The sequence below is a fragment of the Sphingomonas sp. LM7 genome, assembly GCF_002002925.1.
Classification (GTDB): Bacteria; Pseudomonadota; Alphaproteobacteria; order Sphingomonadales; family Sphingomonadaceae; genus Sphingomonas.
This window is the reverse complement of record NZ_CP019511.1, coordinates 907,197-963,400: the sequence shown is the minus strand read 5'-3', so window position 1 is coordinate 963,400 and position 56,204 is coordinate 907,197. Positions and strand designations below refer to the sequence as shown.

General features: G+C 65.5%; 55 protein-coding genes and 2 tRNA genes (2 of these 57 cut by a window edge). 14 read left to right on the top strand and 43 right to left on the bottom strand.

Features of this window, described 5'->3' with window-relative positions; genetic code table 11:
• From BXU08_RS04440 to tkt, 25 genes are all read right to left on the bottom strand, one after another.
• A protein-coding gene (locus BXU08_RS04440; protein ID WP_077508982.1) for an NADH-quinone oxidoreductase subunit J crosses the window boundary here: on the bottom strand, window positions 1–422 show its 5' portion. 190 nt of this gene lie to the left of the window's left edge; the window shows 422 of its 612 coding nt (coding positions 1–422); the start codon lies at window positions 420–422; its stop codon lies off the left edge, out of view.
• Window positions 423–455: 33 nt separating this feature from the next.
• Window positions 456–941 (bottom strand): NADH-quinone oxidoreductase subunit NuoI, encoded by a 486-nt coding sequence (gene nuoI / locus BXU08_RS04435; protein ID WP_077508981.1) that lies wholly within the window; start codon window positions 939–941, stop codon window positions 456–458.
• Window positions 938–1,993 (bottom strand): NADH-quinone oxidoreductase subunit NuoH, encoded by a 1,056-nt coding sequence (gene nuoH, locus BXU08_RS04430; RefSeq protein WP_077508980.1) that lies wholly within the window; start codon window positions 1,991–1,993, stop codon window positions 938–940. Before nuoH ends, nuoI begins: the two co-directional genes overlap by 4 nt.
• Window positions 1,990–4,005 carry an NADH-quinone oxidoreductase subunit NuoG gene (nuoG, locus tag BXU08_RS04425; protein WP_077508979.1) on the bottom strand — a complete coding sequence of 672 codons (2,016 nt, stop codon included), beginning with the start codon at window positions 4,003–4,005 and terminating at the stop codon, window positions 1,990–1,992. The genes nuoH and nuoG overlap by 4 nt, the downstream gene beginning before the upstream one ends.
• Window positions 4,005–5,309: an NADH-quinone oxidoreductase subunit NuoF gene (gene nuoF / locus BXU08_RS04420; RefSeq protein ID WP_077508978.1), complete on the bottom strand. Its 1,305-nt coding sequence runs from the start codon at window positions 5,307–5,309 to the stop codon at window positions 4,005–4,007. Before nuoF ends, nuoG begins: the two co-directional genes overlap by 1 nt.
• Window positions 5,309–5,482 carry a hypothetical protein gene (locus BXU08_RS19755; protein ID WP_171982421.1) on the bottom strand — a complete coding sequence of 58 codons (174 nt, stop codon included), beginning with the start codon at window positions 5,480–5,482 and terminating at the stop codon, window positions 5,309–5,311. Before BXU08_RS19755 ends, nuoF begins: the two co-directional genes overlap by 1 nt.
• The gene (locus tag BXU08_RS04415; RefSeq protein ID WP_077508977.1) at window positions 5,479–6,159 is read right to left on the bottom strand and encodes an NAD(P)H-dependent oxidoreductase subunit E; all 681 of its coding nucleotides are present in this window, start codon (window positions 6,157–6,159) and stop codon (window positions 5,479–5,481) included. The genes BXU08_RS19755 and BXU08_RS04415 overlap by 4 nt, the downstream gene beginning before the upstream one ends.
• A complete protein-coding gene (locus tag BXU08_RS04410) occupies window positions 6,159–6,497 on the bottom strand; it encodes a nuclear transport factor 2 family protein (RefSeq protein ID WP_077508976.1) in 339 nt (112 codons plus the stop codon). The genes BXU08_RS04415 and BXU08_RS04410 overlap by 1 nt, the downstream gene beginning before the upstream one ends.
• Window positions 6,494–7,729: an NADH-quinone oxidoreductase subunit D gene (locus BXU08_RS04405; protein ID WP_077508975.1), complete on the bottom strand. Its 1,236-nt coding sequence runs from the start codon at window positions 7,727–7,729 to the stop codon at window positions 6,494–6,496. The genes BXU08_RS04410 and BXU08_RS04405 overlap by 4 nt, the downstream gene beginning before the upstream one ends.
• A complete protein-coding gene (locus BXU08_RS04400) occupies window positions 7,729–8,652 on the bottom strand; it encodes an NADH-quinone oxidoreductase subunit C (RefSeq protein ID WP_077508974.1) in 924 nt (307 codons plus the stop codon). Before BXU08_RS04400 ends, BXU08_RS04405 begins: the two co-directional genes overlap by 1 nt.
• Window positions 8,649–9,185 carry an NADH-quinone oxidoreductase subunit B family protein gene (locus BXU08_RS04395; RefSeq protein ID WP_077508973.1) on the bottom strand — a complete coding sequence of 179 codons (537 nt, stop codon included), beginning with the start codon at window positions 9,183–9,185 and terminating at the stop codon, window positions 8,649–8,651. Before BXU08_RS04395 ends, BXU08_RS04400 begins: the two co-directional genes overlap by 4 nt.
• A complete protein-coding gene (locus tag BXU08_RS04390) occupies window positions 9,176–9,550 on the bottom strand; it encodes an NADH-quinone oxidoreductase subunit A (protein ID WP_077508972.1) in 375 nt (124 codons plus the stop codon). Before BXU08_RS04390 ends, BXU08_RS04395 begins: the two co-directional genes overlap by 10 nt.
• Before the next feature lie 278 nt (window positions 9,551–9,828).
• Window positions 9,829–10,650, bottom strand: coding sequence for an inositol monophosphatase family protein (locus tag BXU08_RS04385; RefSeq protein WP_077508971.1), 822 nt, complete (start codon window positions 10,648–10,650; stop codon window positions 9,829–9,831).
• 157 nt (window positions 10,651–10,807) lie between these two features.
• Window positions 10,808–11,371 (bottom strand): elongation factor P, encoded by a 564-nt coding sequence (gene efp, locus BXU08_RS04380; protein WP_077508970.1) that lies wholly within the window; start codon window positions 11,369–11,371, stop codon window positions 10,808–10,810.
• A 53-nt stretch (window positions 11,372–11,424) separates the two neighbouring features.
• The gene (locus BXU08_RS19750) at window positions 11,425–11,661 is read right to left on the bottom strand and encodes a hypothetical protein (protein WP_171982357.1); all 237 of its coding nucleotides are present in this window, start codon (window positions 11,659–11,661) and stop codon (window positions 11,425–11,427) included.
• Window positions 11,592–11,780: a hypothetical protein gene (locus BXU08_RS20495; RefSeq protein ID WP_366926581.1), complete on the bottom strand. Its 189-nt coding sequence runs from the start codon at window positions 11,778–11,780 to the stop codon at window positions 11,592–11,594. The genes BXU08_RS19750 and BXU08_RS20495 overlap by 70 nt, the downstream gene beginning before the upstream one ends.
• A 152-nt stretch (window positions 11,781–11,932) precedes the next feature.
• Window positions 11,933–12,547 (bottom strand): M23 family metallopeptidase, encoded by a 615-nt coding sequence (locus BXU08_RS04365; RefSeq protein ID WP_253190502.1) that lies wholly within the window; start codon window positions 12,545–12,547, stop codon window positions 11,933–11,935.
• Between the two features lie 4 nt (window positions 12,548–12,551).
• On the bottom strand, window positions 12,552–13,565 hold the full coding sequence (locus BXU08_RS04360; RefSeq protein WP_077508966.1) for a L,D-transpeptidase family protein: 1,014 nt from the start codon (window positions 13,563–13,565) through the stop codon (window positions 12,552–12,554).
• Between the two features lie 72 nt (window positions 13,566–13,637).
• The gene (gene thiE, locus BXU08_RS04355) at window positions 13,638–14,327 is read right to left on the bottom strand and encodes a thiamine phosphate synthase (protein WP_171982419.1); all 690 of its coding nucleotides are present in this window, start codon (window positions 14,325–14,327) and stop codon (window positions 13,638–13,640) included.
• Between the two features lie 47 nt (window positions 14,328–14,374).
• The gene (locus BXU08_RS04350; RefSeq protein WP_077508965.1) at window positions 14,375–14,761 is read right to left on the bottom strand and encodes a putative quinol monooxygenase; all 387 of its coding nucleotides are present in this window, start codon (window positions 14,759–14,761) and stop codon (window positions 14,375–14,377) included.
• Complete coding sequence (locus BXU08_RS04345) at window positions 14,758–15,672, bottom strand: class I fructose-bisphosphate aldolase (protein ID WP_077508964.1); 915 nt, start codon at window positions 15,670–15,672, stop codon at window positions 14,758–14,760. The genes BXU08_RS04350 and BXU08_RS04345 overlap by 4 nt, the downstream gene beginning before the upstream one ends.
• 93 nt (window positions 15,673–15,765) lie before the next feature.
• The gene (locus BXU08_RS04340) at window positions 15,766–17,853 is read right to left on the bottom strand and encodes a catalase (protein WP_077508963.1); all 2,088 of its coding nucleotides are present in this window, start codon (window positions 17,851–17,853) and stop codon (window positions 15,766–15,768) included.
• 87 nt (window positions 17,854–17,940) lie between these two features.
• Window positions 17,941–19,128: a phosphoglycerate kinase gene (locus tag BXU08_RS04335; RefSeq protein ID WP_077508962.1), complete on the bottom strand. Its 1,188-nt coding sequence runs from the start codon at window positions 19,126–19,128 to the stop codon at window positions 17,941–17,943.
• A gap of 129 nt (window positions 19,129–19,257) precedes the next feature.
• On the bottom strand, window positions 19,258–20,265 hold the full coding sequence (gap, locus tag BXU08_RS04330; RefSeq protein ID WP_077508961.1) for a type I glyceraldehyde-3-phosphate dehydrogenase: 1,008 nt from the start codon (window positions 20,263–20,265) through the stop codon (window positions 19,258–19,260).
• A 53-nt stretch (window positions 20,266–20,318) separates the two neighbouring features.
• Window positions 20,319–22,256, bottom strand: a complete 1,938-nt coding sequence (gene tkt / locus BXU08_RS04325; protein ID WP_253190573.1) for a transketolase — start codon at window positions 22,254–22,256, stop codon at window positions 20,319–20,321.
• Window positions 22,257–22,471: 215 nt separating this feature from the next.
• On the opposite strand from tkt, the gene BXU08_RS04320 reads away from it, so the two are divergent.
• The 5 genes from BXU08_RS04320 (at window position 22,472) to BXU08_RS04300 (ending at window position 24,437) form a co-directional block, all read left to right on the top strand.
• Complete coding sequence (locus BXU08_RS04320; RefSeq protein ID WP_077508959.1) at window positions 22,472–22,660, top strand: hypothetical protein; 189 nt, start codon at window positions 22,472–22,474, stop codon at window positions 22,658–22,660.
• Window positions 22,660–22,962, top strand: a complete 303-nt coding sequence (gene zapA / locus BXU08_RS04315; protein WP_077508958.1) for a cell division protein ZapA — start codon at window positions 22,660–22,662, stop codon at window positions 22,960–22,962. Before BXU08_RS04320 ends, zapA begins: the two co-directional genes overlap by 1 nt.
• A gap of 222 nt (window positions 22,963–23,184) precedes the next feature.
• Entirely contained in the window at window positions 23,185–23,739 is a 555-nt protein-coding gene (locus BXU08_RS04310) for a 5-formyltetrahydrofolate cyclo-ligase (protein WP_171982418.1), read from the top strand.
• Window positions 23,721–23,951, top strand: coding sequence for a DUF2842 domain-containing protein (locus BXU08_RS04305; RefSeq protein WP_253190501.1), 231 nt, complete (start codon window positions 23,721–23,723; stop codon window positions 23,949–23,951). The genes BXU08_RS04310 and BXU08_RS04305 overlap by 19 nt, the downstream gene beginning before the upstream one ends.
• Window positions 23,952–24,008: 57 nt before the next feature.
• A complete protein-coding gene (locus BXU08_RS04300) occupies window positions 24,009–24,437 on the top strand; it encodes a DoxX family protein (protein WP_077508956.1) in 429 nt (142 codons plus the stop codon).
• A 302-nt stretch (window positions 24,438–24,739) separates the two neighbouring features.
• Here BXU08_RS04300 and BXU08_RS04295 read toward each other — a convergent pair whose 3' ends face one another.
• The 4 genes from BXU08_RS04295 to BXU08_RS04280 form a co-directional block, all read right to left on the bottom strand.
• Window positions 24,740–25,735, bottom strand: a complete 996-nt coding sequence (locus BXU08_RS04295; RefSeq protein WP_171982417.1) for a hypothetical protein — start codon at window positions 25,733–25,735, stop codon at window positions 24,740–24,742.
• Window positions 25,736–25,851: 116 nt separating this feature from the next.
• A tRNA-Asp gene (locus BXU08_RS04290) sits at window positions 25,852–25,928 on the bottom strand.
• An 81-nt stretch (window positions 25,929–26,009) separates the two neighbouring features.
• Window positions 26,010–26,086, bottom strand: a tRNA-Asp gene (locus tag BXU08_RS04285).
• 44 nt (window positions 26,087–26,130) lie between these two features.
• Window positions 26,131–27,351 (bottom strand): AI-2E family transporter, encoded by a 1,221-nt coding sequence (locus tag BXU08_RS04280; protein ID WP_077508954.1) that lies wholly within the window; start codon window positions 27,349–27,351, stop codon window positions 26,131–26,133.
• A 111-nt stretch (window positions 27,352–27,462) separates the two neighbouring features.
• Between BXU08_RS04280 and BXU08_RS04275 the strand changes: the two genes are divergently transcribed.
• Together BXU08_RS04275 and BXU08_RS04270 are read left to right on the top strand one after the other, a co-directional pair.
• A complete protein-coding gene (locus tag BXU08_RS04275; protein ID WP_077508953.1) occupies window positions 27,463–28,923 on the top strand; it encodes a glycerol kinase GlpK in 1,461 nt (486 codons plus the stop codon).
• Between the two features lies 1 nt (window position 28,924).
• Entirely contained in the window at window positions 28,925–29,293 is a 369-nt protein-coding gene (locus BXU08_RS04270; RefSeq protein ID WP_077508952.1) for a DUF2809 domain-containing protein, read from the top strand.
• A 3-nt stretch (window positions 29,294–29,296) separates the two neighbouring features.
• Here BXU08_RS04270 and BXU08_RS04265 read toward each other — a convergent pair whose 3' ends face one another.
• Together BXU08_RS04265 and BXU08_RS04260 are read right to left on the bottom strand one after the other, a co-directional pair.
• Window positions 29,297–29,929, bottom strand: a complete 633-nt coding sequence (locus BXU08_RS04265; RefSeq protein ID WP_077508951.1) for a cupin domain-containing protein — start codon at window positions 29,927–29,929, stop codon at window positions 29,297–29,299.
• A 62-nt stretch (window positions 29,930–29,991) separates the two neighbouring features.
• Entirely contained in the window at window positions 29,992–31,695 is a 1,704-nt protein-coding gene (locus BXU08_RS04260; RefSeq protein ID WP_077512001.1) for a class I adenylate-forming enzyme family protein, read from the bottom strand.
• A gap of 206 nt (window positions 31,696–31,901) precedes the next feature.
• Here BXU08_RS04260 and BXU08_RS04255 point away from each other — a divergent pair, with 206 nt between their 5' ends.
• The 5 genes from BXU08_RS04255 (at window position 31,902) to BXU08_RS04235 (ending at window position 38,803) form a co-directional block, all read left to right on the top strand.
• A complete protein-coding gene (locus BXU08_RS04255; protein WP_077508950.1) occupies window positions 31,902–33,122 on the top strand; it encodes a serine hydrolase in 1,221 nt (406 codons plus the stop codon).
• Between the two features lie 211 nt (window positions 33,123–33,333).
• Window positions 33,334–35,361 (top strand): 3-hydroxyacyl-CoA dehydrogenase NAD-binding domain-containing protein, encoded by a 2,028-nt coding sequence (locus tag BXU08_RS04250; protein WP_077511999.1) that lies wholly within the window; start codon window positions 33,334–33,336, stop codon window positions 35,359–35,361.
• Window positions 35,362–35,513: 152 nt separating this feature from the next.
• Window positions 35,514–36,674 (top strand): acyl-CoA dehydrogenase family protein, encoded by a 1,161-nt coding sequence (locus BXU08_RS04245; RefSeq protein ID WP_077508949.1) that lies wholly within the window; start codon window positions 35,514–35,516, stop codon window positions 36,672–36,674.
• A 141-nt stretch (window positions 36,675–36,815) separates the two neighbouring features.
• The gene (locus BXU08_RS04240; RefSeq protein WP_077508948.1) at window positions 36,816–37,919 is read left to right on the top strand and encodes an acyl-CoA dehydrogenase family protein; all 1,104 of its coding nucleotides are present in this window, start codon (window positions 36,816–36,818) and stop codon (window positions 37,917–37,919) included.
• On the top strand, window positions 37,919–38,803 hold the full coding sequence (locus BXU08_RS04235) for an acyl-CoA thioesterase II (RefSeq protein ID WP_077508947.1): 885 nt from the start codon (window positions 37,919–37,921) through the stop codon (window positions 38,801–38,803). The genes BXU08_RS04240 and BXU08_RS04235 overlap by 1 nt, the downstream gene beginning before the upstream one ends.
• A 6-nt stretch (window positions 38,804–38,809) precedes the next feature.
• On the opposite strand, the gene BXU08_RS04230 is transcribed toward BXU08_RS04235, so the two are convergent.
• From BXU08_RS04230 to BXU08_RS04200, 7 genes are all read right to left on the bottom strand, one after another.
• A complete protein-coding gene (locus BXU08_RS04230) occupies window positions 38,810–40,441 on the bottom strand; it encodes a Na+/H+ antiporter (protein WP_171982416.1) in 1,632 nt (543 codons plus the stop codon).
• 81 nt (window positions 40,442–40,522) lie between these two features.
• Window positions 40,523–41,239, bottom strand: a complete 717-nt coding sequence (locus BXU08_RS04225; protein ID WP_077508946.1) for a hypothetical protein — start codon at window positions 41,237–41,239, stop codon at window positions 40,523–40,525.
• 54 nt (window positions 41,240–41,293) lie between these two features.
• Window positions 41,294–42,088 carry an SDR family NAD(P)-dependent oxidoreductase gene (locus BXU08_RS04220; protein ID WP_171982415.1) on the bottom strand — a complete coding sequence of 265 codons (795 nt, stop codon included), beginning with the start codon at window positions 42,086–42,088 and terminating at the stop codon, window positions 41,294–41,296.
• Window positions 42,088–42,855 (bottom strand): SDR family oxidoreductase, encoded by a 768-nt coding sequence (locus BXU08_RS04215; protein ID WP_077508945.1) that lies wholly within the window; start codon window positions 42,853–42,855, stop codon window positions 42,088–42,090. Before BXU08_RS04215 ends, BXU08_RS04220 begins: the two co-directional genes overlap by 1 nt.
• Window positions 42,852–43,871: a phosphotransferase family protein gene (locus tag BXU08_RS04210; RefSeq protein ID WP_077508944.1), complete on the bottom strand. Its 1,020-nt coding sequence runs from the start codon at window positions 43,869–43,871 to the stop codon at window positions 42,852–42,854. The genes BXU08_RS04215 and BXU08_RS04210 overlap by 4 nt, the downstream gene beginning before the upstream one ends.
• The gene (locus tag BXU08_RS04205) at window positions 43,868–44,953 is read right to left on the bottom strand and encodes a Zn-dependent alcohol dehydrogenase (RefSeq protein ID WP_077508943.1); all 1,086 of its coding nucleotides are present in this window, start codon (window positions 44,951–44,953) and stop codon (window positions 43,868–43,870) included. Before BXU08_RS04205 ends, BXU08_RS04210 begins: the two co-directional genes overlap by 4 nt.
• Before the next feature lie 126 nt (window positions 44,954–45,079).
• Window positions 45,080–46,363, bottom strand: coding sequence for an acyl-CoA dehydrogenase family protein (locus BXU08_RS04200; RefSeq protein ID WP_077508942.1), 1,284 nt, complete (start codon window positions 46,361–46,363; stop codon window positions 45,080–45,082).
• Window positions 46,364–46,506: 143 nt separating this feature from the next.
• Between BXU08_RS04200 and BXU08_RS04195 the strand changes: the two genes are divergently transcribed.
• Entirely contained in the window at window positions 46,507–47,745 is a 1,239-nt protein-coding gene (locus BXU08_RS04195) for a TetR/AcrR family transcriptional regulator (protein WP_077508941.1), read from the top strand.
• A gap of 10 nt (window positions 47,746–47,755) precedes the next feature.
• Here BXU08_RS04195 and BXU08_RS04190 read toward each other — a convergent pair whose 3' ends face one another.
• The 5 genes from BXU08_RS04190 to BXU08_RS04170 all read right to left on the bottom strand — a co-directional run bounded on the left by BXU08_RS04190 (window position 47,756) and on the right by BXU08_RS04170 (window position 54,948).
• Window positions 47,756–48,157, bottom strand: a complete 402-nt coding sequence (locus BXU08_RS04190) for a Dabb family protein (RefSeq protein ID WP_077508940.1) — start codon at window positions 48,155–48,157, stop codon at window positions 47,756–47,758.
• Between the two features lie 73 nt (window positions 48,158–48,230).
• Window positions 48,231–49,529 carry an MFS transporter gene (locus BXU08_RS04185; RefSeq protein WP_077508939.1) on the bottom strand — a complete coding sequence of 433 codons (1,299 nt, stop codon included), beginning with the start codon at window positions 49,527–49,529 and terminating at the stop codon, window positions 48,231–48,233.
• 53 nt (window positions 49,530–49,582) lie between these two features.
• Window positions 49,583–52,333 carry a TonB-dependent receptor gene (locus BXU08_RS04180; RefSeq protein WP_077511994.1) on the bottom strand — a complete coding sequence of 917 codons (2,751 nt, stop codon included), beginning with the start codon at window positions 52,331–52,333 and terminating at the stop codon, window positions 49,583–49,585.
• 211 nt (window positions 52,334–52,544) lie between these two features.
• Entirely contained in the window at window positions 52,545–53,615 is a 1,071-nt protein-coding gene (locus BXU08_RS04175) for an acyl-CoA dehydrogenase family protein (protein WP_077508938.1), read from the bottom strand.
• Window positions 53,616–53,727: 112 nt separating this feature from the next.
• Window positions 53,728–54,948 (bottom strand): acyl-CoA dehydrogenase family protein, encoded by a 1,221-nt coding sequence (locus BXU08_RS04170; protein ID WP_077508937.1) that lies wholly within the window; start codon window positions 54,946–54,948, stop codon window positions 53,728–53,730.
• 166 nt (window positions 54,949–55,114) lie between these two features.
• Between BXU08_RS04170 and BXU08_RS04165 the strand changes: the two genes are divergently transcribed.
• On the top strand, window positions 55,115–56,204 hold the 5' portion of the coding sequence (locus tag BXU08_RS04165) for a TCR/Tet family MFS transporter (protein ID WP_171982414.1). Its footprint extends 125 nt past the window's final position; 1,090 of the gene's 1,215 nt are visible here — the first part of the coding sequence; the start codon lies at window positions 55,115–55,117; its stop codon lies off the right edge, out of view.

The following is a 56,204-nucleotide window of genomic DNA, read 5'->3' as shown; positions in this document are numbered from 1 at the left end:
TAGAGCAGCTGGCCGATCGCTTCGATATTAGGGACGCTTGCATCGATCGGGGCGATGCGGCGGCCAAGCTGCAGCCCACCGGCGCTCCACGCGCCGATCGCGACGATGATCTCGGCGACCAGCGCCAGCGCGAGCAGCAGCCCGATCGCGGCATAGCGCATCACGCCGGCACGCAGCTCGGCGAAGTCGATGTTGAGCATCATCACGACGAACAGGAAGAGCACCGCGACCGCGCCGACATAGACGATGACGAGCAGCATCGCGATGAACTCGGCACCGACGAGCACCATCAGGCCCGCCGCGTTGAAGAACGCGAGGATGAGCCAGAGCACGCTGTGCACCGGATTGCGTGCCAGGATCGTCAGCGCCGCGGAGGCGATGACGACGATGGCAAACAGGTAAAAGGCTATGAGCTGGATCACGGAATCTGACGGCCCCTGTCGATTGCGGTGCGCTTAACGGTACGGTGCATCGGCGGCAAGGTTCGCGGCGATCGCGCGCTCCCAGCGGTCGCCGTTCGCGAGCAGCTTGTTCTTGTCGTAAATCAGCTCTTCGCGGGTTTCGGTCGAGAATTCGAAGTTCGGTCCCTCGACGATCGCATCGACCGGGCACGCTTCCTGGCAGAGCCCGCAATAGATGCACTTGGTCATGTCGATGTCGTAGCGCGTGGTGCGGCGGCTGCCGTCCTCACGCGGTTCGGCCTCGATCGTGATCGCCAGCGCCGGGCACACCGCCTCGCACAGCTTGCACGCGATGCAGCGCTCCTCGCCGTTCGCATAACGGCGCAGCGCATGCTCGCCGCGAAAGCGGGGCGAGATCGGATTCTTCTCATACGGATAGTTGATCGTCGCCTTGGGCTTGAAGAAGTAGCGCAAGGTCAGCCAGTGCGCCTTGATGAACTCCCACAGCGTGTAGGAACGGATTAGCTGAGCAACGCTCATGCGGGCACTCCAACCCGGGTCAGCATGAGATACCCGGAAACGAGAAATACGAAGATCAGCGACAGCGGCAGGAAGATCTTCCAGCCCAGCCGCATCAGCTGGTCGTAGCGATAGCGCGGGACGGTCGCCTTCACCCAGCTGAACACGAAGAAGAAGAACAGGATCTTGGCGAACAGCCAGATGATGCCGGGCACGAGGTAGAGCGGCGCCCAGTCGATCGGGGGCAGATAGCCGCCCCAGAACAGGGTCGCGTTGAGCGTGCACATCAGCAGCACGTTGGCATATTCGCCGAGCCAGTAGAGCGCGAAGGCCATCGACGAATATTCGGTCTGATAGCCTGCAACGAGCTCGGACTCGGCTTCGGTCAAGTCGAACGGCGCGCGCTGAGTCTCGGCGAGCGACGAGATGAAGAACACCACCGCCATCGGGAACAGCAATGGATTGAACCCGAAGCCGTTGAGGAAGCCGAGGACATGGCCCTGCTGCTGGTCGACGATGCCGCCCAGGTTGAACGTCCTCGCCCACAGCACCACCGAGATCAGCACGAAGCCGATCGAGACTTCGTAGCTCACCATCTGCGCCGCGGCGCGGATCGCCGAGTAGAACGGGTATTTGGAGTTGGACGACCAGCCGGCCAGGATGATGCCGTACACGCCGAGCGACGAAGCCGCGAGGACGTAGAGCAGGCCCACGTTGATGTTGGAAAGCACCACGCCCGCCTGCCACGGCACCACTGCCCAAACGATCAGCGCGACCGTGAAGGTGATGATCGGCGCGAGCAGGAACAGGGTCTTGTTCGCGCTCGACGGGATGATGGTCTCCTGGAGGAACACCTTGAGGCCGTCGGCGAAGCTCTGCAGCAGGCCGAACGGGCCGACGACATTGGGACCGCGGCGCAGCGCCATCGCCGCCCAGATCTTGCGATCGGCGTAGATGATCATCGCCACGGCCAGCATCAGCGGCAATGCAATCACCAGAATGCCGACGATCGTCGCGACGAACCACGCCCAGCCGAACGGCAGGCCGATGGTGTTCTGGAAGAAGGCGGTCATTCCGCGGCCTCCGCAAATTCCTCGCCATGGACGAGTTCTGCCGAGCAGCGCTGCATCGTCGGCGATGCGCGGCAGATCGCGTTGGTCAGGTAAAAGTCGGCGACCGGATAATTGACCGGGCCGCTTGCAATGGCGGAGAGCTTGGGTGCGTTCCAAGCGAAGGTCACGAGGCCCTCTTCGGCCAGCGCCGGCACGTCGGAAGCCATCGCGGCGCGCAGCTCTTCGAAACTATCGAACGGCAGCGTGCGGCCGAGCCTGTCGGAAAGCGCGCGCAGGATCGACCAGTCCTCGCGCGCGTCGCCCGGCGCGAACACCGCGCGATCGGCGCGCTGGACGCGGCCTTCTAGGTTCACATAGGTGCCCGGCTTCTCGGCATAGGTCGCGCCAGGCAGGATCACGTCGGCATGGTGCGCGCCGCGATCGCCGTGATGGCCGATGAACACCTTGAAGCTGCCTTGGAACTTGGCGAAGTCGACTTCGTCCGCGCCGAGGAACAGCGCGAGCTTGGGGTTCGCCGCGACGACATCGGCGATGCCGCCCTTCTGCGCAAAGCCGAGCATCAGCGCCGCCATCCGGGCTGCTGCGATATGGACCACGCCGAAGCCGTTCCAGGCAGTGCCGTCCTCGAGCGTGCGGATCAGCTTCATCGGCTCGACCAGTGCGAGCGCCGCGCCGAAGCCCGCACCCAGCGCACCGGGGCCGACGATGACGAGCGGCTTCTTCGCGCCGTCGAACGCCTGCACGACCTGGTCGGGCAGCTTGCCGAGCAGCGACAGATCGTTACCCAGCCATTCGAGCTTGTAGGTGAGATCGGTCTCCGGGCCGATCGCGAAGACCTTGGCGCCCTTCTTGATCGCTTTCCGAATCCGCGTGTTGATCAGCGGCGCTTCCCAGCGGAGGTTGCTACCGATCAGCAGGATCGCATCGGCATCCTCGACGCCCGCGATGGTCGGGTTGAACGCCACCGCGCCGAGGTTCGACACGTCATAGTCCATCCCGGTCTGGCGGCTCTCGATCAGCTCCGAGCCGAGGCCCTTGAGCAGCGCCTTGGCGGCGTACATCGTCTCGGCATCGAGCAGGTCGCCGGCGATCGCCGCGACGCTCGAGCCTGCGTTGACCGCGGCGATCGCGTCGAACGCCTCATCCCAGCTCGCCTCGACCAGCTTGCCGTCCTTGCGGACGAACGGACGGTCGAGCCGCCGGCGGACGAGCCCGTCGACATGGTAGCGCGACTTGTCGTGCGCCCATTCCTCGTTGACGTCCTCGTTGATCCGCGGAAGCACGCGCATCACTTGGCGGCCGCGGCTGTCGAGGCGGATGTTGGTGCCCACGGCATCCATCACGTCGATCGACAGGTTCCGCTTCAATTCCCAGGGGCGATATTCGAACGCCACCGGCTTGTGGGTCAGCGCGCCGACCGGGCAGAGATCGACCGTGTTCCCCGAGAGCTCGCTCTTGAACGCCTTCTCCAGATAGGTCGTGATCTGCATGTTCTCGCCGCGATAGATCGCGCCGATCTCGTCGACTCCGGCGACTTCCTCGCCGAAGCGCACGCAGCGGGTGCACTGGATGCAGCGGGTCATGATCGTCTTGATGATCGGACCCATATACTTCTCGGTCACCGCGCGCTTGTGCTCGGTGTAGCGGCTATGGCCCTTGCCATAAGCGACCGACTGGTCCTGCAGGTCGCATTCGCCGCCCTGATCGCAGATCGGGCAGTCGAGCGGGTGATTGATCAGCAGAAATTCCATCACGCCTTCGCGCGCGGCCTTCACCATCGGGCTGTCGGTGCGGATTTCCTGGTTGTCGGCAGCCGGCAGTGCGCACGAGGCTTGCGGCTTGGGCGGCCCGGGCTTCACTTCGACCAGGCACATCCGGCAATTGCCGGCGATCGACAGCCGCTCGTGATAGCAGAAACGCGGAATCTCCTTGCCCGCGGCTTCGCAGGCCTGGAGCACGGTGGCGCCCGCAGGCACCTCCACTTCAATTCCGTCTACTTTGACTTTGGGCATTATTCGGCAGCCTCTTGCATCGGCTCGGCGCCGGTGCCGTTGCGTTCATTGATCCGCCGCTCCATTTCGGGGCGGAAATGCTTGATCAGGCCCTGGATCGGCCACGCTGCGGCGTCGCCGAGTGCGCAGATCGTATGGCCTTCGACCTGCTTGGTGACCTGATGCAGCGTGTCGATCTCGCTGATGTCGGCGTCGCCGGTGCGCATCCGCTCCATCACGCGCCACATCCAGCCGGTGCCTTCGCGGCACGGCGTGCACTGGCCGCAGCTCTCATGCTTGTAGAAGTACGAGAGACGCGAAATCGCGCGGACGATATCGGTCGACTTGTCCATGACGATCACCGCCGCGGTGCCGAGGCCCGAGCCGACGGCCTTGAGCCCGTCGAAATCCATCGCGCAGTCCATGATCTGCGACGCGGGGACCAGCGGGACCGAGGAACCGCCCGGGATCACCGCGAGCAGATTGTCCCAGCCGCCGCGGATGCCGCCGCAATGCTTCTCGATCAGCTCGCGGAACGGGATGCTCATCGCTTCCTCGACCACGCAGGGCTTCTCGACATGGCCCGAGATCTGGAAGAGCTTGGTGCCCTTGTTGTTCTCGGCGCCGAAGCTCGAAAACCATTCGGGCGAGCGCCGCAGGATCGTCGGCGCAACTGCGATCGATTCGACGTTGTTGACCGTGGTCGGGCAGCCATAGAGGCCCGCCCCCGCCGGGAACGGCGGCTTGAGCCGCGGCTGGCCCTTCTTGCCCTCGAGGCTCTCGATCATCGCGGTCTCTTCGCCGCAGATATAGGCCCCTGCCCCGCGGTGGACGAACACGTCGAAGTCATAGCCCGACTTGCACGCATTCTTGCCAATCAGGCCAGCGTTATACGCCTCCTTGACCGCCGCGAAGAGCGTCTCGGCCTCGCGGATATATTCGCCGCGGATGTAGATGTACGCCGCACGCGCGCGCATCGCGAAGCCCGCGACCAGCGCGCCTTCGATCAGCAGATGCGGATCGTGGCGGAGGATCTCGCGATCCTTGCACGAGCCCGGCTCGGACTCGTCGGCGTTGATCACCAGGAAACTCGGACGCTCGGGCGTCGGGTTTTTGGGCATGAACGACCATTTCATGCCGGTCGGGAAGCCCGCGCCGCCGCGGCCGCGCAGGCCCGAAGCCTTGATCCGGTCGATGATCGTATCCTGGCCGAGCTCGAGCAGCGCCTTGGTATTGTCCCACGCGCCGCGCTTGACCGCCGCGTCGAGGTTCCACGGCTGATAGCCGTAGAGATTGGTGAAGATCCGGTCCTTGTCGGCGAGCATCAGAGACGCCCCCCCTTATTCTTGGCGAACATCATGTAGATCAGCACGCCCAGGCCGATCAGCAGCAGTGGCCCGAGCAGCGCGAAGGTGATGCGCAGCAGCCAGCCGAGCACGACGATGCCGCCGATGATCGCAAGGACTGTGACGATCAGGTTCTTGTTGCTGCCGCTCATGCCGCGCTTCCCCATTCCGGGCGGTAATCGTGGTTCTCGGTGACCATCGCGGCCAGGTTGGTCGGCTTGCCCAGCGGCTCCACCGTGTGGCGGCCGGGCTCCTGCGTGCCGGTCTTGGGGCTCTCGCCCTTGGCCAGCGCGTCGAGGATTGCAACCGTGCGGTCGAAATCCAGATCCTCGTAATTGTCGTCGTTGATCTGCACCATCGGCGCCGACGAGCAATTGCCCATGCACTCGACTTCGGTGAGCGTGAACATGCCGTCGGCGGTAGTGTGCCCCTTGTGCATGCCGCGGCTCTTGCACGCCGCCATCACGTCGTCCGACCCGCGCAGCATGCACGGCGTCGTGCCGCAGACCTGCACATGATAACGGCCGACGGGGACGAGATTGAACATCGTGTAGAAGGTCGCGACCTCGAACACGCGGATATAGGGCATCTCCAGCTGGCGCGCGACGAACTCGATCACCGGCACCGGCAACCAGCCCTGCGTGTTGGTCTCGGCGCCCACCTGGCGCTGGGCCAGATCGAGGAACGGGATCGTGCACGACATCTGCCGGCCAGCCGGATAGCGGCCGAGGATTTCCTTGGCCTTTTCGGCACTCTCGGCCGACCACGCAAAAGCGCCCCAGCGCGCGCGGGTCTCGGCCTCGTCGGGAAGTTGTGGGGCGTCAGCCATCAGCGAATGAACTCCACCCGATCGACCTTGTCGTCGGAGAACGAATAGATGGACATCACCTCGAAAGGCTCTGCCTCTGGGGAACGCGCGACCTTCTCGTGCAGGACGACGGTCTCGCCGAGCGCATAGGAGGCGATGATGTCGGCGCGATTTCCGGGAAATTCGGCGAACATCGCCTTGAGCCCCGAACGCACGCCTTCGCGCCCCTCACGCAGCACCGCGCCGCGATAGGTCGCCTCGCACGCGCCATCGGTCATCAGCGAGACGTAAGCGTCCGCGTCCTGCGCGTTGTAATGCGCGATCATCTCGTGCGCAGTGGCGATACGAGCCTCGCTCACCGGTCGCACTCCCCGAACACGATATCCATCGCACCCAGGATCGCGGTGATGTCGGCGAGCATATGGCCGCGCGACATGAAGTCCATCGCCTGGAGGTGGCTGAACGCGGTCGGGCGGACCTTGCAGCGATACGGCTTGTTGGTGCCGTCGCTCACCAGATAGACGCCGAACTCACCCTTGGGGCTCTCGGTCGCGACATAGACCTCGCCCGCGGGGACGTGATAGCCTTCGGTGAACAGCTTGAAGTGATGGATCAGCGCTTCCATCGACTGCTTCATCTCGCCACGGCTGGGCGGCGCGACCTTGCGGTCGAGCGTCAGCACCGGACCCTCGGGCATCTCGTTGAGGCACTGCTTCATGATCCGCGCCGACTGGCGGACCTCCTCGACGCGCACCATGAACCGGTCATAGCAGTCGCCGCGGGTGCCGACGGGAATGTCGAACTCCATGCGGTCGTACACGTCGTACGGCTGCTGGCGGCGGATATCCCAAGGAATGCCCGCGGCGCGGATCATCGGGCCGGAGAAGCCCCAGGCGATCGCATCCTCGCGGCTCACCGTCGCGATGTCGACATTGCGCTGCTTGAAGATGCGGTTTTCGGCGACGAGGCTGATCGCGTCCTCGAACAACCGCGGCATGCGATTTTCGAGCCAGTCGGCGATGTCGGTGAGCAGCTTCAACGGCACGTCCTGACGAACGCCGCCGACGCGGAAATAGTTGGAGTGCATCCGCGCGCCCGAGGCACGTTCGAAGAAGTTGAGGCAATCCTCGCGGATTTCGAACAGCCACAGGTTCGGCGTCATCGCTCCGACATCCATGACGTGCGAGCCCAGGTTGAGCATGTGATTGCAGATGCGGCTCAGCTCGGCGAAGAACACGCGCAGATATTGCCCACGCAGCGGCACTTCCAAGTCGAGCAGCTTCTCGACCGCGAGCACGAAGCTGTGCTCCATGCTCAGCGGCGAGCAATAATCGAACCGGTCGAAATATGGCAGCGCCTGGGTGTAGGTCTTGTACTCGATCAGCTTCTCGGTGCCGCGGTGAAGCAGCCCGATATGCGGATCGATCCGCTCGATGATTTCGCCGTCCAGCTCGGTGACGAGGCGCAGCACGCCGTGCGCCGCGGGGTGCTGCGGGCCGAAGTTGATCGTGTAATTGGCGATCTCGGTATCGCCCGGTTCCGGCTTGCCGGCATCGGTGCGACCTTCGATCTCGTCGAGATACTCAGCCATTACGCTTCACCCTCGGGCGACTTCTTGGCGCGCGGCTTGCGCGGCGTCTTGACGACATCAGGATCGGCCGGCGTCGGGCCGGCTTCGGGGCCGGATTTGCCGGCACCGCTCTCGCTGGTGTCGTCGGTGGTCTTGGGCTTGCTGACACGCGCCTTGGTTGCCTTCGCCGCGGGCGCGTCGGCCTCACGGATCTGGTCGGCAGTCAGCGGCGTGGGCGCACCCTTTGCCTCGGGCTGCGAAGCCACGGGTGCAGGGGCCGGCGTCGGAGCCAGTGCTGGTGCCGGAGCGGGCGGCGGCGGAGGCGGTGCAGCCGCCTTCTCATCACCCGGCAGCACATACTGCGCGCCTTCCCAGGGGCTCATAAAGTCGAAGCTGCGGAAATCCTGCGCCAGCTTGACCGGCTCATAGACCACGCGCTTGGCTTCTTCCGAATAGCGCAGCTCGACATAGCCGGTCTGCGGGAAGTCCTTGCGCAGCGGATGCCCAACGAAACCATAGTCGGTCAGGATGCGCCGCAGATCGATATTCCCGTCGAACAGCACGCCGTACATGTCGTAGACTTCGCGCTCGAGCCAGCCGGCGACCGGCCAGATGCCCGTCACGCTCGGCACCGGCTTTTCCTCGTCGGTGGTGACGCGAACGCGAATGCGGCGGTTCTGGGTGAACGACAGCAGCTGATAGACCACGTCGAAGCGCTCGGGCCGCGCCGGATAGTCGGCGCCGGCGATCTCGCTCAATTGCTGATACTCGAGGCCCGGCGTGTCGCGCAGCGCGAGCATCGCCTCGACCAGGCGCGAACGCACAACGGTAAGCGAGATTTCGCCGACAGCGTCCTTGCTCTCGACCAGCATGTCGCCGAGCACGGCCGAAGCCGCGTCGATCACACCGTCATTGGACAGGGTACGGGGTGCAGGCGCCCTCACCGTTCCATCGTCCCGATCCGGCGGATCTTACGCTGGAGCTGCATCACGCCGTACAGCAAAGCCTCGGCAGTCGGCGGGCAACCGGGGACATAGATGTCCACCGGCACGATCCGATCGCAGCCGCGTACGACGCTGTAGCTGTAATGATAATAGCCGCCGCCATTCGCGCAGCTGCCCATCGAAATCACGTATTTCGGCTCGGACATCTGATCGTACACGCGGCGCAGCGCCGGAGCCATCTTGTTGCACAGCGTGCCCGCGACGATCATCACGTCCGACTGGCGGGGAGACGCGCGCGGCGCGGCGCCGAAACGCTCCATGTCGTAGCGCGGCATGTTGACGTGGATCATCTCGACTGCGCAGCACGCCAGCCCGAAGGTCATCCACCACAGCGAACCCGTGCGGGCCCACTGGAACAACTCCTCGGTCGACGTGACCAGAAAACCCTTGTCGCCGATCTCGGCGTTGATATCGTCGAGGAACGCAACGTTGGGCAGCGTCCCGACAGGCGGAGGGCTGAGTTCTACTCCCACTCCAACGCACCTTTCTTCCAGGCATAAACAAGCCCGAGCGCGAGCTCGGCAATGAAGATCATCATCGAGATCCAGGCGGTCCAGCCCAGGTCGAACACCGAAACGGCCCAGGGGAACAGGAACGCTGCTTCGAGATCGAAGATGATGAAGAGGATCGCCACCAGGTAGAAGCGCACGTCGAACTGACTGCGCGAATCCTCGAACGCAGGGAAGCCGCACTCATATTCGGTGAGCTTCTCCGGCGTCGGCTGATGCGTGCCGGTGAGCCGGCCTACCAGCATCGGCAGGAACACGAACGCGCTCGAAAGCACCAGTGCCACGCCGAGGAACAGCAGGATCGGCAGATATTCGATTAGATCGACCAAAGTGCCTTCTCGCAGATGCGGAAACTTGGGCCGGCTTTAGGCCGATGGCGGGTGTGCGGCAAGGGGTGCAACCAGTGAGAATCACTCGCAATAAGTGAGGGTTAGCATCACTCGTAGCCAATGTTTTCAAGGTGATGCATCCGCCAGACGCTCATGCCGTCACCCCGGCATTGTGCCGGGGCGTACCAAGCCGGTCAGGAAGGGTTCGAAATCGTCGGGGAATCGCCAGGCCGCCTCGTATACCCCGGCACAAGCACGGAGTGACGGTCGGACCCGAGTCACTTGTTGCGAAGCGAACTCGCGACCAGCTTGTGGAGCTTGTTGTGCAACACGTCGTTCGCAGCGAGAAACTGGTTGCGCTCGCGCGGCATGTCCTGTCCACGGAAATCGGTCACATAGCCGCCGGCTTCCTTCACCAGCAGCATTCCCGCCGCGACGTCCCACGGATGGAGATGTGATTCCCAATAGCCGTCGAACCGCCCCGCCGCGACCCAGGCGAGATCGAGCGCCGCAGCACCGAGCCGGCGGATGCCTGCCACTTCCGGCGCCACCGCCCCGAAGATCCGGCTCCACTCGACGAAATCGCCATGCCCTAGGAACGGAATGCCCGTCGCGATCAACGCATCCGACAGGTCACGCCGCGCCGAAACGCGCAGGCGCTGGTCCTGAAGCCACGCCCCCCGGCCCTTTTCTGCCCAGAAGCTCTCGTCGGTGATCGGCTGGTAGATATAGCCGTGCGTAATCTCGGGCTTGCCCTGGCTGCCGAACGGATCCTCGACGGCGATCGACATGCAGAAATGCGGGATGCCGTGAAGGAAGTTGCTGGTGCCGTCGAGCGGATCGATGATCCAGCGGGGCTTGCTCGGGTCGCCTTCGATCTCGCCGCGCTCCTCGACGAGGAAGCCCCAGTCGGGCCGCGCCTTCTGGAGCTCCTCGATCAGCGTGTCCTCGGCGCGCTTGTCGGCCACCGACACGAAGTCGGCCGGGCCCTTGCGGCTCACCTGGAGGTGCTGGACCTCGTTGAAGTCGCGGCGCAGGCGCGGCCCCGCCTTGCGGACGGCGCGCTCGATGACGGTGATGATGCCGGAATGCGAAACCAAAGCACTAACTCCACCCCTCCCTGACAGGGAGGGGAAAGGGGTGGTTTAGCGGCGGCGGCGGCTCAATGCCTCCGACGTCGCTTGTGTTGAGAGCGCGGGAGGCTCGCTATGCTTGCCACCCACCCCCAGCCCCTCCCTTGCAGGGAGGGGAGTTCAATCAGTCCGCGCGCCGCACGTACGTCTGCTCATACACGTCGACGACGATCCGGGTTCCCGCAGCGATGTGCGGCGGGACCATCACGCGAACGCCGTTTTCGAGCACCGCGGGCTTGTACGACGACGATGCCGTCTGGCCCTTCACCACTGCATCGGCCTCGACGATCGTCGCTTCGATCGTGTCGGGCAGCTGAACCGAGATCGGGCGCTCGTCATAAAGCTCCATCACCACGTCCATGCCGTCCTGCAGGAACGCAGCGGCATCGCCGAGAATGCCCGCGTCTAGCGTGATCTGGTCATAGGTGATCTTGTCCATGAACGTCAGCGCATCGCCTTCGCGGAACAGGAACTGGAAGTCCGTGGTGTCGAGGCGCACGCGCTCGACCGTCTCCGCCGAGCGGAAGCGGACGTTGTTCTTGCGGCCGTCGATGAGGTTCTTCATCTCGACCTGCATGTACGCACCGCCCTTGCCGGGCTGGGTGTGCTGAATCTTCACGGCGCGCCAGATGCCGCCTTCATATTCGATGATGTTGCCGGGACGGATGTCCACGCCGCTGATCTTCATGGATCGAGACCTGTAAGCTGAGAAAGAGCGAAGGCCGGGCCTTTAGCGATGCATCACGCTTCGGGCAAGCGCGCGGCCACTGCCGCATCGATCCGGGCAGTGGCGGCCTCGTTCCACAGCGGCGGATCGTCGGGCATCGGCAGCCCCGGAAAGCTCGGCACGTCGTCCGGCACCGCGACCAGCGGATGCCGGGTGACCGTGAAGAAATGCGCGTCGGGTATCACGCGCTCATCCAGCACGCCGCCGCGGACGAAGCTGATCGCATCGCCGAAATCCGGATGCGCTCCCATAGAACGACGCCGCAATGCGGGCAGCGGGCGCTCGCCGTTGCGGGCATACTGCCGACTTGCGAGACGAATATCTCGGGCACGCCGTCGGTTAATATCTCCACCCGGTCCGCCTCGATCATCGCGTTGATCGCGAAGGCCGATCCGGTCTCGCGCTGGCAGACTCGGCAATGGCACCCGTTCACGAAGATCGGCGGGGACGTCATCCGGAAGCGGATATATCGGCAGTTGCAGCCGCCCTGCATGGCAGTTCATCCCTTGCCCTGTCGCAAGGTTAGGGAGCGGCAGCGCGCCCGGCAAGCAGGGGATAGGGATTGACCGGCTGGCCCTTCCACCAGCCGTCCGCCGGCAGCATGTGCGACAGCGCGAAGTGGAGGTGGTAATTGCCCGCCCCCGAATTGCCGGTGTCGCCGACAAAGCCCAGCAGGTCGCCTGCCTTGACGCGCATCCCCTCGCTCACACCGGGCGCATAGCGGGCAAGATGCGCGTAGTAATAGCTCCATTGCCGGTCGGGCGAGCGGACATATAGCGTGATCCCGCCCCCGCCCTCGCTGTAGAACAGCTTTTCCACCGTTCCCGGAGCCGCCGCAAGGACCGGCGTGCCGCCCGGCGCCATGATGTCGGTCGCCTCATGCGCGCGCGCCCCACCCGCACGCGACTGGCCCCAGGTATCGACGATCTGGGCGCGGGTAACGCCCTGCACGGGAACAGCCAGCAGCGGATGCGTCCAGCTTCCGGCAGGCGCCGCGGGCTGTGCCTGCGCGGCCTGCACCGGCGGCGCGCTGGCCGGCGCGGCAGGCGGCCCCGGCACGATGCGGATCATCGACGCAAGCGCGGCCAACCCGAGAAGCAAGACGAGCCCCATCCCGATGGTCAGCCGCTTTAGCACGGCCTTATTCCTGGAACACGGCTTCGGCGCCGGGCTTGATCATCAGCGCCAGCCGCGCCGCGTCCCAGTTCGCCAGCCGGATGCAGCCATGGCTCTGCGTCCGGCCGATATTCTGGGGCTCCGGGGTACCGTGGATACCGTAATGCTCCTTCGACAAGTCGAGCCACACGACTCCCACCGGCCCGTTCGGGCCAGCCGGCAGCAGCGTCTTCTCGTCGCCGGGCTTGGCATCCCAGAACAGGTCCGGGTTGAAGTGGAATTTGGGGTTGGTGTCGACGACGTTGATCTTCCAGGTGCCGATCGGCAGCGGATCGTGCTGGCTGCCCATCGATGCACTGAACTGCGCGACGAGCTTATCGTCGGCGTCGAACACCTTGAGCACCTTTTCGGACTTGTCGACGACGATATGATCCCCGGACGGCTGGCGTGCATCGATGTTGAGGTCGGTCAGCGTCTGCCGCCAGGCTGGCTTCAGCTCCCCCTGATAGTCGCGCGACTCGGCGAGCACATTGGGAAAGAAGAATGCAGTACCCGGCGCGATCGCGCCGTTGCCGGGATTGAGCTCGACCAGTATCTCCGGGGTGGTGTGGAACATTTCCGCCAGCTTTTCGAGCGGACGGCTATAGCCCAACGCCGGAAGCTTGGCCTGATCCTCGGGGTCCTTGGGCATCGGATTGACGAAGGGGCCCGCGAGCATCGCCGGATCGATCGTCACGCGCGTCACCGGGCGGCGCGCGCGATATTCGTGGAGCGCCCACAAAGTCGCAGGATCCAGCGCGCCGCTCGTCTTCAGCCCACGCGCCGTCTGGAAACCCTTGAGCGCCGCAGTCAGCGACTGCCCTTCGCGCCCGTCGACGATCCCGGGCGAAAAGCCGAGCGAGTCGAGGATCACCTGGGCATGCATGATCGTCCAGTCGATCGGCGGCTTGCCCTGCTTGGGGGCCTTGGCTTCAGGCTGGGCGGAAACAGGAGCGAACGCAATCGCGGCAAGGCCGACGGCACACAGAATTTTACGCAAAGATACGCTCCTGACCAAATAGTTGGCCAGAGAACGAACGCGTGCCTGCTTGTTTCCGATGCTAGCGGCGCATCAGCGCGCGAGCACGGCCCCAAACGCCTTGATCGCCGCGACTTCGTCGTCGCCCCACACTGCCGACGACACCGCGAGGAAGTCCGCGCCGGCATCGATCAGCGGGCGCGAATTGGCCGGGGTGATGCCGCCGATCGCGACGCACGGAATCTCGAACACCGTCGTCCACCAGCTCAGGATTGCCGGATCGGGATGGTGGCGCACTTCCTTGGTCGTCGTGGGATAGAAAGCGCCGAACGCGACATAGTCTGCCCCCGCCTCGCCCGCTTCCATCGCGAGATGACGGCTGTCATGGCAAGTCACGCCGATCTGCGCGTTGGGTCCGAGCACCGATCGCGCCTCCCGCGGGTCGCCATCGCCCTGCCCCAGATGCACCCCGTCGGCGCCCAGCCGCTTGGCGAGGCTGATGCTGTCGTTGACCAGGAACGCGACGTCGCGGTCGCTGCAGATGCGCTGCAGCGGCTCGGCCAGCCGCGTCGCCTCGTGCTGATCGACGTCCTTTACTCGGAACTGGAACGCCGCCACCGGCCCGGCATCGAGCGCGCGCGCCAGCCGGTCCGCAAACTCGCCGGTCACGTCGAGCGGCGAGACCAGATAGAGCTGGCACGCCGGACGCCGGTCGTCGCGCTTGAACTGTGCGGCAAATTCAGGGCCGAGCGGCGGCAGGGCATCGTCGTCAATATCGATCATGCCCGCGCTCTACGGCGCAGCGCCGCCGCTCGCAATGGGCCGAGGCGTCAGACCCGGATGAAGCTGGAAATCGGCTTGGTCTGCGCGCTCAGTTCGAATGCCGCGATCAGCGGTCGGCCCTTGGCGATCGCATCGCGCACCGCGGGGAGCTGGAGCGACGCCTTGTGGCTCGCTGCATCATCCCAGATCTCGGTGATCCAGATCGCGTCGGCATCCTTCGCGTCCTCCGCGATCAGATAGGCGCGGCATCCCGGCATCGCGCCAGTTCCCGAGCCGAGGATCGCGATCAGCTCGGCGCGCTTGCCCGGCTGTGCCTTCATCTTGCCGATCATCCCGAACGGGAGCTGGTCTTCCATCGCTATCCCCTCTGCAAAGGCGCGACCGCCCAGCACCGCGAGCGCGAGGCCCGCAAGTACCGGACGGCGCGTGATCATTCGCCGCCCTTGTAGATGCCGACCAGCTTGTCGAGCATCGCGATCGCGTCGGCTCGCGGGCGCTGGAAGGTGTTGCGGCCGATGATCGAACCGTTGCCACCGCCGTCGCGGATGTCGCGCGCGTCCTGATAGACTGCGTCCTCCCCCTTGGCCGCGCCGCCCGAGAAGACGACGATGCGGCGGCCGTTGAAACAGCTCTTAACGACATGCTTGACGCGGTCCGACTGCGCCGACCAGTCAGTGCCCTCGTACGACTTCACGGCGTCCTTCTGCTCGATATGCGCCGAGGGCAGCTTGACCTTGATGATGTGCGCGCCGAGCAATGCCGCCATGTGCGCGGCATAGGCGCCGACGTCGAGCGCCAGTTCGCCGTCCTTGGAGAGGTTGCCGCCGCGCGGGTACGACCACAGTACCGTCGCGATGCCGACCGCCTTGGCCTCGGCGGAGAGCTCCTTGATCTCCTCCATCATGTCGAACACGTCGTCGGCGCCCGGATAGATGGTGAAGCCGATCGCCGCGCAGCCCAGCCTAAGCGCGTCGTCGACGCCGCCGGTGACGGCCTGGTTGATGCCGGTCGCCCAGCTGTTCGAGCTGTTGACCTTGAGGATCGTCGGGATCTGCCCGGCAAAGGTGTCGGCACCCGCCTCGATCATCCCCAGCGGCGCAGCATAAGCCGACAGCCCGGCGTCGATCGCGAGCTGGAAGTGGTAGTGGGGATCATAGGCGTCAGGGTTGATCGCGAAGCTGCGCGCCGGGCCGTGCTCGAAGCCCTGATCGACCGGCAGGATAATCAGCTTGCCGGTGCCGCCCAGCTTGCCCTGCATAAGGATGCGCGCGAGGTTCGCCTTCACGCCCGGATTGTCGGACTCGTAGTTGGCGAGAATGGCCTTGACGGCGGGCGTGATGCTCATGGGATCCCCTGATTCGGTGGCTGTGAGCGCGCTCTATCGCACTGCACAATTCCGCGGAACCGCTGACAACGCTGACCCGACGGCAAAACCTGCTCAGGCGAGCATTCGCACCTTTGGCTCGCGGTCCCAATAGCGCTTGCCCGCCGCACCAACGAATCCCTTGTCGGCCGGAACGACGCCATCGTCGGGCTCCACGCCGGCCTTGTCGAGCAACGGCTTGGCCGCTTCACTATGGCCAATCGCCTTGCAATGGCCGAACGCGTCCATCGCAAACTGGACCGCCGCGCCTTCCTTGAGCAGCACCGCACAACCTTCTTCGGAAACCAGGATCGCCACGGCATCGAACAGCACTGAAGGCCCGCCCTGGAGCTGCAGATCGGCCTTCTGGACCGATCCGTCTGACAGCTTGGCGCCGCCAACCTTGGGTGCGACGATCACCGGGGTGCCTCCCGCCTTCTTGACCGCGCCGGTCAGCGCGTCGAGCGCTGCCTTGTCGGTGCCATCGGCGATCAGGATGCCGATCGCGCGCCCGTCGATCGTCGCAAGATCGAGCGGGCCCTCGATGATCCGCAGCGCCGGCGAGGGATCCATGTCCTGCACGGGCGCGGCACTGGGCGAAGCCTTGGGCAGCGGCATCGCCAGCCCGTCGGCAACGCGCTGCGCCAGCACGGGATCGACATTGACCAGATTGGCCATCACCCGCACCCGGACATGCTCCAGCCCGAGCTTGGACAGCTCGAACACCAGGGCCGAGGCAAGATGCGCCTGCTCAGGCGCCGCGAGCGAACGGAAGAACATCCGCGCCTGGCTATAGTGATCGGCAAAGCTTTCGGGCCGGATGCGCAGCTTGTCGCCCTGCTCGTTGGCAGTGTCGCGCCCGGCAAAGGTAGTGAACCCTTGCGCCGGGCATTCGCGCGGCCCCCCGCCCTCGGGATCGCGGTCGCTCTGGTCGAGGCTGTTGGGCTCATAGTTCGCGCGGCCCTTGGGCACTGCCATCTGCATGTGGCCATCGCGCTGGAAGTTCATCACCGGGCATTTGGCCGCATTGATCGGCAATTGGTGGAAATTGGTCGATCCCAGCCGCTTGAGCTGTGTGTCGAGATACGAGAAGAGCCGCCCCTGGAGGAGCGGATCGTTGGTGAAGTCGATCCCCGGGACGATGTTCGCCGGGCAATAGGCCACCTGTTCGGTCTCGGCGAAGAAATTGTCGGGGTAGCGATCGAGCACCATCCGCCCGATCGGCCGCACCGGCAGCAATTCCTCGGGAATGATCTTGGTCGGATCGAGCACGTCGAACGGCAGGCTGTCGGCGAATGCCTCGTCGAACGCCTGAATGCCGAGTTCCCATTCTGGGAAATCGCCGCGGTCGATCGCCTCGAACAAGTCGCGGCGCTGGAAATCGGGGTCGGCACCGGCGATCTTGACCGCCTCGTCCCAGCAGGTCGAAGCCATGCCCTGCTTGGGCTTCCAGTGGAATTTGACGAAGGTCGACTTGCCCTCGGCATTGACCAAGCGGAACGTGTGGATTCCAAAGCCTTGCATCGTGCGCAGCGAGCGCGGGATCGTCCGATCCGACATCGCCCACATGATCATGTGCGTCGATTCGGGCATCAGGCTGACAAAATCCCAGAAGGTGTCATGCGCCGAGGCCGCTTGCGGATAGCCCTTGTCGGCCTCCATCTTCACTGAATGGATCAGGTCGGGGAATTTGATCGCGTCCTGGATGAAAAACACCGGGATATTGTTGCCGACCAGGTCCCAATTGCCCTGCTGGGTGTAGAATTTTACCGCGAAGCCCCGCACGTCGCGCGGGGTATCGACCGAGCCCGCGCCGCCCGCCACGGTCGAGAAGCGCGTGAACACCGGCGTGCGCTTGCCCTTCTCGCTGAAAAGGTCGGCGCGAGTGATGTCGGACAGATCCTCATAGGCTTCGAAATAGCCGTGCGCCGCTGATCCGCGGGCATGGACGATCCGTTCAGGAATGCGCTCGTGATCGAAGTGGAAGATCTTCTCGCGCAGCACGAAGTCTTCGAGCAGCACCGGCCCGCGCGCTCCGGCCTTGAGCTGGTTCTGGTTGTCGGAGACGGGAATACCCTGGTTCGTGGTCAGCCGCTCGACCGTGTCGCCCGCGATCTGATGGGTCTCGCCGCCGTTGCCGGCGTCGCGCTTGTTGGTAGCCATGTCGGATTTCCTTCGGAGTTACCGGCTCAACAGCCGGCGCATCCCGAAGGGTCCGCGCCTTGATTCAGATCAGGGCAATTGTCGCGATCAGCAAGTCAGTGCAGCCACGCCGGGCAGTTCCTTGCCTTCCATCCATTCGAGGAAGGCGCCCCCCGCAGTCGAGACGAAGGTGAAGTCGTCCGCCACACCGGCCTGGTTGAGCGCGGCTACGGTGTCCCCGCCCCCGGCTACCGAGACCAGCGAGCCTTCCTTGGTCAGCGCCGCCGCGGTCTTGGCAAGCGCAACGGTCGCGGCGTCGAAGGGCGGCGTCTCGAACGCGCCGAGCGGCCCGTTCCACACGAGCGTACGGCAATTCTTGAGCACATCGCCCAGCGCCTCTGTAGCGGCAGGCCCGATGTCGAGGATCATCTCGTCCTCGGCGACTTCGTGGACGTTGACCGTGCGCGTCGCCGGATTGGCCTTGAACTCCTTCGCCACCACCACGTCATAGGGCAGATGCACGGTGCAATTGGCCTTTTCCGCGGCGTCGAGGATCTCCTCGGCGGTGCCGGTCAGGTCATGCTCGCACAGCGACTTGCCGACATTCACCCCGCGCGCGGCGAGGAAGGTGTTGGCCATGCCGCCGCCGATGATCAGGTGATCGACCTTCTCGACCAGATGCCGCAGCACGTCGAGCTTGGACGAAACCTTGGCACCGCCGACCACCGCCGCAACGGGATGCTCGGGATTGCCGAGCGCCTTGTCGAGCGCGTCGAGCTCGGCCTCCATCTGTCGCCCCGCGAACGCCGGCAGCTCGTGCGCTAGCCCCTCGGTCGAGACATGCGCGCGATGCGCCGCCGAGAAGGCGTCGTTGACGAACAGGTCGCCGAGCTTGGCGAAGCGCTCGATCGTGGTGGGATCGTTCTTTTCTTCGCCGCCGAAGAAGCGCGTATTTTCCAGCACCGCGATATCGCCCGGCTGGAGCGTCGCGACGTTCGCCGCATCGCCTTCCCAGTCGACATAGCGCACCGGCCGGCCGAGCACTGTTTCATAGGGTTTGACGATCTGCGCGAGCGAGAATTCAGGGGTCGGCGCCTTGGGCCGGCCGAAATGCGCGAGGATCAGAACGATCGCGCCGCGGTCGGCCAGCTCGGTTACCGTCTGCAAGGTTGCGCGCAACCGCGTGTCGTCGGTGACCTGACCGTCGGCCATCGGCACGTTGAGGTCCTCGCGGACCAGCACCCGCTTGCCGGTGACATCGCCCATATCGTCGAGCGTCTTGAAGTTGCGCGCCATTTATCCTGCCCTATCCGTATTCGCTCCCCCTCCGCGTAGCGGGAGGGGTCGGGGGAGGCCTGGCCGCACACCGCGTCGCCTGAGGCACTCCCCTCCCCTGGCCCCTCCCGCAATCGGGAGGGGAACAGGTCAGCCCAGCTTCGCCATCGCCGAGGCGGTATCGACCATGCGGTTCGAGAAGCCCCATTCATTGTCGTACCAGCTGACCACGCGGACCAGCTTGCCGTCGATCACTGCGGTCTCGAGGCTGTCGATGGTGGACGACGCCGGGGTGTGGACGATGTCGATTGAGACCAGCGGTTCGTCCGAATAGACCAGCACGCCCTTCAGGGGGCCGCTCTCCGAAGCAGCCTTGAGGATCGAGTTGATCTCCTCGCGGGTGGTGTCGCGCTTCGGCGTAAAGGTCAGGTCGACAAGGCTGCCGTCCGGAACCGGAACGCGGATCGCCGACCCGTCCAGCTTGCCCTTCAGCTCCGGCAGCACTTCGCCTACTGCGCGCGCGGCGCCGGTCGTCGTCGGGATGATGTTCATCGCCGCAGCGCGCGCACGGCGCAGGTCCGGATGGATCTGATCGAGGATCTTCTGGTCGTTGGTATAGGCGTGGACCGTGGTCATCAGGCCGCGCTCGATGCCGACGGTGTCGTTGAGCACCTTGGCCACCGGCGCGAGGCAATTGGTGGTGCACGACGCGTTCGAGACGATCGTGTGCCCGGCCTCGAGCTTGTCGTCGTTGACGCCGAACACGACCGTGAGGTCGACATTCTTGCCCGGCGCCGAGATCAGCACCTTCTTGGCGCCCGCGTCGATATGCTTCTGCGCCGATGCGCGATCGGTGAAGAAGCCGGTGCATTCCAGCACCAGGTCAACGCCGTTCTCGCCGTGCGGCAGGTTCGCCGGATCCTTCTCGGCGGTCACCTTGATGCGCTTGCCGTCGATGACAAGGTCGTTGCCGTCGGCGCTCACCGTGCCCGGATATTTGCCGTGGACGCTGTCACGCGAGAAGAGCCACGCGTTGGACTTGGCGTCGGCGAGGTCGTTGATCGTCACCAGCTCGAGCCCGCTGTCGGGACGCTCGAGGATCGCGCGCGCGACCAGCCGTCCGATGCGCCCGAAACCGTTGATCGCAACCTTCGTCATATCGCTTCACTCCTGCTTCGATTTTGTGAGCCGTCGGCTCGCTATATGGGGGCTCAGCCGAGCGCTGCCACGATCTGCGGCACGATCTTGGCGGCGGTCAGCCCGAAATGATCGTAGAGCTTGGGCGCCGGGCCCGATGCGCCGAACCGGTCGATGCCGAAGCGCAGCCCGTTCAAGCCCGTGTAGCGCTCCCAGCCGAACGTCGTGCCCGCCTCGATCGAGACGATCAGGGCGTCGGCGGGCAACAGGTCGGTGCGATAGGCGGCGTCCTGCGCGTCGAACAATTCGGTGCACGGCATCGAGACCAGATCGGCGCCGATCCCGTTCGTCTCCAGCGCGTCGGCGATCTCGGCCGCAAGCGACACTTCGGAGCCGGTGGCGACCAGTACCACCTTGCGTGCGGCTGCCGCGGCGCGCAGGCGATAGCCGCCCTGCGCCGAACGGTTCGATGCCGCCGACCAACTCTCGTCGCCAAGGCCGCGAAGCTGGGGCAGATTCTGGCGCGACAATGCCAGCACCGACGGCGTCTCCGGCGTCTGCAGTGCCAGCGCCCAGCATTCGGCGGTCTCGATCGCGTCGGACGGACGATAGACGTTGAGATTGGGGATCAGCCGCAGGCTCATGACGTGCTCGATCGGCTGGTGCGTCGGGCCGTCCTCGCCGAGCCCGATCGAATCATGCGTCATCACATAGACTACGCCGGCGCGCTGCAGCGCCGACAGCCGGATTGCGTTGCGGCAATAGTCGCTGAACACCAAGAAGGTGCCGCCATAGGGTACGACGCCGCCGTGCAGCGCCATGCCGTTCATCGCCGCGGCCATGCCGAACTCGCGGATGCCGTAATAGATATAGCGGCCCGAATAATCGTCGGCGGTAAGCGGTCCAGTCGCCTTGGTCTTAGTGTTGTTCGAACCGGTTAGGTCGGCCGAGCCGCCGAGCAGCTGCGGGATCTTCTCGGTCAGCGGCCCCAGCGCCATCTCCGAAGCCTTTCGGCTGGCGACATTGGCAGGCTCGGCGGCCAGCTTGGCGATGAACTCTTCGAGCGCGGGCCCGGCGAGATCGGCGACCGACGCCATCCGGCGCTCGAACTCGCCACGCTGGCTGCTCGCGGCAAGCCGCGCCTGCCACGCGCCGCGCGGTTCGCCGCCGCGCTTGCCGGCTTCGAGCCATGTCTCGCGAATGTCCTCGGGCACTTCGAATGCCGGCCACGCCCAGCCGAGCGTCTCGCGCGCCGCGGCGACTTCGGCCGCGCCAAGCGGCGAGCCGTGCGATCCGGAGCTGTCCTGCTTGTTCGGCGCGCCCTTGCCGATGATCGTCGTGCAGCGGACCAGAGACGGCCGATCGTCGGCAACGGCTTCGTCGAGCGCAGCGCGGATGCTTGCGGCATCATGCCCGTCGCATTCGACGACGTGCCACCCGGTGGCACGGTAGCGCGCGGGAATATCCTCGCTCGACGACAGCGACACGCGCCCGTCGATCGTGATGCGATTATCGTCCCACAGCACGTTGAGCCGGCCGAGCTTGAGATGCCCGGCGAGTCCGATCGCCTCGTGGTTGATGCCTTCCATCAGGCAGCCATCGCCCGCGATCGCCCAGGTCCGGTGATCGATGAGGTCATCGCCGAAGCCGCTGTTGAGGTGGCGCTCGGCGATCGCCATGCCCACCGCCATCGCCACGCCCTGCCCCAGCGGGCCGGTGGTGCACTCGACGCCGGGAAGCTCGAAATTCTCCGGGTGCCCCGCGCAGGGCGACCCGATCTGGCGGAAGGTCTTGATGTCCTCGATCGTCGGCCGGGCATAGCCGGTCAAGTGAAGCAACGAATAGATCAGCATCGATCCGTGCCCGGCAGACAGCACGAAGCGGTCCCGGTCGGGCCAGTGCGGATCGGCCGGATCGAACTTCAGATATTCCTGGAAGAGCACGGTGGCGACGTCGGCCATGCCCATCGGCATGCCGGGATGCCCCGAATTGGCGGCCTCCACGGCGTCCATCGATAGCGCTCGGATGGCGTTGGCGCAGTCGGTGAAGGATGCGGACACGTGGACTCCCCTGCTGGTCGCGGACGCCTTTGGGACGCACGCGCCCGCGCGTCAACCGCTCCGCCGACCCGCTTGGCCGAAGCCGTTCGCCCGCGATGGAAAAACGATGGACCGTTCGCCTCATGCGCACTTGCCGCGCCGGTCCGCTCTGCCTAATCGAGTGAGCTATGGCCGAAAGCCCCTCAGATCGTATCGAACAGGCGCTTGCGCGGATCGAGGCCGCCGCCGCCGCGCGCGCCTATGCCACTGCCCGCCTCGCCACCCGCCACGCCAAGCTGCGCGCGCGGATCGGGGACGCCGTGACGTCGCTCGACGCGCTGATCGCCCGCGAGAGCGCCAGCGTGGAAGCCGATTGATGGCCGATATCGACATCAGCGTTGCCGGCAGAAGCTATTCGATCGCCGCGCGCGACGGCGACGAGCCGCATCTCCGCCACCTCGAATCGATCCTTCAGGAGCATGCGCCATCCGCGCAGCGCGCCTCGGGCGGGCTCAATGCCGAGCGAACTCTGGTCTATCTCTCGCTGATCCTCGCCGACATGGTCGACGACGTGCAGCGCAATCCGCCCGAAGGCGTCTCGCCGGTGCTCCTCGAACGCATCGCCGACCGGCTCGAAGCCGTCGCCGCCGCGCTCGAGGAAGACGCCGCCGAGGCCTGAAATCGCGCGGAAGCGGTTGCGTAGCGGCCTCCGCCATCCTAAATGCAGATACGGCGGGAACTGCCCGGTACGAGCCTCGGCATATCCCTGAGGCTATTCATCATCCATGGGAGCTGTCCCTGTGCAGATCCTGGTCTGTCGCACATGGTTCCCACCTGACGTACCGAGCGTCAGAGGATATTCTGGCAAACGGCCATGGCGGTCCCGCCACCGCATTCCCGCATGATTCTCGACAAGCCCGCGCTCCGCGCCAAGCTCCGCGCCGCACGAGACCGTTTCGGCTCCGAATCGTCCTCCGCGATCCTCGCGCCCGGTGCTTTTGTCGAACGGCTCCGGCCCGGCGCGATCGTCGCTACCTATTGCCCGGTCGGCAGCGAGGCGGATCCGACTCAGCTCGCCGCCGCGGCGGCCGCGCTCGGCTGCCCGCTCGCCCTGCCCTTCGTCGTCGATCGCGCAGCACCGATCCGGTTCCTCGCCTGGGTGCTCGGTCAGCCGCTCGTCGCGGGGCCGTTCAGCCTGCGCCAGCCCGATGCCTCCAGCCCCGAAGTCGCGCCCGACGTGATCCTCACCCCGCTGGTCGGCTTCGATCGCCGCCTCAATCGGCTCGGGCAAGGCGCCGGCCATTACGACCGCGCCTTTGCCCGCTACGAAGCCGCATGGCGTGTTGGCGTGGCATGGTCGGTACAGGAAGTGCCTGCTATCCCCGCCGACATCTGGGACGTGCCGCTGCACGCGATCATCACCGAGGAAGGCATGTTGTGGCACACGGAGAAGTAAAGGCGAGTTGGCGCAAGCCCGCCGGCACGCTGGCTATCCTGGTGCTGATCCTCGTCTGGGTGGTCCTCGTCGCCAGCTTCTCCGCAGAGATCGGATCGCTGCCCGTCCTCGTCCAGCTGGTGATCTATGTCGTGCTGGGCATTGCGTGGATCGCGCCGCTCAAGCCGCTGCTCCGCTGGATGGAAACCGGCAATTGGCGCCTGCCCGATTGAACGGTCGCAAGCGCTGAGAATAGGCGCTAGCCTCATCGCCCAATCGACGGAGGAATAATGACTTTCAGGCGCAGTCGATCTACGGGTTTCGCAAGCTACTCCGATGCCGCGCTGTTGCTGGCGCGGCTGGCGATCGGCGCCTTCCTGATCTGGGGTGTGTGGGACAATATCCAGAGCAGCGCGCGGATGGCCGAGTTCGCGCGCTTCCTTGGCAGCCATGGCTTCCCCTACCCCAAATGGCTGGCACCTTTGTCGGTCTGGGCGCAATTCGCCTGCGGCATCGCCTTTGTCGGCGGATTCCTGACGCGTTGGGCGGGGCTGGTCTGCGCAGTCAATTTCGCAGTGGCAGTCGCGATGGTCGATGCCAAACTCGGCATCCGCGGCGCCTTCCCCGCGACCAGCCTGATCCTGTTCGGCCTGTTGTTCGCCACGCAGGGCGCGGGCCGCTATTCGATCGACGCGATGCTCGGCGGGTCACGGCGCTAGGTTGAGATACCAGGCGGACTATCCATGAATCTCAGTCATCCCGGCCTTGAGCCTGGATACCGCTCCTTTTCCCCGGCGCACAACGGGAGCGGGACCATGGCCTGTATCCAATTGGATTGGATCGCGGCGGTGGCAGTTTCCCGCTGGCTGGAGCGCAAACGCGCGTCAGCTGAACTTTCTAGGATTCTCCCACATGGCTCCGCCGCCTCTGGAACATGCGCGATAGTGTGACCCTGGTGTGACCTTTGGTCGCACAAGATCGTTCCGCCTCGACCAGCCAGGGCGTCCAATCGAGCGTACCCCTAGGGTTGGGGCTTGCCCGGCTCGTCGCTGGCTTCCTTGCCCCTGCCGAACTTGCGCAGCGCCAGCCAAGCCCCGCCCGCCGCGGCGAGCAACGCAGCAAGCCCGATCAGCCATTTCTCCAGCGCGCTCATCACCCGCGCGCCGCGGCCGAGCGAGTCTTCGATCCCCTTGGTTCGGTCCTCGCGACGCTGCGCCGCCGAGACTTCGACCAGCACATCGACCGGCCGGTTCGCCAGCGCGAAGCGGTGCCGCCTGCCGTCCGCGGCGACCGCATCCGCCGAAACCTTGAGCAACAGACGCTGCTGGCCTGCCCGGCTGGGCGTCACCTGCCATTGCCAGATCTCGCGGCGGTCCGCCCCGAGCTTGCGCTCGGCAGGCTGGTCGCCCTGCAGCTTGATCGTGAAGGCCGTGCCGGTGAGGTTCGCAGTCATGAACGCGCCAACCTGCAGCGAGCGTTCCTCGATTCGCCGGCCTTCTCGGCGCACATCGGCGCGCACATCCTCGGCATCCGCCGCCTTGCCGATGCTCAGCGTCAGGTCATAGGTCACGCCGACCGTCATCTTGGCGGGCGGATCGAATGCGAGCATTCCGGGCCGCAGCCGCGCCTTTTGCCGTGTGAACTCGGCGCAATCCGCCGCGGACACGTCGTCGTCGATCGCATCGCACGACACCGGTTCGTCGCGGGAGGCAGCGGGAGGCCCCGCCGCGGTAATCGGGACCCTGACAGCGCCGCCGCCGCTCGATGGCCGCGGCGCGCCGACAATGACATCGTCAATCTCCGCCATGGTATTTTCGGAGGTATCGGTGGGATCCGGCAACGCCGTCGCGGGATCGGGTGCCGTTACGGGGGGGTGCGGTCCCGCCGTCTCGGCCCCTTCGTCGGGACCCATCGTCGCACTGTCGGTGCTGGGATTGGCGGTGGGCGCCGGAGCGGGCCCCGCGCAGTGGCTGGACGCAAGCAGGAACGGCAGCAACAGGATCATGCGTCGCCGCATAACCATCTCCCCAGGATGCAAGCAGTCGCGACCGTTATTGTTGCGCGGCATTGAAGGCTTCGGCGCTGCCGAAGTCAATCTGCCCGTTCCGGGAATGCTGTGGAAACATTGGGGCATGGCGCGAGTGACGGGGCTCGAACCCGCGACCTCCGGCGTGACAGGCCGGCGCTCTAACCAACTGAGCTACACCCGCTTGATCCAAGCGAGGCGACGCATGCCGCAATCTGGAAGGCGCTGCGATTGAACCACAAGGGAGCCCCGAAAGGATCCCGCGTGGCGCGAGTGACGGGGCTCGAACCCGCGACCTCCGGCGTGACAGGCCGGCGCTCTAACCAACTGAGCTACACCCGCTCTCGAAGCGAGGAGGCGGCCACTAACCCCGGCTTTCGGGGGTGTCAACCGGATTGGTCGCGACTTTGCCGGCGATGCGCGCGCGTCTCGCCCGGATCGCCCACCAGCGTACCGTGTTCGAACAGGAATCCGGCGATGTCCGGCTTGCCCGCGGCGTTGAGCACGGTCTGGATGATGATCAGCAGCGGCACTGCGAGAAGCGCCCCTGGCGTGCCCCATACCCAGCCCCAGAAGCTCAGCGAGACGAGGATCAGTATCGGGCTGATGGTAAGGCGATGCCCGACGATCAGCGGCGTCACGACATTGGCTTCGATCAGGTGCGCACCGATCATCAGCGCGGCGGGCAGCAGCGCCCACCAGATGTCGGCAAAGCTCATCAGTCCGCCCACCGCCAGCAGCATCGCCGCCATCACCGGTCCGATATAGGGGATGTAGTTGAGCAGCGCGACGATCCCGCCCCACATCAGCGGCGTCGGCATGCCGATCGCATATAGGGCGCCTGCGACGATCAGCCCCAGCGTGACGTTGATCAGCGTGATCGTGCCCAGATAGGCCGACGTGTCATCGACCACGTCCTGGATGACCCGCGCAGTGGCCATGGCCCCGCCGAAGCTCGCCCGCCGGGTGATCGCGTTGCGCCGCAGCCGCGTCCAGCCAGAGAGGAAGAAATAGATCACCAGGATCGCGAAGAACATCTCGATCAGCGCCGACGGCGCCGAAGTGGTGAACAGGTCGAGCAGCGAACGCGGCGGCGCCACCGCGATCGTCTCGGGCTGGCGCACCGGCGCCGACGCGAAATTGGTCAGCGTCTTGTCCACGAACCGCTCGAGGTTCGAATAGAATTGGATCAGCGGCTCCAGATTGTGCTGGATCTGCGGAATGCTCTCGGGAAGCCGCTGCATCCATTGCCAGGCCGGCACGACGATCGAGGCGAGCGCGATGTTCGCGGCGATCAGGAACAGCAGCACGCAGACGAACGCTGCCAGCGGTGCCGGCACGCGGTGCCGCTCCAGCCATTCGAGCATCGGCACCAGCGCGATCGCGATCACCAGTGCGGCGGTCAGCGGCAGGAAAAAGGGCGAGCCTTCGCGCAGCGCGAAGGGGATCGCGAACAGCAATCCGATGCCGATCATCAGTGCAAGCGCCGCCATCAGCCGGTCGCGCTTCTGGCCGTCGCCCAGCGTCTCCGGCGCTTCGGGCGAGAGAATCGGTTCGCGCGGCGCCGCCGGCGGAATCCCTCCGTCGCGCTCGCTGCCACCGCCCATCGCCCCGGGTTGCTCGTCCACCCACCGCTCTCCTTCATCTCGCTTCTAGGAGGCGGCGCAGGCGGTAGCAACGCCGGTTGCGCAGACCGCAATCGAGGCTAGGTTGCCCCGATGGGCGAACTCCTGCTGGTCCTCGACGAGGGCACCACTTCCACTCGCGCGATGCTGTTCGAGCCGTCGGGCAAATGCGTCGGTACGCATGCCGCCGAACTCACCCAGCATTATCCCGGCCCCGGCCTGGTCGAGCACGACGCGGCCGAAATCTGGACCCGCACCCTCGCGTGCGCGCAAGCGATGGTCGAGAAGGCCGGCGGGCCTGACGCCATCGCCGCGATCGGCATCACCAATCAGCGCGAGACGATCGTCTTCTGGGACAAGATTACCGGCGAGCCCCTCGCCCCGGCGATCGTATGGCAGGACCGCCGCAGCGCCGCACTGTGCCGCGCATGGCGTGACGCCGGCGAGGAACCCGGCGTCCAGGCGCGCACCGGGTTGCTGCTCGACCCCTATTTCTCGGGCACCAAGATCGCCTGGGCGATGGCGAACTGGCCCCAGCTCAAGGAAGCGGGCGATCGCCTGGCGATTGGCACGATCGAGAGCTGGCTGGTGTGGAAACTGACTGGTGGCCTCCACATTACCGACGCCACCAACGCCTCGCGCACCCTGCTGATGGGCCTGGGCTCGGGAGGCTGGAGCGACGGGCTGCTCGACATGTTCTCCGCCCCGCGCGACGCACTTCCCGAGATCGTCGATTGCGCCGGCCGCTTCGGCACCACAAAGCTCTTCGGCAGCGAACTCCCGATCTGCGGGCTCGCGGGCGACCAGCAATCGGCGACGATCGGCCAGACCTGCTTCGCCAAGGGCGATACCAAGGCCACCTATGGCACCGGCGCCTTCATCCTCACCAATGCCGGCACCGCCCCACCCGCCTCCAAACATCGTCTTCTCGCCACCGTGCTCTGGCAGCTGGGCGGCCGGCGCACCTATGCGATCGAAGGCTCGGTATTCGTCGCCGGCAGCCTGATCCAGTGGCTCCGCGACTCGGTCGGCCTGATCGAGACCGCGCCCGAGACCGAGGCGCTCGCCCGCTCGGTGCCCGACAATGGCGGTGTCTATCTCGTCCCTGCGCTGAGCGGCCTCGGCGCACCCTGGTGGGAGCCCGAGGCACGTGCATCGCTTTCCGGTCTCAGCTTTTCCAGCACCCGCGCGCACATCATCCGCGCCGCGCTAGAATCGATGGCACACCAGAGCCACGACCTGAAGACAGCCTTCGCCGCCGACGGCGCCGACTGGGCGCGGCTGCGTGTCGATGGCGGCATGGTCGCCAATGACTGGATGGCGCAGGACCTCGCCGACGTCCTAGCCCTCCCCGTCGACCGCCCCGACTTCGCCGAAACCACTGCGCTCGGCGCGGCGATGCTGGCCGGCATAGGCTGCGGCCTGTTCCGCGGGCTGGAAGAAGCGGCGGCGATGCGCGGCAAGGGCACGACCTTCGAACCGAGGCTGGACGGCGAGGCCCGACAGGTCAGGCTCGAGGGCTGGAAAGCCGCCGTCGAACGCGTCATTCGCTGACATGCGCTTCCACCGCGGCTATGCCCTGCTCACGCTGGGCCTGTTCCTCGTCGAAGTCGTGATCGCGCTGTTCGTGCGGGACCGTTTCGTCCGTCCCTATCTGGGCGACACGCTGGCGGTGATCTTCGTCTATGCCGGGCTACGCGCCATATTCCGTATCGGCGTGGTCCATGCAGTCGTGATCGCCCTGACGATCGCCTTCATGGTCGAGTTCGCCCAGCTTTTCCGCTTGCTCGACCTGCTCGGTCTCGATCGCAATCCGGTCGCGCGCGTCGTGCTTGGCTATGGCTTCGAGTTGAAAGATCTCCTCGCCTACACCGCGGGCGCGCTGATCGTCCTCGCCACCGAGCGATGGCGCGCACCCGGCTGACGGCTAGGAGCAGAACCCCGTCGGCACCCAATCCTGGCCGAGGGTCATCCACGGCTCGCCCTTGGGCGCGACGATCGCCACCAGGCTTCGCCGGCCGCCGGGTGCCGCCTGCAAATGCGCGCCACGCTCGACGATATAGCTCTGCCGTGCCGGAATCCGGTGCTTGTCCCTTGGCGTCTCGACGCACTGCTCGCCATCGACGACGAAAAATGCCTCGGGCCCAGAATGCGCATGCACCCGAGTCCGCATGCCAGGCGGAAACAACGACTCCATAAAGCGCACCGTAACCGGGCCCTTCCCCGGAACCTTGAGCGGCCCCACCACACCCCAAAGTTCGCCGCTGCGGATGTCCTCCTCGCGGCGTCCGACCACGTAGAGCCAGACCCGGCCATGCGCGTGCACGAGGGTCTTCCAGAGGTGCCGCGGCGCTTCCTGTTGCGCCCGCGCCTCGCTGGCGAAGCTCGTGATGTGCCAGAACAGCTCCGCCGGCGGCTTGGCGATCTCGATCTCGGCGGAAAGAAAACAGCCCGGCTTGCCGACATTCTCCGCGGCCGGCGCGCTGCAGCCGCCCGGAACGGGAGCCACGTCCTGCGCACCACCGATGAGGCTCGTCACGAATATCAGGGGCAGAAGCATCGCCGCGTTCCTCCGTCACCGTCGAACGAGGGTTAGCGCCTCCTTCGCCATCCGCAAGCGCTTCAGGCCGCGGCTTCCTCGGCGAACAGCTCGCGCAGATCGGTCTTCAGGATCTTCCCCTGGGCATTGCGCGGCAGCACGTCCTTCACGAAGCGTACCTGCACCGGCACCTTGAACCCCGCCAGCCGCGCGCGCACCCATTCCTGCAACTCGGCCTCGGTCGCCGACTTGCCCGGCGCCAGATGCACTACCGCTGCAGGCTCCTCGCCCAAGGTGCGATGCGGCACGCCGACCAGCGCACAATCGGTCACCGCGGGATGCGCGTAGAGCACGTCCTCGACTTCGCTCGAATAGATGTTCTCGCCGCCGCGGATGATCATGTCCTTGGCGCGATCCACGACATAGAGAAACCCGTCCTCGTCCAGCCGCGCCAGATCGCCGGTACGCACCCAGCCATCGACAAAGGTCTCCGCCGTCGCCTCGGGCTTGTTCCAATAGCCCTTCACGACCATCGGCCCGCGCGCCCAGAGTTCGCCGACTTCACCGAGCGGAAGCTCGCGATCGCCCTCCACCGACATGATCTTGAGGTCGGCAGCGGCCACCGGCGGCCCCGCACTGGTCGGCCGCGCGAGATATTCCTCGCCTGAATGGTTGGTCACCGTCGCCATCGTCTCGGTCATCCCCCAGCCGTTTCCGGGGAGCGCCCCGAATTCCTGGTGGATGCGCTTGACCAGCTCGGGCGCCGAGGGTGCGCCGCCATAGGCAATCGTTTCCAGGCTCGACAGGTCGTAGTTCGCCCGCGCCGGGTGCTCGAGCAGCTGCCACGCGATCGTGGGTACCCCGCCGGTGGCGTGGACGCGCTCGCGCTGGATGATCTCCATCGCCAGCTCGGGCTCCCATTTGCGCATGAACACGAGGGTCGATCCCGAAGCGACCGCCCCCATCATCGCCGCCGAGCAAGCCGTGACGTGGAACAGCGGGATGACCAGCAGCATCGTCTTGGGCTCGGGTGCCGGCGGGGGCGTCTCGCCCCGGCGCAGCATCGTCCGCGCCGCGACATAGGCGCTCGACAGGATGTTGGTGATCAGGTTGCGGTGCGTGCCCAGCGCGCCCTTGGGGCTGCCGGTGGTGCCGCTGGTGTAGAAGATCGTCGCATCGTCGTCCGGCGCGATCTCGGCATCCGGAAAGCCGATATCGTCGAGCGTGGCCCAGGCGTTCGCCTCGCCGATCAGCGATTCGAGCGCGACTGCCGGCGGCTCCAGCGAACCCTTGGCGCGGCTGACCACCACATGATCGAGATCGGGCAGCTTGTCATAGCATTGCTTCAGCCGCTCGTGCCGTTCGCCATCGACGAACAGGATTTTCACCCCCGAGTCCTTGAGGGCATATTCTAGCTCGCCGCCGGTCCACCACGCATTGAGCGGCACGATGATCGCGCCGATCGCCATGCCCGCGAAGAAGATCGCCGGCCATTCAGGCAGGTTGCGCATCGCCAGCCCGATCCGGTCGCCCTTGCGCACGCCCATTTCGGCCAGCTTGTGCGCGATATGCGACGTCGCCCGATAATTCGCCTCGAAGGTGACGCGCTCGTCCTGGTAGATCGTGAATTCGCGCGCACCATAAGCCCGCACCATCTGCGCCAGCACTCGCAGCGATGGCGGCGCCTGTTTCCACACTCGGGTCGGCACGCCGCCGATATCGACGGTCTCCATCTCGAACTTGGCGCCCGGCGCAGTCAGCAGTGCCTTGGCCTGCTCCAGCGACATCTTGGGCCAGTCGGGACTTGGCGGAACGATCGGATCGAGGGACAAGCGACATCTCTCCAGTTTGTTTTCCGAATGTTGGGTTTGGGCATTTCTGCCCCACCGGACTCAACGTTAGTGTTGATTCGCGTCGCGCTCAAGGCAATAGGGGAAGTGCATCGCGGATATGGTGCGATTGAGCGGATTCGAACAAGAGGTATGCCACTCGAATGCAGATGACACGGCCGGGACGCTACGGATTCGACGCTGCACGGCTGGCGCGAATCGATGCGTTCGTGAAGGAGCGCTATCTCGACTCGGGCAAGCTACCCCATGCGCAGTTGCTCATCGCCCGCGATGGCGAGATCGCGCATTTCTCGCATCAGGGCGCGGCACGCCAAGGCGGCGCGCCCGTGGACGAGGGCACGCTGTTCCGCATCGCCTCGATGACCAAGCCGATCACCAGCCTCGCCTTCATGATGCTGGTCGAGGAAGCCAGGGTCGCGCTCGATACGCCGGTCCATCACGTCCTGCCCGAACTGAAGGGCCTCGGCGTCTATGCCGGCGGTGGCGCGGGCGTCCCGTTCGCGACCAAGCCGACGGCCGAGCCGATGCGCATGGTCGATTTGCTGCGCCACACATCGGGCCTGACCTACAGCTTCCAGAACCGCACCAATGTCGATGCCGCCTATCGCCAATCGAAGATGGAGACTTGGCACGGCAATCTGACCCTCGACGAATTCGTCGCGGCACTCGGCAAGCTGCCGCTCGAATTCTCACCCGGCGCCGAATGGAACTACTCCGTTTCGACGGACGTGCTCGGCGCCGTGGTCGAGCGCGTCTCAGGCATGAAGCTCGATCGCTTTTTCGAGGAGCGCATCTTCGCCCCGCTCGGCATGGTCGACACCTTCTTCCTGGTGCCCGCCGACAAGATCGACCGTCTCGCCGATTGCTGGGCGCTCGACGATTCCGGCAAGCGCGTCCTCTACGATCGCGGCGACGCCTCGGCTTGGTCGCGCTTTCCCAAGCTCGTCTCGGGTGGCGGCGGTCTGGTCTCGACGGCCCTCGACTATCACCGTTTCTGCAGCTTCTGCCTGAACGGCGGAGTGCTCGATGGCGTCCGCTTGGTCAGCCCCAAGACGATCGAGCTGATGACGATGAACCACCTCCCCGGCGGTTCGGACCTCGCCACCATGTCCCGTTCGCTGTTCAGCGAGGCGACCAACGCGGGCACCGGCTTCGGCCTGGGCTTCGCGGTCACCACCGATGTCGCGCGGACGCTGGTCCCCGGCTCGGCGGGCGAATATTATTGGGGCGGGATGTTCTCGACTGCCTTTTTCGTCGATCCCGTCGAGCGCATCCATTTGGTGTTCATGACGCAGTTCACCCCGTCGATGCGCTACCCGATCCGCCGTGAACTCAAGACGCTAATCTATTCGGCGCTGACATGATGGTGGTCGAAAAGATGTTCGCGCGACGACACGACGACGCGACGAGGTTGTGCCGCCGCGCCAGCGGCAGTTTTCCGCATTCCAGGCCGATGATCAGAACCGTTGACGCGGCTACGTCCCCGCCTTGCAGTATTCGCTCGTCGCATCGTTGCGTCGTTGCGCGAACCACTTCTTCTTCGCGCCTTCGCGTGAATCATAAATGGAGCCCGAAATGACCTCCCCCATCACTACCAGCCGCCAGGGCGATGTCCTGATCCTCACGTCGGACAATCCGCCGGTGAATGCGCTCGGCGCCGCAGTGCGCCAGGGCCTGCAGGCGGGCATCGAGGAAGCGAAGAACGACGACAGCATCAAGGCGGTCGTCATTATCGCCGCGGGCAAGACCTTCTTCGCGGGCGCCGACATCACAGAATTCGGCAAGGCGATGCAGGAGCCCTCGCTTCCCGTGCTGGTCGATCAGATCGAGGCGCTCGACAAGCCGGTGATCGCCGCGGTCCACGGTACTGCACTCGGCGGCGGCTGCGAAGTCGCCCTCGCCTCGCACTATCGCATCGCCGTCCCTAGCGCCAAGTTCGGCCTGCCAGAGGTGAAGCTCGGCATCCTGCCCGGCGCCGGCGGCACCCAGCGCATGCCGCGCGTTGCAGGCGTAGAAGCCGCGCTCGAACTCGCTACCAAGGGCGATCCCATTTCCGCCACCCAGGCCAAGGAAGCCGGCCTCGTCGACCGGCTCGCCACCGAAGGCAATCTCCTCGCCGACGCCGTCACCTTCGCACAGGAAGTCATCGGCAAACCGGTCTCGCGCTCGTCCGAACGTCCGGTAACCGTCGATCCCGCCGTGTTCGAGGCCTTCCGTAAGACCAACGCGAAGCGTTTCCGCGGCATGGATGCGCCCAACGCGATCGTCGACCTGATCGAGGCGACCGCCGGCAAGCCCTATGCCGAGGGCGTCCAGGCCGAGCGCATGGGCTTCATGAAGCTGATCATGGGCGCCCAGTCGGCCGCGCTGCGCCACATCTTCTTCGCCGAGCGCAAGGCCGCCAAGATCGACGGCATCGCCGAGGACATCACGCTGCGCGACATCAAGCGCGTCGGCGTGATCGGCGCCGGCACGATGGGCGGCGGCATCTCGATGAACTTCCTCACCGCCGGCGTGCCGGTGACCATCGTTGAGATGGCACAGGAAGCGCTCGACCGCGGCACCGCGACGATCCGCAAGAATTACGAAGCGACTGCCGCCAAGGGCCGGATGACGCCCGAGCAGGTCGAAGGCGCGATGGGGCTGCTCAAGCCCACGCTCAATTTCGACGATCTCGCCGAGTGCGATCTCATCATCGAAGCGGTCTATGAGAGCATGGATGTCAAGAAGGACGTGTTCGGCCGGCTCGACAAGATCGCCAAGCCCGGCGCCATCCTCGCCTCGAACACCTCCTACCTCAACGTGGACGAGATCGCCGCGGCGACCAGCCGTCCGCAGGATGTGCTCGGCCTGCACTTCTTCTCGCCCGCCAACGTGATGAAGCTGCTCGAAATCGTCCGCGGCGCCAAGACCGCCGACGACGTCCTCGCCACCGCGATGGCGCTCAGCAAGAAGATCAAGAAAGTCGCCGTCATCGCCGGCGTCTGCTACGGCTTCATCGGCAATCGCATGCTGATGCCGCGCCAGATCGAGGCGAACAAGATGCTGCTCGAAGGCGCCACGCCCGAGCAGATCGACAAGGTCCATGTCGCCTTCGGCATGCCGATGGGCCCCTTCCAGATGGCCGACCTCGCCGGCGTCGACATCGGCTGGCACCGCGATCCCGACCGCATCGAGAACATCCGCGACGCGCTCGCCGCCGAGGGCCGCTGGGGCCAGAAGAAGAGCGCAGGCTTCTACGATTATGACGAGAAGCGCACGCCGTCGAACAGCCCGCGCGTCGCCGAACTGATCGAGGAGTGGCGCGGAAAGCTGAACGTGCCCAGCCACGAGATCACCGAGGAGGAGATCGTCGTCCGCACGCTCTATACGATGGTCAACGAAGGTGCCTTGATCCTGGCGGAAGGCATGGCCCAACGCGCGTCGGACATCGATGTGGTGTGGGTCTATGGCTATGGCTGGCCCCCGTACCGCGGCGGCCCGATGTTCTGGGCCGATACCGAGGGTCTGGCCAAGATCGTCGCGGGCTTGGAGAAATACGGCTTCGAAGTTGCCCCGTTGCTCCGCGAGAAGGCGGAAAAGGGCGAGAAGTTCAACAAGTGACGGGCGCAAGAACGCCCGCAAAAATCAATTCGTCACCCCGGACTTGTTCCGGGGTCCACCTCGACGCGATGCGCCGGTCTAGAACCTCTGGACCGGTGGGCACGGCATGGTGGATGCCGGAATAAATCCGGCATGACGAGGGAGGATTTGAAATGTCTGACACCGATCTGGAAACCTTCCGCGCCGAAACCCGCGCATGGCTCGAAGCCAATTGCCCGGAAACCATGCGCACCCCGATGCGCGGCGAGAAGGACGCTACCTGGGGCGGCCGCAACCCCGAATTCGCCCATCCCGACCAGAAGCTCTGGATGGACCGGATGGGCGAACGCGGCTGGACCGTCCCGGACTGGCCCAGCGCCTATGGCGGCGGCGGGCTAAGCCCGGCCGAGACCAAGATCCTCCGCGAGGAAATGGCACGGCTCAAATGCCGCAACCCGCTCAACAGCTTCGGCATTTCGATGCTCGGGCCGGCGCTGCTGAAGTACGGCACCGAGGAGCAGAAGCTAGAGCATCTCCCCAGGATCGCCCGCGGCGAGATCCGCTGGTGCCAGGGCTATAGCGAGCCCAATGCCGGCTCCGACCTCGCCGGGCTCCAGGCCAGCGCCGACGACGCCGGCGACCATTATATCGTCAACGGCCAGAAGGTCTGGACGTCGTACGCCGACAAGGCCGACTGGATCTTCTGCCTCGTCCGCACCGACAAATCGTCCAAGCAGGGCGGGATCAGCTTCGTGTTGTTCGACATGGCCAGCGAGGGGGTCAGCACCAGGCCGATCCTGCTGATCAGCGGCAATTCCCCCTTCTGCGAGACGTTCTTCGACAATGTGAAGGTCCCCAAGGCCAACCGCGTCCATGATGAGAACAAGGGCTGGGACGTCGCCAAATATCTGCTCGGTCACGAACGCGAGATGATCTCGGGCATGGGCCTGGGCGGCCCCGCCGGTGATCCGATGATCGACGCGGCCCGCAAAGGCGTCGATCCCATCCTGCGCGGTCAGATCGCGCTGTTCCAGGTCCGCTCGCAGGCATTCAAGGCGATGTCCGAACGCTTCATCGACGAGCTCAAGGCTGGCCGCGCGCATCCCGCCCAGCCCTCGATGATGAAATATTACGGCACCGAGCTGAACAAGACCCGCCACGAGCTGACCATGGCCGCGGGCGGATCGGACACGCTCGAATGGGATAGCGAGGCCAGCAATCACGGTGCCGCGCCGCGTGCGTGGCTGCGCACCAAGGCCAATTCGATCGAAGGCGGCACCAGCGAGATCCAGCTCAACATCATCGCGAAGCGGATCCTGGACTTGCCGAGCTGAGCCAATTCCCTCTCCCGTTGGGAGAGGGAGGGAGCCGACGAAGTCGGCGGAAGGGTGAGGGCGGCCACGAGCGACGCTAAAGGACAAGCTGCCCTCACCCAACCCTCTCCCAAAGGGAGAGGGCTAAGAAAGAGAAGAACGATGCCCCTCTACCTCACCGACGAACAGACGATGCTCCGTGACACCGCGAGGGACTTCGTCGCCGAGCACGCACCGGTCAGCCACATGCGGCGCTTGCGCGACGCCAACGATGCCACCGGCTTCTCGCGCGACTTGTGGAAGCAGTTCGCCGAACTCGGCCTGACCGGCATCCTGATCCCCGAAGCCGATAACGGCTTAGGCCTAGGCCATGTCGAGGCAGGCGTCGTGATCGAGGAGATCGGCCGCAATCTCTCCCCCTCGCCTTTCCTCACGACCGCCGTCGCCGCAGTCGAGGCGCTCAAGGGGACGCCGCACGCCGCGCGCTGGTTCCCCGGCATCCTCGCCGGCGAGACCGTTGCTGCGCTCGCGATCGACGAACGTGCCAAGCATGACGGCTGCATCGAGATGAAGGCCGAGCGGTCGGGCAACGGCTTCCGCCTCACTGGCGCCAAGCAGTTCGTCGCGCACGGCCATGTCGCCGACCTGCTCCTTGTCGCCGCCACCACCGAACACGGTACCACATTGTTCGCCGTCCCCACCGACGCCAACGGCCTCACCGCGGATCCCCAGCGCCTCGCCGATGCCAGCCTCGCCGCGCGCCTGACCTTCGACGGAGTCGAAGTCGATGCCGACGCGGTGGTCGGCGAAGTCGATCAGGCTCCCCTCGCCCGCCTGCTCGCCGCGGGCCGCACCGGCGCCTCGGCCGAACTGCTCGGCGTCGGCGGCGGCGCGATGGACATGACCGTGACCTATCTCAAGGAACGCAAGCAGTTCGGCCAGCTGATCGGCAGCTTCCAGGCGCTCCAGCACCGCGCCGCTCACCTCTACAGCGAGATGGAAGTCGCCCGCGCTGCGGTGCTCAAGGCCCAGCAGTTGCTCGATGCCGGCGACGAACGGGCCGCGGACGCCGTCTCGGTCGCCAAGGCGATGACCAGCCTCGCCACCACGCTCTCGGTGCAGGAGGGCATCCAGATGCACGGCGGCATCGGCATGACCGACGAATATGATATCGGCTTCTACATGAAGCGCGCTCGAGTCCTTGCCGAGCTGTTCGGCGACGCCAATTTCCACGCCGATGCGCTGGCTCAGGCGGCAGGATATTGATGCCTGAACCCACTTTCGAAGAGCTCGTAACCCAGCTCACCACCCTCCTCGACGTCGAGGAGATCGACACCGATCTCTATCGCGGGCCCCGCCTGCCTGGCGGCGTCGGTCGCGTCTTCGGCGGACAGGTCATCGCCCAGGCGCTCCAGGCAGCGCAGCGCTCGGTGGAGGGCGACAAGGCCGCGCACTCGCTCCACGCCTATTTCATGCGCCCGGGCGACGAGAACCACCCGATCATCTTTCGCGTCGTCCGCGATTTCGAAGGGCGCAGCTTCGCCAATCGCCGCGTCATCGCGATGCAGAAGGGCCAGCCGATCCTCAACATGACGGCGAGCTTCCAGGCGCCCGCGGAGGGCCTTGCCCATCAGGACGCGATGCCCGACGTCCCCGACCCGGACGATCTCCGTTCGGAGCGCGAGCTGCGCGAGCAGATCCGCGATCAGGTTCCGGAAAAATTCCGCCGCTTCTTCCTGCGCGCCCGCCCGATCGAGATTCGCCCGGTCAACCCGCGCAACTGGTTCGCGCCCGACAAGATGGAACCGTACCAGCACAGCTGGTTCCGCGTCGTCGCGCCCCTGCCCGACGATCTCGCGCTCCACCGCGCGATGCTTGCATATGCCAGCGACATGACGCTGCTCGGCACTTGCCTGCTCCCGCACGGGGTCAGCTGGATGACCGGCGACGTGCAGACCGCAAGCCTCGATCACGCGATCTGGATGCACGAAGCGTTCCGCTTCGACGAATGGCTGCTCTACACTACCGACAGCCCCTGGGCGGGCCATTCGCGCGGCTTCAACCGCGGCAAGATCTATTCCCGGGACGGTCGTCTGGTCGCCAGCGTCGCGCAGGAGGGGCTGATCCGCCTCAAGCGCGACAAAGACTGACCGCGCTCAGCCGCGATGCCGCGCCTCGGATAGGTCGAGTTCACGCGTGAGCTTCCGCGCAGTCTCACTGCCCATCTGCCGCGCCCGCGCCAGTTCCATCAAAGCCGCCCGCTCGGCCTTGACGCCGACCAGACGGAAATCGCGCACCAGACGATCCTCCACGCGGGAGGCGTCCGACGGCCCCTGGCGCAGTCCCTCGATCCGCTCGCGATACAAGTCCATCACGCGGCCGCCCGCCGCGGCGTAACGATCCGCCTCGCCATGCGCTTCGGCCAGCGCATGCTGCCGTGCTTCGATCGCGCGGATCGCCGCCTCGGCGGTGGCGACGCGCGCGGCATCCTCTTCCGCCTGTTTCGAAGGTTCAGGCGGCATCGCCAGCCCCTTGAGCAACATCGGCAGCCCCGCGCTGGCGATCACCAGCGAGACGATGATCACGCCGGTCGCAAGGAAGATCGCCAAGTCGCGCGCCGGAAACGGTGTCCCGTCGTCGAGCGCCAGCGGCAGCGTCAGCACGCCCGCCAGCGTGATCGCGCCGCGCACGCCGGCAAGCGACATCGCGGCGACCAGCCGCCAGTCGGGGCTCTGGATCGCAGTGCCGTCACCCCGCTTGCGCAGGATGGTGAGCTTGAGTGAAGCCCACACCCAGAGGAAGCGCAGCAGCGCCAGCCCGGCGACTATTGCGACGACATAGACTGCCAGCCACCACAGCTCGCTATGCCCGCTCAGCGCCACGGTCTCGCGCGCGCCACCCAATATGCCGGGTAACTGCTCGCCGAGCAGCACGAAGATGATGCCGTTGAGCGAGAACTGGATCGTGTCCCACACCGAATTGCGCCGCATCCGGGTCACCGCCATCGCCTGGCGCGAAATCTCGGCGAAGGACATCGTGACGCCCGCACTCACCGCCGCGAGAATGCCTGAGGCATGGAGATGCTCGGCAAGCAGATACGATCCAAACGGGATCAGCAGGCTGACGAGGATCTGTGAACCCGTATCTTCGCCCCAGCGCTTGGTCACCCAGGCCTTGGCGCGCGTCGCCGAAAGCGTCACGATCACGCCGATCGCGAGGCCCATGCCCGCGACCCACAGGAAATTGAGTGCCGCGCCGCTGGCCGAGAAGGTACCAGTAAGCGCCGCCGCCACCGCGAACCGCAGACACACTAGCCCCGACGCGTCGTTGAGGAGCGATTCGCCCTCCAGGATGTGCATCATCCGCTTGGGGATCGGCACGCGTGCCGCAATCGCCGACACCGCGATCGGATCGGTCGGCGAAACCACGGCGGCCAGCGCGAAGGCTACTGCCAGCGGCATCGCCGGGATCATCCAGTGGATGAACAGCCCCATCCCGATCACCGTCAGCAGCACCAGCCCGAGCGCGAGCTCGACCACGGTCGATACGTCCTTGAGCAGTTCGTCCTTGGGGATGCGCCAGCCATCGAGGAACAGCAGCGGCGGCAGGAACAGCAATAGGAAGAGCTGGGGATCGAGCTCGACGCGATAGTTGACCGAAAGCCCGATCACCGCGCCGAGCAGGATCTGCACCAGCGGCGTTGGTACCGACACCGGCAGCATCCGCGACAGCGCGCCGCTGACGACCACCGCCAGCAGCAGGACCAGGACGATCGACACTGTATCCAAACTTCTTGCTCCCTGGCTGCTGCAGGGAGTGCGTCTAACGGCCCGGCGTCGCTACCGACAACCCCTTGACGGGCAAAGCGCTCAATTCCCCTTGGGCCGCACTACCATGTTGTACGGCACATAGAGGAAGACCTCGGTCAGCCCGGCTCGCGACCATTCGACCGGCCGGTCGAGGCCCTTGATCTCCACGCCATAGTCCGTCCCGAGCCGGGCCGAGATCGCTTTGGCATCCGCCGCGATGATGTCCAGTATCTCGCCGCGGAACTTGTCTGGCCCCACGATCGAGAGGGTGAAATCATCGCTGGATCCGCGGATCTCGGCACGGCCCGCCGCTGGCACAGCCTTGATGAAGCGGTTGATCCGGTCGCGCGCTGCTGCTCCATCGACGCCGTTGCCGATCCGCACCTTGACGAGGAAACTGGTGCGATCGGTATCCGGCCTATTGTCCCCGGTGAAGCTGAGGTTGCGGTAATTGGCTGGGGTCAATGGCTCGACCACGCCGTTGCCGGTGGCAAGTTCGAGGCCGAACTTGCCCGCAAGATCGATCGCGCTCTTCACCATCGCCAGTATCTCGCTGCGCCGCGTATCGCGGTCACGCGTATCCCCTGCGACAGTCACGTTGAGGATCGCGAAGTCCGCGGCGCGTCGCAGACCAACCACGGGCCGACCTTCCTCGAAACCCTCGGTCTGACGCCGCGATCCGGTCACCACGACCTCGGCTTCGCTGAAATCCTGCGCCAACGCCGGCATGGGCAGTAGCGACATTATCGCGAGCAACACGCGCATCGGCATCGACATGGCATTCCCCCGGTGGTTTCCGTGGAAGCTGTCGCGCACCCGGCGCCGAGTCAATCAGAACGCCGGCTTGCCGAACTCCTGCCGCGTTACCGGATGGCTCGACGAGAGCCCGCCATCCACCACCCAGGCCTGCCCATTGACGTAGCTGGCCTCGTCGCTGGCGAGGAACAGCGCCACCCGCGCAATTTCCTCGGGCACGCCGCCGCGGCGCAGCGGATTGAGCCGGCCGAGCTTGTCTTCCTTGCCCACTTCGCGCGCGTAGTCGAATGCGCGCCGGGTCATGCCCGTCTCGATCAGCCCGGGGCAGATCGCGTTGACCCGCACGTTCGAAGTCGAAAGCTGCTGGGCCGCGCTCTGGACGAGGTTGATCACCCCCGCTTTCGAAGCCGAATAGGCCGGCCCGCCCGCCCCCGACCGCAGCCCGGCGACGCTCGCCGTGCACAGGATCGCTCCGCCGCCGCGCTCGACGATCTTCGGCCCGGCATGCTTGATCGCCAGCGCCGGCCCGATCAGATTGACTCGCAACACCTCGGTCCACAGCTCGACCGTGGAATCGAAGATGCCCGAGGCGCCGCCCGAAACTCCAGCGTTGGCGAAGAACACATCCAGCCCACCAAACTGGTCGCACGCCGTAGCCACCAGCCGCTCGACATCGCACTCATTACCGGCATCCATCTGAACCGCCAGCGCATCGCTGTGCACGCCGAGCCCCGCGACCGTCTCGAACACCGCGTCGCTGAGGTCCGCCGCAACGACATGCGCGCCTTCCTCGGCAAACAACCGCGCGGTCGCCCGCCCGATCCCCGATCCTGCGCCGGTAACGATAACGACCTTGTCCTTGAACCGCATCAGATCGTCACTCCCCCGTCGATGACCATCGCCTGCCCGGTCATGAACGCGCCGGCCCTGCTGGCAAGATACACCACCGCGCCGGCGATTTCCTCCGGCTCGCCGATCCGGCGCAACGGCGTGGTCGAATTGGTCGCCGCGATCCGTTCGGGATCCTCCCACAACGCTCGCGCGAAGTCGGTCTTGATCAGCCCCGGCGCGATGCAGTTCACCCGCACATTGTCCGGCCCGAACTCCACCGCATAGTTGCGCGCGAGCTGGAAGTCCGCCGCCTTGGAGACGTTGTACGCCCCGATCACGGGCGACCCGCGCAGCCCACCGATCGACGAGACGATGATGATCGAGCCCTCGCGCCGCGCCCGCATCTCGGGCGCGATCATCTGGATCAGCCAGTGGTTGGACAGGATATTGTTATCGAGGATTTTCCGGAACTGATCATCGGCGATCCCCTCCAGCGGCCCGTAATAGGGATTCGACGCCGCGTTGCAGACCAGCACGTCGACGCGTCCGAACACCCGCCGCGTCTCCGCCACAAGGTGCTCGAGCGCCGCTTTGTCCGAAATGCTCGCCGCCACCGCCAGCGCGGTTCCTTCGCCGAACCGCGCGTTGATCTCCGCCGCCGCGTCGTCGCATGCATCCTGCTTGCGGCTCGAAATCACAACTTTCGCGCCCTGCGCCGCCAGCGCTTCGGCCGATGCCCGGCCGATCCCGCGAGTCGATCCGGTGACGATCGCCACCTTGCCGGTCAGGTCGAACAGGTTCTTCATCTCGCTCCCGCTTCCCGCGCAAAGTGCCATGCCGACGCCGCAAGCCCCGGCAACCGCTCGACCGTCTTCGCCGCCTGATCGCTTGAAGCGTTGCCGTCGATGATCCGCTTCTTGATCCCCTGGACGATCCCGGTCAGCCGGAAGAGGTTATACGCGAAATACCAGTTGAGATCGGGCACGCCGTCGCGCCCGGTCGCCGCGCAATAGCGTGTCACCACCGCCTCGATCGTGGGAATCCCCGTCGCCGGCCCGGTCAGCCCCTTCACTCCCGAACGCCCTTCGGGCTCGGTCACCCAGCTCATCAGGAAATAGGAGAAGTCCGCCAGAGGATCACCAAGTGTCGAGAGTTCCCAGTCGAGCACCGCCAGCACCTTGGGCTCGGCGGGTGCGAAGATCATGTTGTCGATCCGGAAATCGCCATGGACGATGCTCGTCCGCGTCTGCGCAGGCACCGTCCGCGGCAGCCATTCGATCAGCTTCTCGACTTCGGGCATGTCGTCGGTCTGGCTCGCCCGATATTGCTTCGACCAGCGCGCCACTTGCCGCTCGAAATAATTGCCCGGCTTGCCGTACGCGTCCAGCCCCACCGCGGCCGGATCGACCGAATGCAACGCCGCAAGCGTATCGACGATCGCCTCGTACACCGCGGTCCGCTCGGCGGGCGCCATGTCGGGCAGCGACCCGTCCCACAAGGTCCGCCCCTCGACCATCTCCATGATGTAGAAGGGTGCGCCGATCACCGCCGGGTCCTCGCAAAGCCCGTAAGGCCGCGCGACCGGAAACCCGGTCGGGTGTAGCGCCGCAATCAGCTGATGTTCGCGCTCGACGGCATGCGCCGACGGCAGAATTGCCCCGAACGGTTTACGCCGCAGCACATACGATCCGCTTGCCGCATCAATACGATAGGTCGGGTTGCTCTGACCGCCTGCGAATTTTTCAATTCCGAACGGCCCGGCAAAGCCGGCGACGTTCGCGGCCAGCCATTCGCCCAGCCTAGCTTCGTCGAGGTCGCTCATGCGAACTCGATCACCGAACGCACGCTGTGCCCCCCGCGCAGCTTCTCGAACGCGTCATTCACGTCGCCCAGCTTGATCCGCTCGGCAACCATCGTGTCGAGGTCGAGCAGCCCGTCGAGGTACATCTGCACCAGCCGCGGCATATCGATCGGAAAGCGCGTCGATCCGAGCAGCGAGCCCTGGATCTTCTTGCCGGTAAGGAAGGTGTGCCCCGGCAGGCTGACGCTTTGCCCCGGCGCGATCATCCCGAGGATCGTCGCGGTGCCACCGCGGCGCAGGATATTCCACGCCAACTCGGCGGTGTTGGGCCGTCCCACCGCCTCGATCGCATAATGCACTCCGCCATTGGTGCGCTTGAGCACGTCCTTGACGATCGTCTCCGAACTCGGATCAAGCGTGCCCGTCGCACCGAGCTTCATCGCCAGCTCGCGCTTCTCGGGCATCGGATCGATCGCAAGGATCTGCCCCGCGCCCGCGATCTTGGCGGCATTGATCGCGGCGAGCCCGATCCCGCCCGCGCCGATCACCGCGACGCTCTCGCCGGGCCGCACCCGGCTGTCGTTGAAGATCGCTCCCGCGCCGGTGATCACCGCGCAGCCGAGCAGCGCCGCCCGGTCAAGCGGCATCTCCTTGCTGATCGCTACGCAGGCATTCTCATGCACCAGCATCATCTCGGCAAAGGCCGACAGATTGAGGAACGGCGCCAGCGGCGTCCCGTCGGCGAGCTTCAACCGCGGTTCGGCGCCGTTCGGCCGCCGCGTCGAAGGATCGATGCACAGCGAAGGCCGCCCGGTCACGCACATCTCGCATGATCCGCAAAACACGGTGAAGAAGGTTATGACGTGATCGCCGGGCTTGAGATGCGCGACATCGCTGCCTACCGCCTCGATCACACCGGCCGCCTCATGCCCCGGCACCGTCGGCATCGGGTGCGGAAAGGCGCCATCGACGAAGTGCAGGTCCGACCGGCACACCCCGCATGCCACGGTGCGGATCAACACCTCGCGCGGCCCGGGCTTCGACACCACAACATCGGCGATCTCGAGCGGCTTCCCGGCTTCGAAAAGTACGGCTGCTTTCATCTCTGTCCTTCGCTGTCCGTTGCCGCCCCTTCCGCTTGCGGGAGGGGCCGGGGGAGGGCCTGGCCCCAAATCAAAAAGCCCGCGGCGTTACCCCCAAGCCCCTCCCGCGAGCGGGAGGGGAACATGCTAGCGGCTCACTCCCACATCGCCCGACGAAACCCGATCCGCCCTGAAGTCCCCATATTTCCCGAACTCCGCCCGCGCGATCGCCCGGTTGTGGACCTCGTCGGGCCCGTCGGCGAGCCGAAGCGTGCGTATCCCCGCCCAGTCGTGCGCAAGATGGAAGTCGCCCGATACGCCAGCGCCACCATGCGCCTGAATCGCGTCGTCGATGATCTGCAGTGCCATCGTCGGCGCCTGCACCTTGATCATCGCGATCTCGAGTTGCGCCGCCTTGTTGCCCGCCTTGTCCATCATGTCCGCCGCCTTGAGGCACAGCAGCCGGGTCATCTCGATGTCGATCCGCGCCCGCGCCAGCCGCTGCTCCCACACCGAGTGATCCGACAGGCGCTTGCCGAACGCCACTCGGCTGACCAGCCGCTTGGCCATCGCCGCGATCGCCTCCTCGGCCACGCCGATCGTCCGCATGCAGTGATGGATCCGCCCGGGCCCGAGCCGTCCCTGCGCGATCTCGAATCCGCGGCCCTCGCCGAGCAGGACATTCTCGACCGGAACCCGGACATTTTCGAGCACCACTTCGCCATGGCCGTGCGGGGCATGATCATACCCAAAAACCGAAAGCATTCGTTCGATCGTCACGCCGGGCGCGTCGAGCGGCACCAGAATCTGGCTCTGCTGGGAATGGCGCGAGGCATCGGGATTGGTCTTGCCCATCACGATCGCGACCTTGCAGCGCGGATCGCCGACGCCCGACGACCACCATTTCCGCCCGTTGATCACATAATGATCGCCGTCGCGTTCCATCCGCGTCTCGATATTGGTCGCGTCGGACGATGCCACCGCCGGCTCCGTCATCAGAAACGCCGACCGTATTTCGCCTTCCATCAGCGGCTTGAGCCATGCATCCTTCTGAGCGCGGGTGCCATAGCGGTGGAACACCTCCATGTTCCCGGTGTCGGGCGCCGAGCAATTGAAGCATTCGGAGGCCCAGCCCAGCCGGCCCATTTCCTCGGCGCACAGTGCATATTCCAGGTTGCTGAGCTGGGTGCCTTCGAACGCGAAGCTGTCATCGACATGGCTCTGGCCCGAATTGGGCGGCATGAAGAAGTTCCACAGCCCCGCCGCCTTGGCCTTGGCCTTCATCTCCTCGATCACCGGGAGCACTTTCCAGCGCTCGCCCGCCTTCTGCTGGGCGCGATAGTCGCCGTCGCGCGGGCGGATCTCGCCGTCGATAAATGCCTTCACCGGATCGCGGAACCAGGTTTCCCGCTCGCTCAGCGTGAAGTCCATCGCAGCATCCTCCAGTCTCGTTATCGATTCCTGCCTAGAGCGTACCGCATATTCGGTAAAGGGGTTCGACGTAGAGAAAAATCGAGACACGCACCTTCAAAAAACGCTTTGGCTGCGCCACGAAATCGCTAGACTGGCGTGCAATGAATGCACCTGGAAATCTAGAGAGCGGCGGAGGCACCAAGCGCTTCCAGGCCAAGCGCGACGCGATCCTTGCCGCGGCGGCCGACGCAATCAACGAACAGAGCGCGAAGGGCATGACCTTCGCCGATGTCGCGCGCCGCGTCGGGCTTAACACCACGTCGGTGACCTATTATTTCAAACGCAAGGAGGATCTCGCCGCCGCCGCCTTCGAGCAGACGCTCGAACGGCTCGACGCGATGCTAGACGCCGCGCTGGCGGAGCCGACCCCCGAAGCCCGCGTCGCGCGCTACCTCAACATCAACATGGAGCGACTTGCCCGCATCCGCCGCGGCGACGAGCGCGATTTCGCGATCCTGTCGGACCTGCGCGCGATGGAGGACCCGATGAAGGGCCAGCTCATGGCGGGCTGGCGCAACATCTTCCGCAAGACCCGGAGTCTGTGGGGCACCGGGCGCACGCGCGCCGAGACCGACCTCCACGGCGCCCGCGCACATGTGCTGCTCGAAAACACCTTCTGGCTCACCGCCTGGCTGCCGCGCTACGAAGTCGACGAATATCCGCGCGTGGAGGCGCGGCTGATGGACGTGTTCCGTTCCGGCATCGCCTCGCCCGACCAGGATTGGGCGCCGGGCCTGCTCGATCTCGAGCATGAAGAGCCCGAGCCGGGCCGCGAAGCCTTTCTCCTCGCTGCCACCCGCCTGATCAACGAGCTCGGCTATCGCGGCGCCTCGGTCCAGCGCATCGCCTCCGAACTGAACGTCACCAAGGGCAGCTTCTACCACCATCTCGATGCCAAGGACGATCTGGTGATCGCCTGCTACAAGCGCAGCTTTGACATCATCGCCGATGCCCAGCGCCTCGCCGAGAGCCATGAAGGCAGCCATTGGGAGCGGCTGGAGAGCACCGTTGCCACTCTGCTCGACTATCAATTCTCTGAGCGTGGTCCGCTGCTGCGCACCACCGCATTGTCGGGCCTGCCGCCGCATGTGCGCACCACGATGATCGACCGTTCGAACCGCATCGCCCGCCGCTTTGCCGGCATGCTGTCGGACGGCATCGCCGAAGGCTCGATCCGCGCGATCGATCCGCTTGTCGCGTCGCAGGCGCTGATGGCGCTCCAGAACGCCGCGTTCGACATGCGCAAATGGGCGAGCACGATGCCCCGTGAAAAGGCCGTGGCCTTCTACGCCTCCACCCTCGCCTATGGCCTGTTCGACGATCGCGTGCTCAGGGACTGACGCAGCCGGCTCACACCGTCCGCATGTCGTAGACGATCACCTTGCGCCACAGATGCTCGCAATTGGCGACGAACGCCTTGTGGAGGGGATGGTCCTGATAGACCTTCTGATCGACGACATTGTCGAACACCATGAGTTCAGAGATGTCGAAGCTAGAATCCACGACGTCGCGCTGCTCGGTCGACGCCGGTACGCCGATCTGCAGGTCGCGGATGACCTCGATCCCGGCGAGCGTACGCAGCCCGCTGACCAGCGCCTCGCGATCCGCCGCCGAACCGGGGTTCTTCAGCCAGAAAAAGACGTGATGGACGATCTTGCCGCCGTCTGCGGGCGCCGCCGACGCTTCCTTCGAGACCATTGCCACGCCGCCCAAGGCAACACCTTTCACCACTTCCCTGCGATTGACTGCCATTCCGCCACCTAGCCCCACCTTGCGCCTCAGCAACGAGACGTTGCGGCGATAGTCCCGGCCCGGGCGCCCGGCGTCAAGCCGCGCCGCGCTTGAGCAGCACCCCGGCGCGCCAATAGTGGAAGATCGCCCAGGGCGTCACCGCGGCAAACACCAGCATCGACCAGCGCAACGATTCTGCCCCGAGCGACGGTTTGAGCAGGTCGCTGATTACGCCGACCAACGTCGGCCCCAGCCCCAGACCGATCAGGTTGATCACCAGCAGCGTGATCGCCGCCCACAATGCCCGCAGCCGCACCGGCGCCAGGCCCTGGATCAACGCGAAGGTCGGCCCGAGATAGCTGTTCGCCAGCAGCACATACAGGAAATAGCTAACCACCGCGGCGGCCGGACTGCCCAGCAGGAAGAATCCGAGGGTGAACGGCAGCGCCAGCGTCTTGAGCACCGCCACCATCGTCGCCTGCGCGTGCAGCCCGTGGGTGCGCGCCAGCCTATCGGCCAGCTTGCCGCCGAACACCGCCGACGCCGCTCCCGCAACCCCCGCGGGAAGCGCAACGTACAGCGAAATCTCGCGCACCGAAAAGCCCAGCGAGCGCACCATGAAGCTCGGCCCCCAGGCAGTCAGCCCATAGCCGATCATCGACGTGAGCGTCACCGCCATCACCAGATGCAGCGCCGGCCCGTTGGCGAGGATCGAGCGGAAGCCGTTCGCCAGCGACGGCATCGTATCGTGTGCCGAATGGGTGTGTGCATCGGCCATTCCCCGGCGGGGTTCGACGACGAACAGCCACACCACCACCGCCAGCACCAGCCCCGGCAGCCCGATCACGTACATCGCGACGCGCCAGCCATAGGCGCTGGCCACCAGCCCGCCGATGAAGGTGCCGAGCGCCGCGCCGAGCACGACGCCGAGCGAATAGATGCCCATCGCCCCGGCGCGCTTCTCGGGCGGATACAGGTCCGCGATGATCGAATGGCTGGGCGGCGACGATCCCGCCTCGCCGATCCCCACGCCGATCCGCGCGACCAGCAACTGGACGAAATTCTGCGCCAGCCCGCCCGCGGCGGTCATCGCGCTCCAGATCGCCAGGCTGATTGCGACGATGTTCTTGCGATTGGCGCGATCGGCCAGCCGTGCGACCGGAATGCCCAGTGTCGCGTAGAAGATCGCGAAGGCGAGGCCGGAGAGCAGCCCGAGCTGGGTGTCGCTGAGCTGGAGGTCTTTCTTGATCAGCTCCTGCAGGATGGCGAGGATCTGCCGGTCCATATAGCTGAAGAAATAGGTCAGCGTCAGCAGCGCCAGGGTGAGGGTGCGGCGCCGGATCGCAAGGGCGTCGGCGGCGGACGCGTCGGCGCCCGCGGAAGTAGGTGGCATTGCCTGGATCACCCCAAAAAAAGGGGGAGCGGACCGGCCGCTCCCCCTCGGGATCAGAAGCGCGAACGCAGCGTCACGCCGTACGTCCGCGGCTCGGCCAGATAGGCCGAGAATATCTGCCGTCCGCCCGGATATTGCGGGTCGGTGAAGGGCGTGCTCGCAGCGCCCTCCTGGAACGGCGAGTTGAACGCCACCTGGGAGTAATTCTCGTTGAAGATGTTTTGTGCCCAGAATTCCAGCGCCCAGCGCTGTTCCGGCCCGCGGATGCCGATGCGGCCGTTGAAGATCGCATAGCTGTCCTGTTCCTTTTGCGGGAACAGGTCGGAGCCGGTGTTATAGTCGTCGGTCAGGCGGGTGTCGAAATAGAGCAGGCCGCTCAGCCCCGAGCCGCCGATGTCCGGCGTCCACGCGAACGACGCCGTAGCGACGATCTCGGGCGCGTTCGACAGATTGTCGCCCGGCAGCTTGCGCAGCGCCTGATCCAGCGGCCCACCCGCGGCAGTGCCGACCAGCTGGTCGCGATATTTGGTCTGGGCATAGGTCAGGCCCATCCCGACGCGTATGTCGCGATGTGGCACCAGCGACGCCTCCAGCTCGACACCCTGTGCGCGAACGCCATAGGTGACGTCGTCGGCGCCGCACGAGCCGGTCGTTCCGGCAGCGGCATTGTAGCTCGTCCCGGTCGGGAACTTGCTCTGGTCGCGGTCGCCGCCGTTGAGGTTCGCGCTGCAGCCATTGACGTTCTGCACCAGGAAGACCGTGCCGTTGAACGTGTTGAGCTGGAAGTTTTTGAACTCCTGGCGGAATGCGGCGATGTTCAGGCTGAACGGCCCTGTCGAGTATTTCAGGCCCAGTTCGAACGCATTGACCGTCTCGGGGTCGAACTGGAGGTTGCCCACCAGCGCCTGCGCACCGGCCTGGCCGCCGAACGGCAGGATCGGCGCCTTGAGTGCCGAACGGTCGAGGTTGAACCCGCCCGCCTTGTAGCCGCGCGAATAGCTGGCATAGACCAGCAGATCCTCGGTCGGCTTGTACGAGAGCACTGCGGTGCCGGTGAACTCGTCCTCGTTACGCTCGTCGTTGATCGAAACGCCGTTGAGCTCGGCAGTCGCATTGCCCTGGCACGAAAGCCCGAGAATGCCGTCGACCACCGCAGTCAGCGTCGCCACTCCGCGCAGCGGCAGCAAGCTCGCCTGGTTCTGGGTGCAGGCCACGTTGTCGTTGCCGAACGTCGCATCGAACTTCTTGCGCTCGTTGGTGTAGCGAAGCCCCAGGGTCAGATCGAGGCCCTTGGCCATGTGCACGATATTGTGCGTGAACACCGCCCAGTTGCGGCTGTTCTGGTTGTAGGTGTCGAGCGTAGAGCCGCGATTGTTGATCCCGTCCAGCCGGTCGATTGCCGCGTAGATCAGCGGCGATGCGGCACCGAACGTCGCCGCGGGACGCACTGCCAGGCAGCCCGCCGAGGTCGGCGAATAGAGCGGCGAGAGCCCGCCGCCCGAGACGAGCCGGCACGTCGCGAACCGGCCATATTGGTTGCCGAAGCGCAAATTGTCGGTGACCTGCAGGTCTTCGTTGGCGTAATAGCCGCCGATCAGCCAGTCGAGCTTCTCGTTGAACGCCGTGCCCTGCAGCCGCAGTTCCTGGCTGAACGTCTTGAAGTGCCGCGCCGAATTGCCGTCCGCAGCGCGATACAGGATATCGACGAAGCTGTAATCGGTGTCCGACCCCTGGTCGCTCAGATAGTCGCGATAGCCGGTGATCGACGTCAGCTTCGCGCCGCCGATATTATAATCGATCTGCAGCGATGCGCCCCAATCCTTGGTGGTACCCGAATAGCTGCGGCCAGGCGTGATATAGACGTCGCGGCTATAGCCTTCGGTGAAGGCGGCCGCCGGCTGGCCCAGCGCCTGCAGCACGCGAACGATGTTGTTCTGCGCCGGATCGTTGAGCCCGCCGATATATTCGTTCATCTGGTTGCTGACATAGGTCGCCGCGCAGCATTCCTCGTCGCGCTTGGTATAGTCGCCGATCAGCCGGATTGAGAGGTCGCTCGACGGCTCGAACATCAGCTGACCGCGAATGAAATAGCGGTTGCGGTTGTTGATGTCCTGGTCGTTGGTGACGTCCTGGTAGAAGCCGTCGCGCTTCACATAGACGCCGTCCACGCGCGCCGCGAGCGTGTCGCCCAGCGGCGCGTTGACATAGCCCGACACACGCAGGTGATCGTAATTGCCATAGGTCACTTCGCCACCTGCGCCGAAGGTCGGCGAAGGCGCCTTGCTGACGATGTTGATCAGGCCGGCGGAGGCGTTGCGTCCGCCCAGCGTACCCTGCGGCCCGCGCAACACTTCGATGCGGTCGATCTCACCGAGTTCGTTGAGGCCGATGCCCGAGCGCGAGCGATACACACCGTCGATGAACACCGCGACCGAGCTTTCGAGCCCGGGATTATCGCCGACCGTGCCGATGCCGCGAATACGCGCCGAGCCATTGGCTTCGCTGCCGGTCGAGGAGACAAGCAGCGACGGCGCTACCTGGTTGAGCGCGCGGATGTCGGTCGCGCCGGATTGCTGGAGCGTCTCGGCGCTGATTGCGGAGACTGCGAGCGGCACATCGGCGAGAACCTGCGCACGGCCCTGGGCGGTGACGACGATCTCGTTCGAATCATAGCCGCTGCTCTGCTGCTGCGGCTCGGCATCGCTGGTCGTTGCAGCGTCCTGCACTTCCTGTGCCCAGGCGGGCGCCGCGAGCGCCATGATCATCGCCGGAACCGCACAGGCCGACATAAGGCGTAACCGCATCGTCATCTCCCTCTCCACCACGAGCTGGAACGCTTTCCGGTTCCATACCCTACCCTCGAATAACAACCTTTTCCCTAAGGCGCGTCAAGCATAACAAACGTTGCAAAGCGGGACTGGCTGTCAGGTGTTGCCCGATTGCACCAGTGCGAATTTGGGTGCGCCGCAACAAACCGGCTTTCGGAAAGCCGGTCCAGACGATCGGTTGATGCGATCAATAGCCGTTGAGTTGCGCGAAGCGCTCGCGGTGCCACGCGGCATTGCCCCACATCGCCTCAAGCACGCGCGCGCGCTTGAGCGTGAAGCCCGCATCATGCTCGTCGGTCATGCCGATCCCGCCATGGAGCTGGACCATCTCGCGGCTGACAAGGTGGAGCGTCTCGCCGGACACCGCCTTGGCGAGGCTGACTTCCTGGCTGACGTTCGCGCGTCCGGAATCGATCGCCTCGAGTGCGCCCTCGACCACCGATCGCATCAGCTCGAGCTCGGTGAACATCTTCGCCATACGATGCTGAAGCGCCTGGAAAGACGCCAATACCTGGCCGAACTGGACGCGCGTCTTGAGATAGTCGTTGGTCTGCGCGAACGCGGCCTCTGCCATGCCCAGCATCTCGGCGCACAGTGCCGCCGCAGCGCGATCGGTCACCTGGGTGAGCAGGTCGGTGCCGCCCTCCAGCTTCTCGGCCGGTGCGCCGTCGAACCGGATTTGCGCGTGGCTGCGCGAGTCGGTCAGTTTGCGCGGGCTCCGCGTCACACCCTCGTCGCCTGACACCAGATAAAGCCCGTCGGTCGCCGCCACGACGAACAAGTGTGCGCTGTCGCCCTCGGCGACGAATTCCTTGGTCCCGCTGAGCTTGCCGCCCTCGACAATCGTCGCAATCTTGTCAGGGGCGAACCGCGGCCCCTCGTCCGTCGCCAGCGCCGCCACCACGTCGCCTGCAGCGATCCGCGGCAGCCACTCGGCCTGCTGCGCCTCCGAGCCGCCGAGGATCAGCGCGCTGGTCGCCGCAGCCGTGGCCGCCAGCGGCGTCGCGGCTAGCGTGCGCCCCAATTGCTCGAGCACCAGCCCGAGCGACAGATAGCCCATCCCCGCGCCGCCCCGCGCCTCGGGAACCAGGATCCCGGCCCAGCCCATCTCGCCCTGCGCCTGCCACGCCGCAGCGTCGTAGAACGCCGCCGGCGCCGCATCGCGCATCTTGCGGAAAGCAGTGACGGGCGATTCATTGTCTGCCCATTCGCGCGCCATATCGCGCAGCATCGTCTGTTCTTCGGTCAGTACGGCCACAAAAAACTCCCTCTCTCTCTCTCAGGGAAGATGGCTGGGGAGAGGGGCAGTGCGGCCCACTCTCGCCATGCCCTCTCCCCGACCCTCTCCCCGCAGGCGGAGAGAGGGAGGACTATTGATGATCCAGCATCCCGAGGATGCGCTTGGCGATCACGTTGTTCTGGATTTCGCTCGATCCGCCATAGATCGACACTGCTTTGCCGAAGAGCCACGACCGGACATCCTTCAACGCATCCGCCTCGAACCCCTCGCCTTCCCAGCCGAGCCCGGCGAGTCCGCGGATCTCGATCAGCAGCTCGGAGCGTTCCTGCATGATCCGCGCGCCGACATTCTTCATGATCGAGGTCGCCGCCGACGGCCCCTGGTTCGACTTGGCCTCCAGCGAAGCCCGGCGCAGCGTCAGCATGAAGGCGCGCATGTCCATGTCGTGCCGCACGATCCGGCCGCGCAAATCGGCGTCGGCAATCCGCCCCTGCTCGTCCACTCCGACATATTTCTTGGCGAGCTGCCCAAGTGGCGCGCCAGAGAACATCCGCCCCGCAGTCGATCCCCCGCCCGACAGGCTGGAGCGCTCATGCTGGAGCAGCCGCTTGCCGATCGTCCAGCCCTCGCCTTCCTGCCCGACGCGGTTGGCCTTGGGCACTTTCACATCCGTGAAGAAGGTCTCGCAGAACGGCGATGACCCGGAGATCAGCCGGATCGGCTTCACTTCGACGCCCGGCGTATCCATGTCACAAAGCACGAAGGTGATGCCTTCATGCTTCTTGGTCTTGTCGGTGCGGACAAGCATGAAGCATTTGTCCGCCCATTGTCCGCCGCTGGTCCAGGTCTTCTGGCCGTTGACGACATAATGGTCGCCGCGATCCTCGGCGAAGCATTGCAGGCTGGCGAGATCCGATCCCGCGCCGGGCTCCGAATAGCCCTGGCACCAGCGCACCGTTCCCTTGGCGATCGCCGGTATATGCTCGCGCTTCTGCTCTTCGCTGCCATATTCGAGCAACGTCGGCCCGAACATCATCACGCCCATCCCGCCGATCGGATTCCACGCGCCGATCCGCGCCATTTCCTCCTGCAGCACGCGCGCTTCGGCACGGCTCAGCCCACCGCCGCCATATTCCTTGGGCCAGGTCGGCACGCCCCAGCCCTTCTCGCCCATGGCCGCCTGCCAGGCATCTTCCTCGGACGAGTTCTCGTGCGGCCCCTCGACCGCCGACATTGCGTTGTCCTTGCCCTTCAGCGAAGGCGGGAAATGCGCCCCCAGCCATTCGCGGGCGTGCGCACGAAATCCCTCCAAAGGGTCCGTCGGCGCGTCGATCTCGGGTGCGGTCGCCATCTTCCTCTCCATGCCGTGTTCGGCTCGATTCGAAGATGCGGTATGGTCGCCGTGGCGTCAAGCGTCGAACTTCGCTTGGCCTTGGTCCGGTTTTGCGCGCGATGATGCTTGCGCCTTTGACGTACCCCTATTGTTCCGCCACAACTCGACGGCAAAGGGGAAGTCGATGAAGTTCCACCACCGCGCGGTGCCGATCGTGCTGTCCGCGATCCTGATCGATTCGATCGGCTTCGGCATCGTCATGCCCGTACTCCCGCGCCTCATCGTCGATCTCGCCCATGTCAGCCTCGAAGATGCTGCACGGATCGGCGGCTATATGCTCGCCGCCTATGCCGTCACCCAGTTCTTCGCCGGCCCGATCCTCGGCACCCTCGGCGACAGCTTCGGCCGCCGCCCGGTGCTGCTTTTCTCGATGCTCGCCTTCTCGATCGATTACGCCTTCATGGCCGTGGCACCGAGCATCGCCTGGCTGTTCGTCGGCAGGATGATCGCCGGGATCGCGGGTGCCTCCTATGGCCCCGCCAACGCCGTCCTCGCCGACGTCACGCCGCCCGAAAAGCGCGGCGCGACCTTCGGGCTGATGGGTGCGGCCTTCGGTATCGGCTTCATCCTCGGACCGGCGATGGGCGGATTGCTCGCCGGCTTCGGCACCCGCGCGCCGTTCATCGCCGCCGCGGTATTGGCTGGGCTCAACGCGCTGTGGATCCTGGTCGCGCTTCCCGAGACGATGCTCCCCGGCCAGCGCCGCGCCTTTCGCTGGGGCAACGCGCACGTTTTCGCCGCGTTCAGGCCGCTGCTCCATGCGGGCAATGCCGGCTGGCTGCTGATCGCCGCGTTCCTCTGGCAGTTCGCCCACATGGTCTATCCGGCGACCTGGGCGTTCTGGTCCGAGATCGCGCTCGGCTGGGACGAGCAGGCGATCGGCTGGTCGCTCGCCGCCTCGGGCGTCGCAATGGCGCTGGTCCAGACATTGGTGACCGGCCGCGCGATCAAGCGCTGGGGCGAGGCGCGCACCGTCGTGCTCGGCATCCTCGCCGGCGGGCTGGTGTTCTTCGGCTATATCTTCGCGCGCGAAGGCTGGATGGTCTATGCGCTGATCCCGCTCAGCGCCTTCCAGGCGCTCGCCTACCCCTCGATCAATGCCCTCCTGTCACGCATGACCGACGCCCAGCATCAGGGCGCGCTGCAGGGCGGCATGGCGAGCCTCAACAGCGTCGCGCTGATCCTCGCCCCGCTCACCCTTACCCAGGCGCTGG

What these genes read in the sequence shown, in the direction of transcription:
- nuoI (WP_077508981.1), bottom strand. Translation starts at nt 941, where the DNA reads ATGAGCGTTGCTCAGCTAATCCGTTCCTACACGCTGTGGGAGTTCATC.
- nuoH (WP_077508980.1), bottom strand. Translation starts at nt 1,993, where the DNA reads ATGACCGCCTTCTTCCAGAACACCATCGGCCTGCCGTTCGGCTGGGCG.
- nuoG (WP_077508979.1), bottom strand. Translation starts at nt 4,005, where the DNA reads ATGCCCAAAGTCAAAGTAGACGGAATTGAAGTGGAGGTGCCTGCGGGC.
- nuoF (WP_077508978.1), bottom strand. Translation starts at nt 5,309, where the DNA reads ATGCTCGCCGACAAGGACCGGATCTTCACCAATCTCTACGGCTATCAG.
- BXU08_RS19755 (WP_171982421.1), bottom strand. Translation starts at nt 5,482, where the DNA reads ATGAGCGGCAGCAACAAGAACCTGATCGTCACAGTCCTTGCGATCATC.
- BXU08_RS04415 (WP_077508977.1), bottom strand. Translation starts at nt 6,159, where the DNA reads ATGGCTGACGCCCCACAACTTCCCGACGAGGCCGAGACCCGCGCGCGC.
- BXU08_RS04405 (WP_077508975.1), bottom strand. Translation starts at nt 7,729, where the DNA reads ATGGCTGAGTATCTCGACGAGATCGAAGGTCGCACCGATGCCGGCAAG.
- efp (WP_077508970.1), bottom strand. Translation starts at nt 11,371, where the DNA reads ATGAAGATCAGCGGCGTGGACATCCGTCCCGGCAACATCATCGAATAT.
- BXU08_RS19750 (WP_171982357.1), bottom strand. Translation starts at nt 11,661, where the DNA reads ATGGGAGCGCATCCGGATTTCGGCGATGCGATCAGCTTCGTCCGCGGC.
- BXU08_RS20495 (WP_366926581.1), bottom strand. Translation starts at nt 11,780, where the DNA reads ATGATCGAGGCGGACCGGGTGGAGATATTAACCGACGGCGTGCCCGAG.
- thiE (WP_171982419.1), bottom strand. Translation starts at nt 14,327, where the DNA reads ATGATCGATATTGACGACGATGCCCTGCCGCCGCTCGGCCCTGAATTT.
- BXU08_RS04350 (WP_077508965.1), bottom strand. Translation starts at nt 14,761, where the DNA reads ATGATCACGCGCCGTCCGGTACTTGCGGGCCTCGCGCTCGCGGTGCTG.
- BXU08_RS04345 (WP_077508964.1), bottom strand. Translation starts at nt 15,672, where the DNA reads ATGAGCATCACGCCCGCCGTCAAGGCCATTCTCGCCAACTACGAGTCC.
- BXU08_RS04340 (WP_077508963.1), bottom strand. Translation starts at nt 17,853, where the DNA reads ATGGCTACCAACAAGCGCGACGCCGGCAACGGCGGCGAGACCCATCAG.
- BXU08_RS04335 (WP_077508962.1), bottom strand. Translation starts at nt 19,128, where the DNA reads ATGGCGCGCAACTTCAAGACGCTCGACGATATGGGCGATGTCACCGGC.
- gap (WP_077508961.1), bottom strand. Translation starts at nt 20,265, where the DNA reads ATGACGAAGGTTGCGATCAACGGTTTCGGGCGCATCGGACGGCTGGTC.
- tkt (WP_253190573.1), bottom strand. Translation starts at nt 22,256, where the DNA reads ATGGACGCCGTGGAGGCCGCCAATTCGGGGCATCCCGGCATGCCGATG.
- BXU08_RS04320 (WP_077508959.1), top strand. Translation starts at nt 22,472, where the DNA reads ATGGCCGAAAGCCCCTCAGATCGTATCGAACAGGCGCTTGCGCGGATC.
- zapA (WP_077508958.1), top strand. Translation starts at nt 22,660, where the DNA reads ATGGCCGATATCGACATCAGCGTTGCCGGCAGAAGCTATTCGATCGCC.
- BXU08_RS04310 (WP_171982418.1), top strand. Translation starts at nt 23,185, where the DNA reads ATGATTCTCGACAAGCCCGCGCTCCGCGCCAAGCTCCGCGCCGCACGA.
- BXU08_RS04300 (WP_077508956.1), top strand. Translation starts at nt 24,009, where the DNA reads ATGACTTTCAGGCGCAGTCGATCTACGGGTTTCGCAAGCTACTCCGAT.
- BXU08_RS04295 (WP_171982417.1), bottom strand. Translation starts at nt 25,735, where the DNA reads ATGCGGCGACGCATGATCCTGTTGCTGCCGTTCCTGCTTGCGTCCAGC.
- BXU08_RS04280 (WP_077508954.1), bottom strand. Translation starts at nt 27,351, where the DNA reads ATGGGCGGTGGCAGCGAGCGCGACGGAGGGATTCCGCCGGCGGCGCCG.
- BXU08_RS04275 (WP_077508953.1), top strand. Translation starts at nt 27,463, where the DNA reads ATGGGCGAACTCCTGCTGGTCCTCGACGAGGGCACCACTTCCACTCGC.
- BXU08_RS04270 (WP_077508952.1), top strand. Translation starts at nt 28,925, where the DNA reads ATGCGCTTCCACCGCGGCTATGCCCTGCTCACGCTGGGCCTGTTCCTC.
- BXU08_RS04265 (WP_077508951.1), bottom strand. Translation starts at nt 29,929, where the DNA reads ATGCTTCTGCCCCTGATATTCGTGACGAGCCTCATCGGTGGTGCGCAG.
- BXU08_RS04260 (WP_077512001.1), bottom strand. Translation starts at nt 31,695, where the DNA reads ATGTCGCTGGAGCAGGCCAAGGCACTGCTGACTGCGCCGGGCGCCAAG.
- BXU08_RS04255 (WP_077508950.1), top strand. Translation starts at nt 31,902, where the DNA reads ATGCAGATGACACGGCCGGGACGCTACGGATTCGACGCTGCACGGCTG.
- BXU08_RS04250 (WP_077511999.1), top strand. Translation starts at nt 33,334, where the DNA reads ATGACCTCCCCCATCACTACCAGCCGCCAGGGCGATGTCCTGATCCTC.
- BXU08_RS04245 (WP_077508949.1), top strand. Translation starts at nt 35,514, where the DNA reads ATGTCTGACACCGATCTGGAAACCTTCCGCGCCGAAACCCGCGCATGG.
- BXU08_RS04240 (WP_077508948.1), top strand. Translation starts at nt 36,816, where the DNA reads ATGCCCCTCTACCTCACCGACGAACAGACGATGCTCCGTGACACCGCG.
- BXU08_RS04235 (WP_077508947.1), top strand. Translation starts at nt 37,919, where the DNA reads ATGCCTGAACCCACTTTCGAAGAGCTCGTAACCCAGCTCACCACCCTC.
- BXU08_RS04225 (WP_077508946.1), bottom strand. Translation starts at nt 41,239, where the DNA reads ATGTCGATGCCGATGCGCGTGTTGCTCGCGATAATGTCGCTACTGCCC.
- BXU08_RS04220 (WP_171982415.1), bottom strand. Translation starts at nt 42,088, where the DNA reads ATGCGGTTCAAGGACAAGGTCGTTATCGTTACCGGCGCAGGATCGGGG.
- BXU08_RS04215 (WP_077508945.1), bottom strand. Translation starts at nt 42,855, where the DNA reads ATGAAGAACCTGTTCGACCTGACCGGCAAGGTGGCGATCGTCACCGGA.
- BXU08_RS04210 (WP_077508944.1), bottom strand. Translation starts at nt 43,871, where the DNA reads ATGAGCGACCTCGACGAAGCTAGGCTGGGCGAATGGCTGGCCGCGAAC.
- BXU08_RS04205 (WP_077508943.1), bottom strand. Translation starts at nt 44,953, where the DNA reads ATGAAAGCAGCCGTACTTTTCGAAGCCGGGAAGCCGCTCGAGATCGCC.
- BXU08_RS04200 (WP_077508942.1), bottom strand. Translation starts at nt 46,363, where the DNA reads ATGGACTTCACGCTGAGCGAGCGGGAAACCTGGTTCCGCGATCCGGTG.
- BXU08_RS04195 (WP_077508941.1), top strand. Translation starts at nt 46,507, where the DNA reads ATGAATGCACCTGGAAATCTAGAGAGCGGCGGAGGCACCAAGCGCTTC.
- BXU08_RS04190 (WP_077508940.1), bottom strand. Translation starts at nt 48,157, where the DNA reads ATGGCAGTCAATCGCAGGGAAGTGGTGAAAGGTGTTGCCTTGGGCGGC.
- BXU08_RS04185 (WP_077508939.1), bottom strand. Translation starts at nt 49,529, where the DNA reads ATGCCACCTACTTCCGCGGGCGCCGACGCGTCCGCCGCCGACGCCCTT.
- BXU08_RS04180 (WP_077511994.1), bottom strand. Translation starts at nt 52,333, where the DNA reads ATGCGGTTACGCCTTATGTCGGCCTGTGCGGTTCCGGCGATGATCATG.
- BXU08_RS04170 (WP_077508937.1), bottom strand. Translation starts at nt 54,948, where the DNA reads ATGGCGACCGCACCCGAGATCGACGCGCCGACGGACCCTTTGGAGGGA.